Source organism: Plantactinospora sp. B5E13 (genome assembly GCF_039871775.1).
Classification (GTDB): domain Bacteria; phylum Actinomycetota; class Actinomycetes; order Mycobacteriales; family Micromonosporaceae; genus Plantactinospora.
In genome coordinates this window covers 1-54,036 of the sequence record NZ_JBDPLT010000057.1, presented here as the reverse complement: position 1 = coordinate 54,036, position 54,036 = coordinate 1, and the positions used below count along the sequence as shown (strand labels likewise).

Here is a 54,036-nt window from a genome sequence, read left to right as displayed (position 1 = left end):
GACCGGTTCCGGTCGCCCGCCGCGCGGTTGTCGTGCCGGGCGGACTCAGCCCTTCACTGCTCCGGTCAGCCCGCCGACGATCCGACGCTGGAACAGGCTGAAGAACAGCAGTGCCGGAAGCATCGACAGGGAGGTGAACGCCAGCACCTTGGCCGTGTCGACCGAGTACTGCGACGCGAAGGCCTGCACGCCGAGGGGCAGCGTGAAGGTCTCCTCCCGGTTGAGGATGAACAGCGGCAACAGGTAGCTGTTCCAACTGTTGATGAAGGTCAGGATGGCCACGGTGACCACCCCCGGCAGGGACAGCGGCAGCACCATCCGCCAGAAGAAGCCGAGCCGGCCGCAGCCGTCGATCGACGCCGCCTCCTGGATCTCGTCCGGGATGGCCCGGACGAACGGCACCAGGATGATGATCGTCATCGGGATGGCGAACCCGATCTGCGGCAGGATCACCCCGGGCAGCGTGTTCATCAGCCCGAGCGTCCTGACCAGGATGTAGAGCGGGGTGATCGCCACGGTGAGCGGGAACATCAGGCCGGCGGCGAAGAGCGAGTACATCGCTCCCCGGCCCCGGAACCGGTAGCGGGCGAGGATGTAACTCGTCATGAGGCCGAGCGTGATCACACCCGCGGTGGTGACCACGGCGACGATGGTGGAGTTGAGCACCTGACGCCAGAACACCTCACCGGTCAGCACGTCGAGGTAGTTGCCGGTCTGCCACGGACTCGGCCAGCCCGCCGGGTCGTTGGTGATCTGCGAGTTCGTCCGGAAGCCGCCGAGGATGATGTAGACGACCGGGGCCAGCATCGCCCCGATCAGCAGCACCGCGACCAGATACACGGCCGGGTCGCCCCGGCCCGTCTTCCGGCGCGCCCGGATCGGCCCGCGCGCGGCTACGGCGGTCGCGGCCATCAGTTCCTCCCTCCGGTGATCGCGCCCTCGGTGTCACGGCGCAGGACGAACCGCTGGTAGACCAGCGCCACGACGAGCGAGACGGCGAACAGCACCACGGCCACCGCGTTGCCGTACCCGTACTCGCCGGCCATCCGGCCGTTGGCCACCATGTACGTGGCCATCGTCGACGTGCCCGCCGTCGAGGCGATGTACTGGCCCCAGATGATGTAGACGAGGTCGAACAGTTGCAGGGCGCCGATCATCGACAGGAAGGCCCAGATCCGGATCGTCGGCCCGAGCAGGGGCAGGGTGATCCGGCGCTGGATCTGCCAGTAGGACGCCCCGTCGATCGCCGCCGCCTCGGTCAGCTCCTCCGGGATGCCCTGCAGGCCGGCGAGGAAGAGGATCACGGCGAAGCCGATGTACTTCCAGGTGAGGATGCCCATCAGCGTCCAGATGGCCTTGTCCGGGTCGGAGAGCCAGTCGCTGCTCAGCCAACCCATCCCCAGATCCTCGAGCAGCGCGTTGACGGCGCCGTTGCCCTGGAGCAGCAGGCTCCAGCCGGTACCGACGACCACCTCGGAGATCACGTACGGGACGAAGACGAGGACCCGGATGAGGGTCTGGCCCCGCATCTTCCGGTTCAGCAGCAGGGCGAGCAGGAGCGCGGCCGGCCCCTGCAGTACCAGCGACAGCACGACGATCGCCGCGTTGTGCTGCAGGGCGTCGACGAACGTGCCGTCCTGGAAGATCAGCACGTAGTTGCGCAGGCCGACGAACTCGGTGGGTGGGCCGTACCCCTGCCAGCTGAAGAAGCCGTAGTAGGCGGCCATGGCGACGGGAAGGATGACGAAGGACAGGAAGACGAGCAGTGTCGGCCCCGTCATCAGCGCGATTTCCAGCCGGGCGGGCCAGCCGATGCCCTTGCGGCGACGGCGCCGGGTCGGGGGCGGCACGACAGGCGTGCCACCCCCGACCGTCGTCATCTCCGCCGACCGGTCCTGCGCGAGCTGCACGCTCTCGCGGTCTGTGTCGAACATGAGGTGGTTATCTCACCGACCGCTGGGCGGCGGTCTTGACCGCGCTGACGATGTCCTCGGGGGTGCCCTTACCGGCCAGCAGGTTCACCACGGCGGTGTTGAGGGCGTTGCCGACGTTCTGCCCGTAGACCGTGTCGAGCCACTGCGAGACGTACGGGGCCTTGCTGTAGGCCGCGAGTACGGACTTCAGGTGCGGCTCGGTCACCGCGGCCTGCGCCTCGCTGTTCACCGGCGGCGCCTGGAACGCCGTGTAGTACGCCTGCTGCACGGGCGTCTGCACCATGAAGTTGAGGAAGGCGGTGCACTCCGCCTTCGGGGCCTTCGCGGAGCAGGAGTACCCGTCGACGCCGCCGAGGATCGCCCCGGGCTCACCCGCGCCGCCCTCGATGCTGGGGAACGGGAACCAGTCCAGGTCAGGCAGCGGCTTCTGGTCCGGCGTCAACGAGCCGATGACGCCCGGGTTCCAGGCGCCCATGAGCTCCATCGCCGCCTTGTGGTTGGCGAGCAGACCGGCCGAACTGTTCGCGCCCTGCTGGGCCGAGGTCGTCAGGAAGCCGTTGTTGAACGGCTGCGTCGCGGCGAACTGCTGGACGTCCTGCCCGGCCTTCAACCAGCAGGGGTCGTCGAAGTTCATGGTCTTGGCCGTCTCGGTGAGCGTGGCCGTGCTGCACTCGCGCAGCGCGAAGAAGTAGTAGTAGAAGGCGGCCGGCCAGGCGTCCTTGGCGCCGATGGCGATCGGCTGGGTGCCCGAGGCCTTCAGCTTGTCGACGGCGGTCTGGAGCTCGGCGAGCGTGGTCGGCGTCTGGGTGATGCCGGCCTTGGCGAACAGGTCCTTGCTGTAGAAGAAGCCGCCGGGCAGGACCGCCACCGGCATCGCGTAGACCTTGTCGTCGATCGTCTGCGCCTTGAACGACCCCTCCGAGACCACCTTCTTGGTCGCGTCGGTGATCCCGCCGGTGATGTCCATCAACTGGCCGGCCTTGACCATCGCGGCCATCTTGCCGCCGCCGCGCTGCAGGAACACGTCCGGGGCGTCCCCGGAGTTCAGCGCGGTCTGCAGCTTGCCGTCCAGGTCCTCGTTCTGGATCGACTGGATCTCGATCGTCACGTTCGGGTTGGCAGCCTGGAAGTCGGCGACGGTCTTCTCCCAGAACGCCTTGCCCGGACCCGTCGAGGCGTTGTGCCAGAAGCTCATCGTGACCTTGCCGCCACTACCGCCGTCACCCTCCGAATCCCCGGAACCACAGGCGGCCGTTCCCAGGACGCCCGTCGCCAGGACTACCGACAGAGTCAGTAGCTTTCCTGCCCTCATCAACCTGTCCTCTCTGCCGAATGTGCCCAGCTGAGCCTTCTGGGCGAACGGAGACGTCGGTCCCGGCTGTCCAGGGTGGACGCGAGGGCCGCCGTCCCCCCGTCGACAGGCGCCGTCCGGCGGAGGGGCTCGCAGCCACTCGCAGTCGCCTTCGTGCCCGCCGGACGTCACATCATCTGTCTATCGACGGGCAAAGACTCGCAGAGGGAACCGAAAAACTCAAGACACGTTTCGGAAACTTCCAGGGCCGGTACCAGCGAGGTGGGGGTGGCCCGAGCAGCACGGTTTGCCGGTGCGAGCCGGCGGCACCGTGGTGTCTTGTACCGGAGGAGTTCCGGAAGGTCCGCCGCTGGTGCCCGGAGTGCCGAGCCGGCTGCCGCCGTCGGCTTTCGGGGTGACGACCGCTCCCGTACGGCCCCGGGGGCCACGACCAGGGGCCGGCCGCCACCGGTAGGGTGCGGTCCGTGGAGGTCGGGCGGTCCGGGGACGCGGTGGCTCCCGGGAGCCGGGACGCCGGAGGTTCACCGTACGGAAAGCCGCCGCCCGACTGCCGGTCGTCTGCGCCGGGTTGGATTCCAGGTCGATCAGAGACCTGCTCCACCCCCACGTCAGGAGGCGATCGTGCCCCGTATCCTGCCCACACTCGGACTGGCCGGTGTGCTGCTGGCCGCGGCCGTGGCCGTACCGGTCAGTCAGGCCGAGGCCCGGGACGACGACGAGCGGACCCGTCCGGTGGCCGGTGACCGGCCGCTGGTGATCGCGCACCGCGGCGCCAGCGGCTACCGGCCGGAGCACACCCTGGAGGCCTACCGGCTGGCGATCCGGATGGGGGCCGACTTCATCGAGCCGGACCTGGTCCCCACCCGGGACGGAGTGCTGGTGGCCCGGCACGAGAACGAGATCTCCGGTACGACGGACGTCGCCGACCACCCGGAGTTCGCCGCCCGGCGCACCACGAAGAGCATCGACGGGACGGCGGTGACCGGCTGGTTCACCGAGGACTTCACCCTGGCGGAGCTGCGGACCCTGCGGGCGAAGGAACGGCTACCCGAGGTCCGGGTGACCAACACCGCGTTCGACGGCACGCTGCCGGTGCCGACCCTTCAGGAGGTCATCGACCTGGCCCGGAGCGAGAGCCGGCGGTTGGGCCGGACCATCGGGATCTACCCGGAGACCAAGCACCCGAGCTACTTCCGGTCGATCGGCCTGCCACTGGAGGAACCACTGGTCCGGGTGCTCGAGCAGAACAGGCTGACCGGCAAGAAGGACGGGGTGGTCATCCAGTCCTTCGAGACGGCGAACCTGCGTCGGCTGGCCCGGATGACCGACGTCCGGTTGGTCCAGTTGCTGGACGCCACCGGCCGGCCGTACGACTTCACCGTCGCCGGCGACCCGCGCAGTTACGTCGACCTGGTCAGGCCGGAGAATTTGCGGTGGATCGCCGGCTACGCCGACGGCATCGGTACGAACAAGAATCTGCTCGTGCCCCGGGACGCGGCCGGCCGGCTGCTCACGCCGACCACCGTGGTCCGGGACGCCCACCGAGCGGGCCTGGTCGTGCACGCCTGGACCTTCCGGGCGGAGAACCAGTTCCTGCCGGTGGACTTCCGGACCGGTGCCGACCCGAACGCCCGGGGCGACATCATCGCCGAGTACGAACTCTTCTACGGGCTCGGTCTGGACGGGGTGTTCAGCGACCACCCGGACACCGCGGTGGCGGCCCGGGCCGGGCTGCGTTGAGCACGGCGCGGGCCGGTTTGGGCTGACGCCGTTTTCGTGGGGACGGCGGGTGCTGCCGGCCGGGTATCGGAACGGATGCCCGGCCGGCGGCACCCGGTTCGTGATATGAACGCTGGGTGACGGTGCATATCAGGATAAGACGGACCGTCTGTGGTGGCGGCTGAGCAGCGGGGCCACCTCGGTGACTCCCGCAGCGTTGGCCGGGCGACCTTCCTGGAGCTCTTCCTCGACCTGGTGTACGTCTTCGCGCTCACCCGGCTCTCCCAGCGCCTGACCGACGACTTCACCGTCAGCCGTCGGACCATGCTCTCCGAACTGGGTCAGACCAGTCTGGTCCTGCTCGCCCTCTGGCAGGTGTGGCTGTTCCACGCCTGGGCCACCAGCCGGTTCGACCCCCGACGGATCGAGATCCAACTGCTCACCGTGGCCACCATGTTCGGCGCCATGATCATGGCGGTGTCGCTGCCGCAGGCCTTCGGGGACCGTGGCGAGATCTTCGCGGTCACCTTCGTCGCGCTCCAGTTCGGCCGGTCGGCGTTCCTGGCGCTGGCGCTGCGCGGACACCACCGGCAGCCGTCGACCGTCCGGATCCTGTTCTGGGTGGCGCTCTCCTCGGCGTTCTGGATCGCCGGGGCGCTGACCGGCGGACTGGGCCGGGGCCTGTGCTGGACCGCCGGAGTCGTCCTGGACTTCGTCGGCGCCGCGCTGCGCTGGCCGACCCCCGGACTCGGCCGCTCCGACGCCCGCAGCTGGGGCGTCGGCAGCACCCACCTGGCCGAGCGGTACCAGCAGATCCTGCTGATCGCGGTCGGCGAGGCGATCCTGCTGATCGGGTTCGTGCTCAGCAACGTCGGCTTCGCCATCGAACGGACCACCACGTTCGTGGCGGCCTTCGTGGTCACCGTGCTCTTCTGGCGGATCTACTTCTACCAGGCGGGACGGCCGTTGGCCGACGCGCTGGCCCAGGCCACCGACCCGCTGCGGTTCAGCCGGGCCGCCGGCTACACACACCTGATGATGTTGTGCGGGATCCTCACCACCGTGGTCGGATACGCGCTGGTCATCGCCGACCCGTTCCAGCCCCGGGACTTCAGCTGGCTCGGGCTCATCCTCGGCGGTCCGGTCCTCTTCCTGCTCGGCCGGATCTGGTACGAACGTGAGGTGTTCGGCCGGGTCGCCCGCAGCCGCTGGTTCGGTCTGCTCGGCTACGCGCTGCTCACCCCGGTCGCGGTGGTCGTACCGCTGCTGGCGGTGCCGCTGCTCGCCACCGCCGTACTGGCCGGGGTGGTGGTCGCCGACGCGGTACGGGACCGGGGTCATCTGCTGATCGAGCCGAACCCGCCGCTGTGACACCGGTCGGCGTCCTCCGCACCCGGACGTTTAGCCCCCGACAGGTGGGTATCCGGCGGGCCGGGCACGAAGGGAGCGGAGCATGGCCGACGGCACGCCGGACTACTTCCGGCCCGAGGGCGGCTTCGTACTCACCACCCTGCTGATCGTCCGGGACGTCGACCGGTCCCGCGAGTACTACGAACGGGTGCTCGGTGCCGAATGTGTCCGCCTCCGCGACCCCTGTGTGCTGCGCTTCCACAACAGCTACCTGGTGCTCAACACCGAGGGCGGACCGACCGACGACAAACCGACCGTCCGGGCCCAGGCCCCGACCAGCTCCGACGTACTGAGCTGCGCGATGAACATCCGGGTCACCGACGTCCGGGCGGTGTACGAACAGTGGCGGGCCAGCGGCGGCGAGTTCCTCACCGAACCGAAGGACCACGGGCTGGAGATCCGCTGCTACCTGCGCGACCCGGACGGCTACCTGATCGAACTCGGCCAGGGCACCGGAATCCTGGCCGAGCAGGGCGAAGCCTGACCCCGACCGGTGCGCCGGGCCGGGACCGGGAACTCGAGCACCGTCCGAGATCATCGCAACCAGTCGCAGAAGAGGTGCTCCACCAACGCCCCGGCGACCGCGAACGCGTCGCGGCGACTCGCCCGGTAGACCTGGCGGCGGTTCAGCTCCCGGATGTCCGACCGGGTCCGGTGCTTGCGGGACCGGTCCAGCCAGCGGCTGAGCAGCGCCTCCACCGCCGCCGCCCGGCCCACCGTGGCAGCCACGGCCACCCCCAGCACACCCAGCGCCACCTGTGCCAACGTTGAGCCCGGAAACACCAGCAGCAGCGGCACGGCGACGATCAGCAGCGTCCAGCCCAGCCAGCTGGCGAGCACCAACCACACCGCCCACCAGTACGGGCGGCGTTCCCGCAGCCGGTCGAGTTCCCGGTGGTTCAGTTCGCCGACCACCATCGGACACCTCCTCGGGACGAGGCGTCGTCGATCGGGGCACCGTCGATCAGGACTGCCGGCCGCCGACACGTCGTGGAAGGGCGTCCATCACCGTACGATCGGCGGTCAAGCCCCGCCGGTCCCGGCGGGATCGGACCGGCCCGGCGCCGGAAGACCCGGACGCCCGACACTGCGCTGGAGGCGCGATGCTGCTGCCGGCACTCGACGGGAGACATCCGGACCGGGCCGACGCGGTCCGGATCGGGGACGAGACCGCCTCCTGGGCGCGGCTGCGGGACGCCGCCGAAGCGGTCGCGACCCGGATCACCGGCGCGCCGGCGGTCGCCGTGCACGCCACCCCCACCCTGGCGACCGTGGCCGGGGTGGTCGGCGGGCTGCTCGCCGGGGTGCCGGTGGTGCCGGTACCGGCCGACGCCGGTCCGGTCGAACTGCACCACATCCTGACCGACTCCCGCGCGGCGCTGCTGCTCGCCGACGACCCGCCGACGGTTCCGCTCCCGGTACCGGTCGAGCCGGTCGGCCGGGGGCGGCCACCGTCGGCCGGCCGGTTCACCGAACCTCCCGGTACGGCACCCGCGCTGCTGCTCTACACCAGCGGCACCACCGGGGCGCCCAAGGGCGTGCTGCTCAGCCGGGACGCGATCGGACACGACCTGGACGCGCTCGCCGAGGCGTGGGCCTGGTCCCCGGACGACGTACTGGTGCACGGACTGCCCCTCTACCACGTGCACGGGCTGGTGCTCGGGGTCCTCGGGGCGCTGCGGGTCGGCTGCCGGCTGGTGCACACCGTACGGCCGCAGCCGGACCGGTACGCCGCGGCCGGCGGGACGCTGCTGTTCGGCGTACCGACGGTCTGGTCGCGGATCGCGGCCGACCCGGCGTCCGCGCGGGCACTGAGCCCGGCGCGCCTGCTGGTCTCCGGTAGCGCGCCGCTGCCGGTCCCGGTCTTCGACCGGCTGCGTGAGCTGACCGGGCAGCGGCCGGTCGAGCGGTACGGCATGACCGAGACCCTGATCACGGTCAGCACCCGGGTCGACGGTGAGCGTCGGCCTGGACACGTCGGACTCCCGCTACGCGGGATCGCCACCCGGCTGGTAGACGACACCGGGGCCCCGCTGCCCGCCGACGGGGAGAGCGTCGGTGAGCTGCAGGTGACCGGCCCGACCCTGTTCAGCGGCTATCTGGGCCGGCCGGAGGCGACCGCCGCCTCGCACACCCCGGACGGCTGGTTCCGCACCGGCGACGTGGCGACCATCGGACCGGACGGGCAGCACCGGATCGTCGGCCGGGCCAGCACCGACCTGATCAAGAGCGGCGGCTACCGGATCGGCGCCGGCGAGGTGGAGAACATGCTGCTGAGCCACCCGGGGGTCCGGGAGGCGGCGGTGGTCGGCGCCCCGCACCCCGACCTCGGCCAGGAGATCGTCGCGTACGTCGTCGCCGACGGCGTCACCCCGCAGGCACTGATCGACTTCGTCGCCACCGGACTCTCCCGGCACAAGCGGCCCCGGCGGGTGCACCTGGTCGACGCGCTGCCCCGCAACCCGATGGGCAAGGTGCAGAAGCACACCCTGTTGTCCTGAGCGGTCGGCCGCCGACCGCCGGGTCGGCGACCGGGCCGTCCGTGAGGCCGCCGGCCGGTGACCGGGCCGGCCGACACCCGGCCCGGCGGGGTGATCCACTCGACGGGTCGGTCGGCTGCCCGGGTAGCGTGGTCGGCGGCACACCGGTGACCGGTGCCCGCCGGCCCACCGCACGGTGGTGCCATGGTGGCGGCGGAACCGTCGGAGCCAGACAGCGTCATAGCGGACCGGAGGAAGCGCGTGCAGACCCGCACTGATCTCGTCGAGGACCTCATGGGGCGCTTCCCGCACATTCCCCGTGAAGCGGTCATCAAGGAGGACCTGCTCCGGGGCGGGGTGGCGTTCGACGACTCGGCACTCACCGACAACGAGGGCGGCGAGGTCAAGCCGAAGTCGTACTTCATCTTCTCGTTCGACCACCGGACCCTGCCCGAGCTGGGTACGGCGGCGCTGCGGCGGCCCCCAGAGGAGATCGTCCTCACCGGCGGCCCGTACGAGCTGCGACGCACCGTCGTCTCGGTCCGGGTCAACCCGGACTCGCCGTACCGGGTCGCCGACACCGGCGACGGGGTGCTCCGGCTGCACCTGGACGGCCGGCCGATCGCCGACGTCGGGCTGCCGCCGATGCCGGAGTACTACCGGCACACCCTGACCAACGGCAAGTCGGTGATGGAGGTCGCCCCGACCATCCAGTGGGGCTACCTGATCTACCTGACCGTTTTCCGGGTCTGCCAGTACTTCGGCGCCAAGGAGGAGTGCCAGTACTGCGACATCAACCACAACTGGCGCCAGCACAAGGCGGCCGGCCGGCCGTACACCGGGGTGAAGCCGGTGGACGAGGTGCTCGAGGCGATGGAGATCATCGACCGGTACGACACCACCGGCGCGTCGAAGGCGTACACCCTCACCGGCGGCAGTGTCACCTCCAAGGTCGACGGGCTCGGCGAGGCCGACTTCTACGGCCGGTACGCCAAGGCGATCGAGGAGCGGTTCCCGGGCCGGTGGATCGGCAAGGTCGTCGCCCAGGCCCTGCCCCGGGAGGACGTGCAGCGGTTCCACGACTACGGCATCCGGATCTACCACCCGAACTACGAGGTGTGGGACAAGCGCCTCTTCGAGCTCTACTGCCCCGGCAAGGAGCGGTACGTCGGCCGCGAGGAGTGGCACCGCCGGATCCTCGACTCCGCCGAGATCTTCGGGCCCCGCAACGTGATCCCGAACTTCGTCGCCGGGGTCGAGATGGCCGAGCCGTTCGGGTTCCGGACGGTGGACGAGGCGATCGAGTCGACCACCGAGGGACTGCAGTTCTTCATGTCCCGGGGGATCACGCCCCGGTTCACCACCTGGTGCCCGGAGCCGACCACGCCGCTCGGCCGGACCAACCCGCAGGGCGCCCCGCTGGAGTACCACATCCGGCTGCTGGAGGCGTACCGGGCGACGATGGAGGCGAACGGGCTGAGCAGCCCGCCCGGCTACGGGCCGCCCGGAGCCGGCAACGCGGTCTTCTCGGTCAGCTCCTTCATGGACACCCTGCCGGCCGCCGAGACCGTCGCGGCGGAGTGAGCATCCGGCCGCGGAGACCGTCGCGGCGGAGTGAGCATCCGGCCGCGGAGACCGTCGCGGCGGAGTGAGCATCCGGCCGCGCTGAGTCGACAGTGCGGCCGGCTTGTCCGACGGCGTTAGGATCTTGCGCGTGGCTGATGAGGTGCGTGCGGAACCGTCCGAATTGGTGAAACTCGCCGGCACCACCCTCGACGCGTCGATCGCGCTCGGCGACGGGTGGCGGGCGGCGCAACCGGCACTCTCGGTGCCGGAGGCGGCGTTCGGCGTCCTGTCCGCCGGGCAGGGCGTGCACCGGTCGCACGTCGCCGCCGCCGAGGACGGTGACACCGCGGTCAACCGCCTGGTCGCGGTCTACGAGGGGGACGTCGACCGGCTCTACCGGGTCGCCTTCGCGTACCAGCAGGCGGACCAGGCGGCCGCGGCGCGGGCCCGGCGCGCCGGCGGTCGGCCCGGCCAGGCGGTGATCTGAGATGGCCCTACCACCGGAACCGGGCGGCGCGGCACCCCGCCCCGCGATCAGCGTCGGCAACCTCTGGGACCTGCGCGCCGACCCCGGCGCGGTCACCGCGGCGGCGAACGCCTGGCGGGGATACGCCGGCAAGGCGCTGGCCGCCCGGGAGAGCGTCGACGACCAGGCCGCCAAGCTGCGCGGCGACGCCTGGAAGGGCGACACCTCCGACACCTACCACGCGCACCGGGTCAAGCTCGGCGACGACGTGGAGGAGACCGCCGACGCGGCCAAGGCCGTCGCCGGGGTGCTGGACGACGTGGCCGGGTGGCTCACCCGGGGCCAGTCGATGCTCAGCCAGCTGTTGACGGAGATCAGCGGCAAGGTCCCGACCACGGTCGGCGGTGACACCGTCACCTTCCAGCCGCGCGACGCCGACGACGAGAAGGCCGTACGGGCGGCGATCGGTGAGGCCCAGGAGGCCCACCGGCACTACAACGGCGAACTGTCCCGTTGCATCGGCGCACTGGAGAAGGCCCGGGCCGGGCTCACCTCGGTCAGTCGGTCCTGGACCACGGTGGTCGAGGGCTACAGCGACGGCTGGACGCTGCCGCCGGAGGCGAGCGCCGGCACCACGGTCATCCGGGTCGGCGACGACGTGGTGATCAACACCGGTACCGGGGACGACAAGGTCAGCATCACCGTCGACCCGAAGACCGGTGAACAGATCGTCACCATCAACGGCACCACCATGCGCTACCCGGCCGACGCGCACATCGTGATGCGGACCGGTGAGGGCAACGACGAGATCACCGTACCCAGCGGCACCCGGGTCGACCTCACCCTGATCGGCGGCGAGGGCAACGACCGGATCCACGCCGGCGACGGCCGGGACGTCATCCTCGGCAACGACGGGCAGGACCGCATCGAGTCCGGGGCCGGCGACGACCGGGTCAGCGGCGGCGCCGACCGGGACTACCTCGACGGCTACCGGGGCGACGACGTCCTCTCCGGCGGGCACGGCGACGACACCGTCTACGGGCTCTCCGGCACCGACCGGATCTCCGGCGGCGAGGGACGTGACTACCTGGAGGGTGGCACCGGGAACGACAACATCGACGGCGGCGCCGGCGACGACATGATCTCCGGCGGTCGGGACGCCGACGTGATCCGGGGAGGCGGCGGCGCCGACCGGGTCTACACCGGCCACGGCACCGACCGGGTCGACGGCGGCTCCGCCGGCGACACCGTCTACGGCCAGCGCGACGACCGCACCGAGGGCACCGAGAAGGTGGTCACCGTCGAGCTGAAGGACATCGGCAAGCACATCACCATCGAGGGCTCCGACGAGTTCAAGGAACGGGTCCAGGCCGACCTGGACATGCTCCGCGCCTCGCCCCGGGGACAGATGATGCTGGAGGCCCTCGACCAGGCGCACGAGAACACCAAGGCGCCGGCCGCCGACTGGCCGCTGCTCGGCGGCATCGCCTACCAGGGCGACACCTTCACCATCCGGGAGACCACCGACGAGAACGGGTACGCCAACCGCAACGACACCACGTTCGGCAAGACCTGGTCGCAGCACCCGACGATCGACTACAACCCCCGGTTCGACACGCTCTACGACGGACCGCCGGTGGTGGTGCTCTACCACGAGATGTCGCACGTCTACGACTACGAGTACAGCGGGCTCGACCGTACCGAGTACCAGGGGCCGGACAACCCCGGCGTACCGAACGGTGAGCGGGCCGCGGCCGGGTTGCCGATCGACCACGACAACAACCCGAACACGCCGAACATCATCGACCCGAACCAGCCGTTCGAATACACCGAGAACGGGCTCCGGGACGAGATGGGCGCGCCGGCCCGACCGAGGTACTGAGGTGAACCTTCCCGTACCACGGCGGCGGCTCGCCGCCGCGCTCGGCGCCGTCGCGGCCCTGCTGGGCGCCGCCGGCTGCGACCGGGGCACCGAACCGACCGCCCCGACGCTCGACGTCGGCCTGACCGTCACCACTGCGCGCGAGCCCGACCTGCTCCGGATCGACTACACGCTGGTCAACCGGAGCGGCGGCGAGCTTGTCGTCTTCTCCGGCGTCCCGGCCGAGGAGACCCACGACAGTCCGGTCGTCGACCCGAACGCCGTCTACGCGACCGCCCAGGACGACACCACCGTCGAGCTGGCCAAACGGGTCTTCGCCCCGCCGGAGGGGGGCGGGATGGCCGTCGACTTCGTCGTCCGGGGCGCGGTCCTGGCGCCCGGGGCGAGCCTCGGCGAGGCGCTCCGGATCCCGCTGCCGCTGACCGCGCGACAGCCGTACGACAGCGCGGCCCGGCTGCCGGAGCGGGCCGACCGGGCCGTCTTCTGCGTCGGGGTCGCCCGCCGGGACGCGGTGCCGCCGATCCCGGCGGCCAGCGGCGACACCGACGAGCGAGCGAGTTATCCGCACCGGGCCAGCGTCGCCCGGGCACAGCAGCTCGTCTGCGCCGAACCGTTCCCACTGTGAATGTCGGTTCACCACGAATTCAGTGAACGAGTGCCGCGACCAGGCCAGTGGAGTGTCCCCTCACCCTTGCGGACGCTATGACGCAGTGCGTCCTTGGTTGTACTGACCGGGGACGTTGATTGAGTCTGGGGCGTCGCGAGTCCACGATCACAGGCGGTGGTCGGATCGGGGCTGGTGGCTTTTCGCCTTCTGTCGGGCGTAGTAGGCGCGGGCGCGGTTGCGGTCTCCGCAGTCCTTCGTGTTGCACCAGCGGCGGTTCCGCCGCGGTGATGTGTCGAGATAAACCCAGCCGCACTTGACGTCTTCGCACTGGTGGAGGCGGTCGAGGTCGTCGCGCTGGGTGAGGGCCACGAGCCCGCGGACGATGCGATTGCGGGGCAGGCGGAGGTCGGTTTCCCGGTCCCGCCATTGCCAGCGGTCGCCCGCACGGACCAGGTCGGCTGCGGCGATCGCCGCCCGGTACATGTCCGCGAGGTCTGCGGCGGCCTCGCGGTCGTCCTCGAAGAGAGCTGCGTAGACCCTTTCGCGCGCCTTGATGACTTGTTGCCGTTCCCGTTCGGCCCGGGCGTCGTCCCCGCCAGCGAGATCGCGCAGAGCCACGGCCTCGTCTCCGGTGATCAGATCGGACTCGATGCACCAGTCGACGACATCGGAGAAGGTCCTCAGCCGCTCAATGCGTTCGTACCCGCCGAGGCGCCAGTCAACAGTGTTCACCAGGTCGAGCATGCGGTCGCCCGCGACGTGGCCGAACCTCACCATCATCTCCTCTCATGGTCAAAAGCATTATTGCATGTGAGGCACCACTCCTGGCATGCTCATGCCCAATCGTTCAATCACTCATGAGAACACCGCCAGGAGACTGATCGTGCCTCCCGCCGCCCCACGCAGATCGTTCACTGCCCTGTGGGCGTCCCAAGCGTCCTCAAACCTCGCCGACGGGCTGCTGCAGGCCGCGGCGCCGCTGCTCGTCGCCACGCTGACCCGTGATCCGCTCGTGGTGGCGGGCATGACGGTGGTGCAGTTCCTGCCCTGGCTGGTCGCCACCCTCCCGGCCGGCGCGATAGCCGACCGGACGGACAGACGTCGGATACTCACCGCTGGCAACTGGCTGCGCGCGGCCGGGTTCGCACTGCTCGCCGTGACCCTGACAAACGAATGGCGCCACGTCGCACTGCTCTACGCCGCAGTGTTCCTGGCCGGTTGCGCCGAGACGCTGGTCGACAACGCGGCCCTGACCATCCCGCCCCGTCTCCTACCCCGTAAGCAACTCGAGCGCGCCAACGGCCGGTTGTTCGCGACCCAGTCCGTCATCAACACTTTCATCGGTCCGCCTGCCGGCGCGGCGTTGTTCGCGCTGGCAGCATCAGCGGCCTTCTACACCGGCGCGGCCGCGTTCGCCCTCGCCGGCCTTGCAGCTCTGCTGCTGCCCGCGCTGCGCCCGACCAGCGAGGAACAGGAGCGCCGCCGCTCGACCCCGACCACCATCACTCAGGACATCCGCTCCGGATGGGCGCACTTCTGGCGCCACGATCTGCTGCGCCGAGTCGCGTTCATCTCGGCGGCAATCAACTTTTTCGGCGCGGCCACCGGCGGTTTGCTCGTCCTGCTGATCACCGGCCCATACCAAATGCCCGTGGCGCATTACGGCCTGTTCATCGCCGTTCCCGCCGCCGGCGCGATCGCCGGCTCCCTGCTCGCCGAACACGCCGTGCCCCGCATCGGCGGCGGCCCCATCACCTGGCTCGCCGCCCTCGCCCCCGCCGCCAGCTACGCCATCCTCGGCCTGGGGCACAACACACCCCTCGCCCTTGCCGGCATGTTCTGCGCTGCCATCGCCACCTCGCTGAACCAGATCGTCGTCAGCACCCTGCGCCAAGCAGCAGTACCCGACGAACTCCTCGGCCGCGTCACCGCCGCCTACCGCCTGGTCGTCCTGGGTGTCGTCCCCCTCGGCGCCCTCGCCGGCGGCCTGCTCGGACGCAGCCTCGGGATCCGCGCCCCCTTCATCGCCGCAGCCCTCGGACTCGTGCTCGCCGCGTTCCTGCTCGCCTCCCGGGTCACCACCCAGGCCCTCCGTGACGCCGAAACCCATCACCACCGTGCTGTTCCTCAAGCGCCGGGCGCCCGATGATCAGTGGTGGCGGGCGGCGATACCCTGGTCCCCGTGACCACCGGTGGGGGGTGGACACCGGATGTCGGGGCGGGACCCGGCCCGGTCGTCTCCGGCAGGCCGAGACTGCTCCGGCGGCTCGACCAACTCGCCCGTCGCCGGCTGGTGACCGTCATCGCCCCCGCCGGCGCGGGCAAGACCACGCTGCTGCGGGAGTGGGCGACCCGGGGCCGGGCCGGTTGGCACACCCTCGTCCCGGCCGACCGCGACCCGCAGGTGCTGCTCACCGCGCTGGTCGCGGCGCTGCGACCGGTGGCCGTGACCGCCGGGGGAGCGGCACCCTCGGTGCCCAGCGGCCCGACCGGGCCGGCCACCCCGGCCGAACTCGCCGACCGGCTGCTCGACGCGCTGCCGGCGCCCGCCGCCACCGGTCCGGTCCGGCTGGTCCTGGACGACCTGCAGGTGCTGGGCGCCGGACCGGCCGCAGAACTGCTCGGGGTGCTCACGACCTGGCTGCCGGAAGGATTCGTGCTGGTCCTCGCCGGCCGGGAACCGGCCCCGTTTCCGGTCGGGCCGCTACGGTCCGCCGGCCGACTAGGCGAAATAGGCGCCGCCGACCTCGCGCTGACCCCGGCCGAGGTCCGTCGGACGCTGGCCGCCATGCGGGCCGGCACCGACCCGGTCGTCGAACGGATCGCCATCGAGTCCGGCGGGTGGCCGGCGGTCGTCACGTCCGCCGCCCGGCTGGTGACCGCCGCCCGGCCCGGGGCGCCGGCCCCGATGCTGGATCGGCACCAGCTCGGCGGGTCGCTACCCGGGCTGGATCCCGCCGACCTCGCCGCGCTGACCGAGCGTGACCTGCTGGCGCTCTGGACACTGGCGGCGGTACGCGCCGGCGGTCCCGATCCGGACGGGCGGCTCGGCCCGGTCCGAGAATGGGCGCTGCGGAGCCTCGCCGACCCGGCCCCGTCCGCTGCCGCCGACCGGTCCACCGATCCGGTCCGGCCCGAGGACGGCCGGTCCGCGCTCCGGGCGACCCGGATCCTGTCCGCGGGACCGAGTGGAATCCCGGAGGTCGACGTGACCCTGGCCGACTCGGCGATCCGGGACGACAGACCCGACGAGGCGTTGCGCTACCTGGCGGCGGTACCGGACGGGACCCGGCTGCCGGCCGCCCTGACCTGGCGACTCGGCGGGGTACTACACCGCCGGGGCGACTTCGACGCCGCCGAGGCGCTGTTCGAACGGACCGTGCTGGAATCCGATCCGACCGACGGCACCCCGCCGCCCGCCCGGTCCGACCGGGCCCAGGTCCTCGCCGGCTGGGCAGCCGCCCGGTGGGCCCGGGGCGACCGGGAGCGGACCCGGCAACTCGCCGACGAGGCCGTCCGGGTCGCCGAGCAGAGCCGGGACGACGCCGCGCTCGCCGCGGCGTACGTGGCCCGGGCGCTGGTCGCGTTCAGCGAGGGGGACCGGGCCGGCAACGAACACGCGTACGCCCGGGCGCTGGCCGCGGCGGAACGGGCCGGCGACGTCGTCCAGCAGCTGCGGATCAGGGCCAACATCGGGTCCCGACTCGTCGAGGAGGGACGGTACCGCGCAGCGACCGAGGAACTCGGCTCCGCGATTATGCTCGCCGAGCGAACCGGGGAACGCCTGCTGCTCGCCCTGGCCCTGCACAACCGGGCCGAGGCGTGGCTGGGTCTGGGCGAACTCGGCCCGGCCCGGGCCGACTCCGACCGGGCACTCAGCCTGTGGCAGCGGGACGGCTCACCGCTGGCGGCCTTCGGGCTGCTGCTGACCGCGCGGGTGCACCTGGTCTGCGGCTCGACCAGCCGGGCGGTGGCCGCCTACCAGGCGGCATGGTCGATGGCCGAACCGGACGGCAACGCCCAGGCACTGGTGGAGGCGTGCGCGGGACTGGCCCGGAGCCGGTACGCCGACGATCCGGCTGTCGCGGCCGACTACGCCCGGCAGGCGTTGACCCTGCCCAGCGCCGGTGGACCGACCGCCGCCGAACTCGCCGCCGGCTGGGTCGCGCTCTGCTCCGGCGATCCGACGACCGCGCTGGCGCACGGCGAACGGGCCCGCGCCGAGGCGGGACGACGCCGGGACTCCGCCGGGCTGGCCGAGGCGATCGAGCTGGTGGCGCTCGCGGCGGGCCGGTCCGGGGTGGACGGCAACGCCGGACCCGGGTCGGGTCGGGGTCGTACCCCGGCCGGGCTCGTCGAGGCGGCGGCGATCTGGGCGGACGTCGGCAACGAGGTCGGACTCGCCACGAACGCACTGCTGCGGGCCCGGCTGACCGGCGACCGGCTGGCCGAGGACGTCGCCGCGGACCGGTTGCACCGGCTCGGTGTACGGGAGGGGGCCTGGCATGTCGCCGGGCCGCTCGCGGCGATCGGGCCGGCGCCCGTCCCCGAGGTCGCGGTGCAGACCCTGGGACACTTCGCGGTCCGGCTGGCCGGCGTGCCGGTGCCGACCACGGCGTGGCAGTCCCGGAAGGCCCGCGAACTGGTCAAGGTGCTGGCCGGCCAGCTCGGCCGGCCGCTGGCCCGGGACGCGCTCGCCGGGGTGCTCTGGCCGGAGGTGCCGACGGAGGTGGCGCTGCGCCGACTGTCGGTGCTGGTCTCGACGGTACGCGGGGTACTCGACCCGGACCGTCGACATCCGGCCGACCGTTACCTGGGCACCGATCCGGCGACGGTAAGGATCAATTCCCAACACGTGGCCCTGGACACCGTCCGGTTCCACGACGCCGCCCGGGCCGTCATCGCGGCGGACAGCACCACCCTGCCGGGGGCCCGGACGGCGGTCGGTGGCGCCGACCGGTCGGGCGACCGGGAACCGCCGGGCGGGGTCGAGATCCTGGCCCGGCTGGAGGCGGTGGTCGCGCTCTACACCGGGGACTTCTGCGACGACGGTGAGGTGACCGGAGACTGGGTCGAGCGGCCCCGCGCCGCGCTCGCCGAACTGCACCGCGAGGCGATCCGCCGACTCGCCCGGCGCTGCCTGCGGGTGGGGCGGCCGGAGTCCGCCGTCGGCTGGTACCTGCGGCTGACCACCGAGGACGGCTACGACGAGTCGGCCCACCTCGGGCTGGTCAGCGCCCTGTCCGCGGCCGGCCGACACGGCGAGGCGGCCCGCCGGTACCGCGAGTACCTCGGGCGGATGCGGGAGATCGAGGTCGAGCCGGCGGCGTTCCCGGACGGACTGTCCACGCTGATCGGCGACCTGAACGATTCCTGAAACACCCCCGAACATCACCGACGATGATGGCGCGACGGCAGGCCGCGCGCCGGGACGGTAGCCCTGCCCGACGGTGAGTACGGAGGGAAGGTTCATGTCCGGTTGGCGACGGTCCGCGGCGCTCCTCGCGGTGGCGCTGGTGACGGTCGGCGTCGGATCGTGCGGGATCCGGTCCGACCGCGGTACCGGGGTCACCGGGGGCGCGTCCGCCCGCACCTACGGGTACGGACCGGTACGCGACGGTTCGGTGACGTACCAGCCGGACGTGGTCCTCGTCGAAGGCGGACCGGACGCGATCCGGGCCGCCAGCGCCGATGGACTGACCTGGACCATCGACCGGAACGCCCCGGGCGCCGACGATCTCGGACCGGGCCGGATCATGTACGCCACCAGCCGCGCGATCGGCCGGGTGGTGCAGGTCCGCCCGGCCGGCGACGACCTGGCGGTGACGCTCGCCCCGGTGACCCTCACCGAGGTCTTCCGGGACGCGGACTTCCGGTCCGACCGGGTACTCGACGACGCGGCCCTGGTCTACCAGGAGGTCCCGGAGCTGCCGGGTGCGGTGAGCACGCCGACGGGGGAGCGGCCGCCGGCCGACGCCACCACTCCGGTTGGCCTCTCCAGCGCCGACCGTGGCTCGAGGGTCGCAGCGGTGGCGCCGACGGTCGCGGGTATGTCGCCGGCGGTCGGGGGCTTCGCCGACGGGCGGCAGCGTGGGCAGGCCGGACCGGCCCGTGCGTTGTCCGGCGGCAACGAGGCGGAGACCGTGCTCGCCCTGGATCCGGTCCGGCTCGCCCCGGCGGCCGGCGGGCGGTTGCCGCCGGCCCGGGAGCGGAACTTCACGGTCAGCGTCGGCGAGTGGGAGGCACAGCCGTACCGGGTTCCGGGCAAGCTCGGCCTCAAGATCGGGTACGCCGCCAACGAGAACCTCAAGGTCTACATCGACTTCGCGATGAACGTCGACCAGCTCCGGATCCGCAGCGCCATGTCGATCGTGAACGGGGCGCTGGGCAGCTCGACGTTCGCGGTCGACGGGGTGAGGAGCATCTCGGTCGACATCTCCGCCGGTGCCGCGAACGGCGCCGACGACAACCGGAAGGTCCGGATCGAGGTGCCGGTCGAGATGAACTTCCAGATCCCCGGCGAGCCGCTGGTCTACAGCAACACCTGGAAGTTCATCGTCGCCACCGGCCTCAGCGGCAAGAACACCACGGTGCAGGCGGCCGGCGAGTGGGCCGTCAACGGCACCCTCGGCGTGGTCGACGGCACGCCGCGGAAACCGACGCTCTCGGTGGTGAAGAGCATCATGGACTCGGTCACCGGGATCTCGATCGGGCCCAGCGGCCTCGCCTTCGCGGTCGAGGTGAAGATGGGGCTCGGGCTGGGCATCCCGGCCGCCTTCGCCGGCCTGTACGCCAAGCTCGTGGTCGACATCGGCGTCACCAACGGGTCGGCGCTCGGCGCCCCGTTGACCCGGTGTGTCCAGGCGAGCCTGAACGCCAAGGTGGGCGGCGGTGCCGGCGTGAACCTCTCCTCCACGGCCTCGGCGGCGCTGCGGAAGTTGCTGCCCAAGACGGTCAAGTTCGAGCTGGAGAGCGAACGACTCTGGCCCATCCACCGGGCCGCCCAGACGTTGCCGGCCGTGCCGCTCTGCGTCGGCTTCGGATGAGCCGTGCGGCTCAGCGTGAGCCGTGTCGCGTCGCATCGGCTCAGGGTGAAAGGAAGGTTGATGGTCATTCGAACCGGGGTCCGTGGTCGCCTGGCGCTGGCGGCGGTGGCCGTACTCGTGGTTGTCGGGCCGCTCGGCTGTGGCCGGCTGACCGGCGACGACCCACCGGCGGTCGCCGACGACAGCCCGCCCGCGACCGCCGCCGCCGAGCCGGCGGGGGAGCCGACCCCGGCGCAGCCGCCCGCGGCCGAGGTGGATCCCTGCGCACTCGTCACCGACGAGGAGGCGGAGAAGCTCGCCGGCACCCCGCTGGACGACCCGGTGCCGGTCCGGGAGACCTGCACCTGGACCGGCCCGGTGACCGGGCCGACCGCCCAGGTCGAGGTCTTCGTCGGAGACGGGGCGAAGAAGTTCCTCGACATCGAACGGGAACTCGACCACGAGATCTGGCCGCTCACCGGCATCGGTGACGAGGCCTGGGCCGAGGACGGGGCGGTCTTCCTCAACAAGGGCGGCGTCTGGGTGGCGCTCCGGTTGACCCTGCTCAACGACCCGAAGGAGAACCGCGAACCGCTCGAGGAACTCGCCCGGACGGTCGCCGGCCGGCTCTGACGGAGGTGCCGGCTCCGTACCCGGGGTCGGCGCACCGGTCAGTCCGACGCGCTGGACACCGCCGCCGTCGGCACCCCGTCGCGGCAGGTGACGGTCATCCGGACGGTCCGGTTGCCGTGCCGGAACGTGACCGTCGTCGACCGGGCCGGTCCTGGCTCGACCTGCTCCACCCGGTACGGCGACGTCGCTGTCCAGGACAGCAGCCGGGCCTCGCCGTCGGCGGTGCAGGACGCCCGGACCGAACCACCGGCGGAGTCCAACGTCCGTTCCACCGTCGGTGACGGTTCTGGCGACGACGGTTCCGCCGGAGTCGCCGGAATCCCGGTCTCCGGCGCGGTGGTGGCCAGGTCGATCGGACTGGCCGGGGGTTGCCCCATCGCACCCGACGACGGCAGTGGCGGGCCGGACCGGGCCTCGGACCCGCCGGCGATCATCGGTCCGCTGCCCGGCGGCGGGGTCAGGGACGTACCGACCCGGGGTGTCGTCTCCGGCAGTCTGGGGTTGGTCGACTGGCCGGGCGGCGCCGGCGGGACCGGACCACCCCGGGGCCCCTGGTGGAAACCGAGGGGTTCGGCGAGCCAGAGCAGCAGACCGGCGACGAGCACCCCGGCCATCCCGGCCGCCGTACCGGCCAGGGCGATCGGGCGTGGGCGCCGGGGCTGACCGGCCCCGGCGGAGCCGCCCCCCGCGCGGGGCACCAGCACGGTGGACGCTTCGCCCTCGGCGGTCGTCGACGCGGCCGCGTACGCCGGTTCGTCCTGGACGACCCGGACCCCGGCCGCCCGGGCGAGGACGGCGGCGACCTCACGTGCCGTCGGCCGCTGCGCCGGCTCCTTCGCCAGGCAGCGGTGGCACAGCTCGACCACCCGGGCCGGCACCCCGGGCAGCCCGGGCAGCGGTGGTGGGGCGACGTACACGTGGGCCCGGAGCATCTCGGTCGCGGTCTCGGTGCTCCACGGCAGCTTTCCGGTCAGCAGCCGGTAGAGCAGCAGGCCGACGCCGTAGACGTCCGACGCCGGCTCGACCGCGTCGCCGGTGATCCGCTCCGGGGCCAGGTAGCCCGGGGTGCCGAGCAGTTCGTCACCCCACTCGGCCGCCTCGCTGTCCGGGCTCACCGCGGCGGCGATGCCGAAGTCGACGACCTTGGCGCCGGATGGCGGCAGCAGGACGTTGCCGGGTTTGATGTCGCGGTGCACCAGGCCCTGGGTGTGCGCCGCGGTCAGCGCCGCCGCCACCTCGGCACAGATCCGGAAGGCGAGCTTCGGTGGCACCGGCTCGGCGGCGATCCTCTGCTCGAGGGTCGGGCCCGGCACCAGTTCCATCACCACGTACGGCAGGCAGGTCAGACCGGTGACCGACTCGCCGTAGTCGTACACCTGGGCGATGTTCGGGTGGGAGAGCGCGGCGGCGGCCCGCGCCTCGTGCCGGATCCGCCGCCGGGACACCGGGTCACGGGCGTGCGGGCCGGCGAGCAGTTTCACCGCCACCGACCGCCCCAGCACCTCGTCCCGGGCCCGCCACACCACCGCCATGCCACCCTGGCCGAGCTGCTCCTCCAGCCGGTAACGGCCGCCGAGCACCTGCTGCGCTTCCACCCCGACAGTCTGGCGAATCGGCATCGGCCCAGCCGGCCCACACGCCGGGGGTGTGACCGGCTTGTTGCCCCCCGTACACAGGTCCGACGAGGTGGGACGGCTATTCCGGCACGTGGACCGGAACACTGGTGATCACGACCCCGGGCAGGTCCCGCAGGGCGCGGCGCAGCCGCAGTTCGGTACGGGTGTGCAGCAGTTGGTGCCACAGGTGTCGGACCACCAGCTCCGGCACCACCACGGTGAGGGTCACCTCCGGACGGGCCGCGTGCAGCGCGCCGACGTACTGGGCCAGCGGGCCGATCACCGCCCGGTACGGCGAGATGATCGTCTCCAGCCGCAGGTGGTTGCCCCAGACCTCCCACTGCCGGCGGAACCGGTCCGCCTCCTCCCGTTCGGGGCTCAGGTGGACGGCGAAGACCGGTTGCCCGAGCGAGGTCGCGTACGCCAGCGCGCGCAGCGCGGCCAGGTTCATCCGGGCCACCGGCACCACCACCAGGTGACGTACCTCGGCCGGGGTGAGGTCGACCCCGAGGTCACCGCCGCCGGGGGACTCGCCGGCCTGTTCCGGCAGCCCGGCCGGGCCGGTGTGCCGGTCCGGCCGGGCCGACAACGTGGCGTCCGGCGTGGTGGAGACGGTCAGCGCCTGGCGCATCGCGTCGTAGTGCGACCGGATGTGCAGGCTGAGCAGGACCAGCAGCGGCACCGCGACCACCACCACCCAGGCACCGTCGGCGAACTTGGTGATCGCCGCGGTGACCAGGACGATCGCGCAGAGCGCCGCACCGACCGCGTTCACCGTCGCCCGGCGCCGCCAGTGGCGGGCCCGGCCTCTGCGCCAGTGCATCACCATGCCGCTCTGCGAGAGGGTGAAGGCGAGGAAGACCCCGACCGCGTAGAGCGGGATCAGCGACTGGGTGTAGCCACCGAAGGCGACGAAGATCAACGCTGCCGCGACCGCCAGCGCGACGATGCCGTTGCTGAACGCCAGCCGGTCGCCCATGTGCAGGAAGCGGCGGGGCGCGTAGCCGTCCCGGGCCATGAAGAACAGCAGCCGGGGAAAGTCGTTGAAGGCGGTGTTCGCGGCGAGCAGCAGGACCAGCGTGGTGGCCGCCTGGATGACCGCGTACCACGGACCGCTGGGAAAGGTGTGCCGGGCGAGCTGGGACAACAGCGTCTCGTCGTCCCGGGGCACCAGGCCGTTGACGTCGATCAACAGGGTGAGTCCGGCGAAGAGCACCACCAGGATGCCGACCATCCAGGTCAGCGTCGTCCGGGCCTGTCGCCACTCGACCGGTCGGAAGGCCGGCACCGCGTCCGCGACCGCCTCGATGCCGGTCATCGACGCCGCGCCGGAGGCGAAGGCCCGAAGCACGACGAGCAGCCCGAGGCCCTCCACCGCGCCCACCGGTGGCGGCGGGACGGCCTCGAAGCCCCGGCCGGCCGCCCGGGCCAGCCCGACCGCGAAGAGCAGCCCGATGGCGGCGATGAAGAGGTACGTCGGCGCGGCGAAGAGCTTGCCGGCGGCCCGCACCCCGCGCAGGTTGCCGGCGAGCAGCGCGGCGATCACCAGCAGCCCGATCGGCACGGTGTACGGGGTCAGCCCGGGCAGCGCCGAGGTGATCGCGCCGACCCCGGCCGCGACCGAGACCGAGACGGTCAGCACGTAGTCGAGGATCAGGCCGGCGGCCGCGGTGAGGCCGAGCCGGGGTCCGAGACTGTCGCTGGCCACCAGGTAGGAGCCGGCGCCGTGCGGGTAGGCGTAGACGGTCTGCCGGTACGACGTACCGACCGCGATCATCAACACGACGAGGGCGGCGGCGATCGGCAGCGAGAGCCGGAGCGCGTCGCTGCCGGCCAGCACCAGCACCGCGAGCATCGCCTCCGGCCCGTACGCGACCGAGGAGAGCAGGTCGGAGGAGAGCACCGGCAGGGCGACCAGTTTCCGCATGCGTTCCTGCAGCACGGCGGCGCTGGCCAGCGGTGGGCCCAACAGCCGGCGACGGACCCGGCCGGCGACCCGGCCGAGACGGCTGCGGGAGACGTTCTCCGTGCCGGTCGCGGTCAACTCCCCCTGACGCCCGGTCCGGAACATCTCGACCCGGGCGAACCGGCCGAACCGGCTGGGCGTGGGCTGGTGGTCGTGCTGCTCGAGATTCGGATCCAGCGGCAGTTCGGTGTCACCCTTCGGGCGACCCCGCAGCGCGGCCCCCCACGCCCGGCCGACCTCCCGCAGCGCCGTCAGCTCGGCCTCGTTCAGCGGCGGGAACTCGGCGGACGGGCTGAAGACGTTGCTCGGGCCCTCCGGCGGCGGCGTACCGTCCCGGTCCCGCCCCGCCCGCTGCCGGCCCGCCATGCCCCGCTCCTCCTCCCGTCCCGTCTCGCACTGTCACCGATCCGGCCCGTCCGTGCCGGGGGAATGGCGATTCCCGGGCCGGAAAGTATGGACCGGGTGCGGGCGGCGGACCCGGACGTGGCCCGACCAGGGGTCGGGACCACGTCCGGCCGGCGGGGGATCGGGCTTCGGCGCAACGGGCAGTCGGTGGGGGCGGCCGACCCACCCCGAGGCGGCCGACCCGCCGGAGCCGGGCGCGTCCGACGACAGGTGCTTGCGAATGCGATCACGGGCCGGGTACGGGGCAGTGGAGGATTTGCCGTCCTCAGTAGCATCGAGCCATGCCTGGCCACACACACGTCGAGAAGTCCGGTTCCCCGGAAGAAACCGAGCTCGACACCGCGGCGGACCCCACCGCCGAACCGACCCCCGAGCCGAAGCCACGGCGTCGACGGGCCCGTCGGATCGTCCTCATCACACTCCTGGTGCTGGCCCTGCTCGGCGGTGGCGGCGCGGTCGCGGCGGGACTCTACGTCCGCTCGGTGGAGTCGGGCATCGAACGCGTCGAGGCGTTCGACCAGGTGCCCGAGGAGTCACGGCCGGTCAAGGTGGCGCAGGACGCCAAGAACATCCTGATCCTGGGCAGTGACACCCGGGATCCGGAGAACACCGGCGGCTCCCGCAGCGACACCATCATCCTCGCCCACCTGCCCAAGGACCGGTCCAGCGCGCAGCTCATCTCGATCCCCCGGGACACCTGGGTCAACGTGCCGAAGAGCAAGGACGGGCAACGGGGTGGCCGGGACGCCAAAATCAACGCGGCGTACGCCTGGGGCGGCATCCCGATGATGGTGCAGACGGTGGAGAAGTTCACCAAGGTCCGCATCGACCACGTGGCGCTCGTCGACTTCGCCGGCTTCAAGGAGATCGTCGACGCGCTGGGCGGCGTGGAGATCAACGTGGAGAAGGGGTTCACCTCCACCCACTCCCTGCTGCCCGGCGGCCGTCGCGAGTTCCCACAGGGCAAGCAGGTGATGGACGGTGCCGAAGCGCTCGACTACGCGCGGGAGAGGTACGCCTTCGCGGACGGCGACTTCGCCCGGATCCGTCACCAGCAGCAGGTGATCCGGGCCATCCTGGACAAGGCCGTCTCCGGCGGCACCCTGGCCAACCCCGCCAAACTCAACGCCTTTGTCAAGGCGTCCGCGGACTCGGTCTCGGTCGACAAGACCCTCTCCCTGCTCGACCTGGGCATGGAGCTGCGCCACCTGCGCAGCGGCAACCTCACCTTCGTCACCAGCCCGTCCCGGGGCACCGGTCGGGTCGGCACCGAGAGTGTGGTGTTCGCGGACGACAACAAGGCCGAGAAGTTCTACGACGCGGTCCGTCGCGACGCGGTGCCGGAGATCCTCGGCGCCGCCAAGTAGCCGTCGGGCCGTCCGGCCAGCCACCGGTCGAAGGTCGTCACCCGGCGTGGTGGCGGGCGGTGGTTAGCCTCGACCCGTACATCCATCGACGTATGGACATTCGGCGCGATGGCGGAAAACGTCGGTCCCGCCATCGCGCCGAGTGGTAGAGGACCGTGGGATACGACTCTGACAGCGCGGCGCGCGTGGTCGTATCCTGCTGACGGTCACCCGCCGCGCCACGGGTCGTGCCGATGCCATGGGGGAGGTCCTTGCAATGGTGAGCAGGGCGACGACGCAGCAGGGCGCGCCAGGGGAGTGGCCCGTCGCCGACCCTGGCGTCCCGACCGGCGCGGACGGCCCGCCGGAGACGAGGACACCGCCCGGCCCCACGCCGGAGATCCCACGCCCCCGCCAGGACGGCGACGGTCGAGTCCCGGATCCCCCACCCCGTCCGGGCCTCGACACCACGGCGGTGCTGCCGTACGCCGGTTCCGTCGCCTCCACCCGGACCCGCCGGCTGCGTGCCTGGATGCTGACCGCACCGGTGGATTTCGCCGCCCTGCTGGCACCGCTCGTACTCTCCGACCGCTACTGGCGGGGGACCCTGTTCACCGCGGTGTTCACCGTCACCATCTTCGCCACCGGCGGGCTCTATCGCGGCCGCCGGCACATGAGCATCCTCGACGAACTGCCGAACCTCTGTGGACGGCTGCTCGCGTCGGCCGCCATCGTGGCGATCATCGCCGCGCTGCGGCACAACTCGGTGGAGTACATGGCCGGTTTCATGCGCGGGGTCGCGCTCTCCGCCGGCCTGGTGATCGTCGGCCGTGCGGTCACCCGCACCCTGGTCGTCACGGCCCGCCGACGCCGCTGGGTGGAACACAACGCCATCATCATCGGCGGTGGTCCGGTCGCCGCCGAACTGGCCCGGCTGCTGCGCCGTAACCCCCGCTACGGGCTGCGGTTCGTCGGCTGTGTCGACGCCACCCCCCGATCGGGGCCCGGCGCCATCCCACTCATCGGCACCCTCGACGACCTCGAGGAACGGATCCTGACCACCGAGTCGGACGTGCTGATCATCGCCGAGCCCGACTGCGCCGAGTCCGCGCTGATGGAGCTGCTGCGACGTCCGGCCAGCGCGCGGTGTGACCTCTGGGCCGTCCAGCGGCTGTGGGGCTCCCACTCCCCGGGCGGGCTGCCCGACCACATCGGGGCGATTCCGGTGGTCCGGGTCCGGCACACCACCCTGTCCGGTCCGCGTTGGCTGCTCAAGCGGGCGTTCGACATCGTCCTCGCCGCGGTCGCGCTGATCGTGCTCAGCCCGGTCGTGCTGCTCTGCGCCCTGCTGACCCTCCTGGAGGGTGGACGCGGCATCCTGTTCCGGCAGGTACGGATCGGCCAGTACGGCCGCCCCTTCCACGTCATCAAGTTCCGGACCATGCGCCCCCGGGACGACGAGGAGGCGGCGACGACCTGGTCCATCGCTGAGGACCACCGGGTCGGCCCGATCGGCCGTTTCATGCGCCGTACCTCGCTGGACGAGTTGCCACAGCTCTGGAACATCCTGCGAGGTGACATGACGGTGGTCGGCCCCCGCCCCGAACGTCCGTACTTCGTGGCGAAGTTCAGCGCCGAGCACCCCGACTACGCGATGCGACACCGGGTGCCGGTCGGGCTGACCGGGCTGGCCCAGGTGAGCGGCCTGCGGGGCGACACCCCGATCTCCGACCGGGCCCGGTTCGACAACTACTACATCGAGAACTGGTCGCTCTGGCTGGACGTCAAGGTGCTGCTGCGGACCGTCGGGGAGGTGCTCGGCGGCCGGGGGCGTTGACCGTTCCCGGCGTCGGGTGCCGCGGCCGGGGCCGGCCGGTGTCCCGCCCGCGCACACGGCGCGCCGCCGTCAACCCGCCGGTAGGAAGAGCGGAAGCGGCGTGACCTGGAAGTCGGGCAGGTAGCGTCCCGGGTCGGCCCGCAGCACCGAGCCGATGACCGTGCCGAACACCTGCCGGAAGTCGACGTTGGCCTTCAGGTCACCGTCGTCCAGATCGGCCAGGCTCGGCTGCTCGCCGTAGAGCCCGGCGGCGACCTGGGCGCCCAGCACCAGGACCGGTCCGGCGGTGCCGTGGTCGGTGCCGTCCGAGGCGTTGGCGCGTACCCGTCGGCCGAACTCGCTGTAGACCAGCACGGTCACCTGGCGGCCCGCCCCGGTCCGGGCCATCCGGTCGACGAACCCGGTCAGCGCCTGGTCCAGTTGGCCGAGCAGCATCTCGTGACCGGCCCGCTCCTCGGCGTGGGTGTCGAAGCCACCGAGGCTCACCGAGTAGACGCGGGTCGGTACGCCGGCCTCGACGCACCGGGCGACCGCGGTGAGCTGGGCGGCGAGCGCGCTGGAGCCGCCGGTGCCGGTGGCCGGCATCGGCGGGATGTCGCCTGGTCCGGTCGGATCGCCCGCCGGGGACGGCTCGCGCATCAGCTGGTCGATCCGGAGCAGATCGGTGTACGCGGCGGCGGCCCGCGCCTGCATCGCCGGCTCGCCCGGCTCCGCCCGGCCGAGTGCGGCCAGCCGCTCCGGGGCCAGTCCGGACGGCAGTTTGAGCCCGTTGAGGCTGACGCACGCGCCGGCCCGGGTCTCGCCGGCGAGCAGCGGCGGCAACGCCGGCTCGAAACTGACCGCCGCCTCCGGGCTCGCCTTCGTCCCGTCCAGCCATCGTCCGACCCAGCCGCTGTAGATGGGTTCCGCTGGTGAGGCGGTCTGCCAGATGTCCATCGACCGGAAATGGCTGCGGTCCGGTCGGGGGTAGCCGACGCCGAGGACGACCGCGAGGCGCTTGTCGTCCCACAGCCGCTTGAGACCGGTGAGCTTCGGATTGAGTCCGAGCCGGTCGTCGAGCGGCAGCACCTGCTCGGGGTCGTACGCCAGCTCGGGGCGGGCCGAGTGGTACCGGCTGTCGGCGTACGGGATCACGGTGTTCAACCCGTCGTTGCCGCCGTACAGGGTGACCAGCACGAGTTTCTGGTCGGGCCCGGTCGCGGTGGGGTCGGGGCCTTTGCGGAGCAGTTCGGCGAGACCGAGGGTGGCGCCGCCGGCGGCCAGGGCCGCGGCCCCGGTCACCCCGGAGGCCAGGAGGAACCGTCGTCGGGTCAACGCGTCCATCAGGTCACCAGGTATTCCGGGCTGTTCAGGCCGAGGACCAGCAGTTGGCGTGGGTCCTGCACGGTCCGGAGCACCTCGTAGGTCCGGTTCGTCCAGCCGGGCAGGCAGAGCAGTTGGGCCAGTCCCTCCGGGGTCAGCCGGGTGGGCCGGACGAGGTCGGCGAGCCTGCCGGCGAGGGTGATCCGGGACTGCGCGGCGGCCGAGGTCAGCCAGGCGGTGCCGGCCGGCCAGCCCCCGACACTGGGCGGTGCGAACGGGAGCTGGCCGAGCACCCGCATCTTCCACAGCAGGTCCGTGGCCACCTCCACCGACAGACCGCTCATCCGCAGTCCCAGCTGGCGCATGGCGCCGACCAGCCACTCCACCGGCTGCTTGACCAGGCCGTTCGCGGTGGCCGGAAAGGCTTCGTCGGTGAAGAGGGCGCGGAGCATCCGCATCGGATCGGGAAACGCCTCCACCATCCGGTCCCGGGTGCGCTCCGGGACCGGTTCGGTCGAGGAGGCGTAGCGGAACCAGAGCCGGGAGGCGACGAACCGGGGGCATTCCGGATGGTTCAGCAGCAGGTCGACCAGACTGTGCGCGGTGAACCGGGAGGTCACCCCGAGAATCGTCTTGGTGCCCGGGTCGTGGCGTTGCCGGTCGAAGACCGGGGTCTCCTGTTCCAGGATCACCCGCCAGCCGGTGAGCGCCCGGCCCGCCTCCTTCACGTCGCGCTCGGTGTACCTGCCGATACCGAGCAGGAACAACTCGAACAGCTCCCGGGCGAGGTTCTCGTTGGGCGCGTCCTTCTTGTTGTGCTGTCCGTCCAACCAGTAGATGAGCGCCTGGTCCTCGACCATCCGGTGGGCCAGGTCGACGACGTCGCGGGCGGTCCGGAAGGTGCGGTGCTGGGTGAGCATGAACTGCGCGCTGCACACCTTGTCCACCGACGTGGCCCAGTGGCCGTGCCAGAAGAAGACGAGCTTCTCCCGTGCCTGGTGGTCCGCGACCGCCATCCGGTCCAGCCACCACCGCTCGATCCGTTCCGCCTGTGCCTTGCGCATCCGGTCTGCCCGCTCGTGCTGGGCGCGGGTCGGATTCGGCAGGTTGGCGTGCGGATCCGGGCCGATGTCCGGGAGCGGGGCGCTGCTCGCCCCGACGTCCGGGCCCGGTGGCGTGACCAACCGCTCGAGGGTGGCGGCGTATCCCGACTGTCGCGCCGCGCTCAGTTCGGCGGCGGTGGGTCCAAAACCGGCGCGACGCAGCAGCAGCGCGACGTCGTCCGTCATGACAGAAAACATAGGCGACGTCCAGGCCGAGCGGCAAACATCCGCCCGTCCGCCGATGGTCGGGACCGCGGAAAGGGGAGGGCGGACCTGACCCGGCGGGTGGGGGCCGACGGGGGCTGCGACGACTTTGACACCTGCCCTAAGGTGCCTCAGTGGAACCTCTCGTCACCCTGACAGGATTACCCACGTCGCAGCCACCGGCATCGCCGGCGGTCCGCGTCGCCATGGTCCCCGCCCGCGCCGCGGTCGACCTGGTCCTCCTCGACGGGCGCGGTGACGCCGCTTGACAAGGCCGGAAGAGACAGGGTGACGACAACACGAGCGCCGGGCGACCCCACCGGGTCCGCCGATCCGACCATCCTGGTGCTGGGCACCGCCGAGTGGAACGCGCACATCGCCACCAACCAGCACTACGTGGTGCGGGAGTTCGCCCGCGCCTTCCAGACCCACTTCGTCGAGTCGCTCGGCCTACGTCGGATCAGACTCGACCGTCGGGACGTGACCAGGATGGCCCACCGGTTGCGCAACTCGGTACACCGACCGGTCGCCAGCGACCAGCGACCCGTACCGGAGCGGGCCACCGTCATCTCACCCCTGGTCGTACCGGTGCACCGCCGCCCGACCCGACTGGTCAACCGGGTGCTGCTGGAACGGGCGGTGGCGCGCTGGCGGGACAGCCCTCGCCCCCGGGTGCTCTGGACGTTCACCCCGGTCACCTACGGGCTGGAGCGGTACGCCGACCGGACCGTCTACCACTGCGTCGACCTGTTGGCGGCCTTCCCCGGGATCGACGGGGCCGCGGTGGCAGCCGGCGAACGGCACCTCACCGGTACCGCCCGTCCGGCGATCGGGACCAGTCAGGCGGTGGTCGACCACCTGACCACGGTCGGGTTCCCCGAGGTACGTCTGCTGCCGAACGTCGCCGACGTGGACGTCTTCGCCGCGGCCAGCCAGCCGACCGGGGCCCGCCGGCCCGCGGCGCTGTTCGCCGGCAACCTGTCACCCCACAAGCTGGACTTCGCACTGCTGCGCGCCCTGGCGGTCGCCCTGCGCGGCGAGGGTGAACTGCTGTTGGCCGGCCCGGTCGCCGCCGGTGGCGGAGGCTTCGACCGGGAGCTGGCGGAACTGCGCCGACTCGGGGCGACGTACCTGGGCGTGCTCCGGGTCGACGAACTCGCCGAGGTGGCCGGCCGGTGCACGGTGGGGCTGGTGCCGTACGCGCTCAACCCCTACACGACCGGGGTCAGCCCGTTGAAGTGCTACGAGTACCTCGCCGCCGGCCTGGACGTGGTCAGCACCCCGGTGCCGGACGTCCGCCGGGCGGCGGGGGCGACGGACTTCATCGAGGTGGCCGACTCGATCGACGACTTCGTCGACCGGGTACGCGGTGCCCTCACCCCGAAGTCCGATCCGGAGATCGCCGCCCGGGTCGGGTACGCCCGCGACTTCGGCTGGCGGTCCCGGGGCGCGGTGCTGCGGGACATCGTCACCGGCGGCGACGGCACGGTCCCGCCGGCACACCGGGAGGGTCACCGTGGCTGACCGCGCACTGTCGGCACGTCTCGCCCCGCTCCTGGCCCGGCTGACCCCCGCCCCCGACCGCTATCCGCTGCTCGCCGTGGTGACGGTGGCCCTCGCCGTACCCCAGTTCTACCTGTTGCCGCGGGGCAGCGTGGACATCTCGCTCGCCACCCTGACGACCGTTGCGCTGGCCCCGGTGGTGTTGCTCGGCGTCCGGGGCGGCACGGTCCGCGACCTGCTCCGGACCGGTGTGTTCCGGCTCGTCCTGGCGCTGCTGGTGGTCCGGGTCGTCGCTCTCGCCTGGTCGCCCGACCCGCGCGCCGGCCTGCAGTACATCACCCTGTTGGGCCAGTTCGCCGGCATGCTGCTGTTGATGGGGCTGGTCTCCGGTCAGGGCTGTACGGCACTGCGCCGACTCGAACGGTGGTACTGGCCGCTGGTGCTCACCGAGGCCGCCCTGGTGCTGCTCTTCCGGCTGGCACCCGGGCTGGAGGACGCCTATCTGCGGTCTGTCGGCGGATTCTTCGCCGGACAGAACACCGTTGCCGCGCTCTTCGGTGACCACCCGAACAACGTGCTGGACCCGGCCAAGGCGGGCGGCTTTTTCATCAACGCGAACGTGGCGGCGATGTTCCTCGGGATCAACGGTCTCGCCGCCCTCGCCCTGTCCCGGCTCACCGGCACGCGCTGGGTACGCCTGGCCGGCCTGGCCGCCCTGGCCACGGTGCCGTTCACCGGGTCGAAGTCCGCCATCGTGCTGGTCCTGCTGCTGCCGGCGGCCGCCTACGGTCTGCACCACCTGCGCCGTTCGACCCCGGTGGTACGCCGGTACCTGCTGGTCGGTGCCGCCGTGGCCGGCGTTGCCCTGGTGCTGCTGCTGGTGCTGAACCGCGCCTTCCTCGGTGCTCTCGCCGAGGCGTTCGTGGGACGGGCGGAGATCTGGCGGTTCGGCGGCGAGGCGATGCGGGAGCATCCGATCCTCGGGCTCGGGTACGGCGGCTGGGACGCCGGGTTCGCCGGCTACGCCGACCGGCACGACATGTGGCGGATCCTGCCCCCGCACAACATCCTGCTCGGTGCCTGGGCGGTGACCGGGCTCGTCGGGCTCGGGCTGACCGTCGCGTACTTCGTGGCCGTCGGTCGGCTCGTCCTGCGACGGCGGCACACGACCGACGAGCGGTTCCTCGGTTACGCCGGCGCCGCGCTCGGCTGGATCCTGCTGCAGGGTCTGGGCGAGAACACCGACATCTTCGGTGACATCCACCTGATCCCGGTCGTCGCACTGCTGCTCGTGTGTCTCGTCCGGCCCGTCGCGGAGGAATCGAAGGACCGTGCCCACCACCCCGACCGTCGGGATCCTGCGTCACCAGCAGTTCCGTCCCTCGGAGACGTTCATCGTGAACCAGGCGCTGGCGATGCGGACCTTCCGTCCGCTGTTCGTGGGCCGGGACGAGGTGCCGAGCCGGCCGGGCACGGACTCGGTTAGCGTGTCGGGGTTCGGCCGGGCGGCGCTGTTGTCGTACACGTTGACCCGCCGTCCCGGGCCGCTGGCCGGGGTGCTGCGGGAGCGGGGTACCAGGCTGCTGCACGCCCACTTCGGGGTCGAGGGTGTCTACGCCGTACCGCTGGCCCGGGCCCTGGGAGTGCCGTTGGTCACCACGCTGCACGGTTTCGACGTGACGGTCACCAAGCCCCGGCTGCTCGCCTCCGGCAAACCGTCGTGGGTGAACTACGTCACCTGGCGCGCGGAGCTGTTCGACGCCGGGGCGACGTTCGTCTGCGTCTCCGAGCACATCCGGGCCCGGGCCGTGGAGTGGGGCTATCCGGCGGACCGGCTGGTGGTGCTGCCCACCGGGGTCGATGTCGAGCTGATCCAGCCGGCCGGGACGGTCGCGGCACCCCGGATCCTGCACGTGGCCCGGCTGGTGGAGAAGAAGGGGACCGCCGACCTGCTCCGGGCCCTCGCGGTGGTGCGACGGGCGGTGCCCGACGCGCATCTGGTGATCGTCGGGGACGGCCCACTGCGGGAACCGTTGGAGGAACTCGTCCGCGAGTTGGGCCTGGGGGCGGCGGTGGAGTTCCTCGGCGCCCAACCGCACGCCGAGACGCTCCGTCAGCTGGGCGAGTCCCGGCTGGTCTGCGTACCCAGTCTGACCGCGACCACCGGCGACCAGGAGGGGCTGCCGACGGTGGTGCTGGAGGCGGCCGCCGCGGCCCGCCCGGTGGTCGGCACCGACCACGGCGGCATCGGTGAGGCGGTGACCGACGGGACGACCGGATACCTGGTCGGCGAGCGGGACGTCGCCGGGCTCGCGGAGCGGCTGACCGCGCTGCTCCGTGACCCGGATCTCGCCGGGCGACTCGGCCGGGCCGGGCGGGCGACCGTCGTCGAGCGGTTCAACCTGCGACGGCAGACCGACAAGCTGGAACTGTTGTACGGGACGTTGACATGATCGAGTCGATACTGATCTTCTCCCGCGCCACCCCGTTCCACCACACCGGCGGGATGGAGACCCTCGCCTGGAGCCTCGCCACCGAACTGGCCCGGACCGTGCCGGTGGTCCGGGTCGTCACCACACACATCCCGAACCGGTCGGGTAGCTTCTCCGCCGACGGGGTGGAGGTCGTGCCGTTGCCGGCGACCCGGCCCGGCCGGTACTCGCCGGCCTGGTGGCGCCGCTCCCGCGACTACTGGACCTCGCTGCCGGCGCCGCCGTCCGCGGTGCTGTCGGTGAGCGCCGGCGGCTACGCCGTGATCCGGGCCAGGGCCCGGCAGCCGTGGACGCCGTTCGTCCTGCAGGCACACGGAACGTCCATGATGGAGATCGGGTCGAAACTGCGGGCCCGGGACCTCCGTTCGCTGGCGACCGCGCCCAAGAACGCCGCCTGGCTGGTCCGGGACCTGGTCCGGTACCGGGACTTCGACCGGATCGTCGCGGTCGGCGCCCGGGTCGCGGAGTCGCTTGTCGCGTCCCCACAGCGCTGGTCGGTTCCGCCGGGCCGGGTCGCGCTGATCCCGAACGGGGTACGTCCGGCCGATCACGGATTCGACCTGCCGGCGCGGCGGGCGGTACGGGCCGAGCTCGGCATCGCTGACGGGGTGACCGTGGTCGGCTGTGTCGGCCGGCTGCACGTGCAGAAACGGCTGGACCGGGCGTTGCGTGCGGCGGCGGTGCTCCGCGACCAGGGTGCGGGTCAGCGGTTCCGGTTCCTGCTCGTCGGTGACGGGCCGGACGAGTCGCGGCTGCGTGGCCTGGTCCGCGACCTGCGGCTGGCGGAACTGGTGACGTTTGTCGGGCGGGTGCCGCCGGACGGGGTGCACCGCTACTACGCGGCGGCCGACCTCGCCCTGCTGACGACGGCGCGCCTCGAGGTCGGGCTGCCGATGGCGATCCTGGAGGCGCTGGCCAGCGGGCTGCCCTGTGTGGTGCCGACCGGGGCGGCCGGGCCGGGTACGGCCGGGCAGACCGCGCTCGGCCCGGTGCTGCACGAGGTCGACCCCGGCGACGCCGGTCGGCTCGCCGAGGTGCTGGCCGCCGTGCCCCGCCCGGACGGTGGCCGACCCAGTCTGCTGCCCGGGGAGTTGACCCTCGACCACTGCGCCCGCAGCTACCTGTCCCTGCTCGCGGAGCTCCGGGGCGGGTCCGGGACACCGTGACCAGGATCTTCCTCCGGCTGGTGCTCGGCGGCCTGACCGGCAAGGCGCTCGGCCTGGTCCGTGAGGTCCTGCTCGCGGCGCTCTTCGGTGCGGGTCGGGTGGTGGCGGCGAACCGGGTGTCGCTGACCGCCACCCTGGTCCCGATCAACTTCTTCACCGCCGACGCGCTCTCGGCCGGGTTCCTGCCGCAGTACGTCCGGTACCGGCAGGAGCGGCCGGCGATGGCCCTGGTGCTCTACCGGGCCGTACGGACCCTGCTCACCGGGTTCTCACTGCTGCTGGTGGCCGGACTCCTGTTCGGTCGGCAGCACTGGGTGGCGCTGCTGGCGCCCGGCCTGGATCCGGGGACCGCACGCCTCGCCGCCACGATGCTCGGCATCGCCGCGCTCTCGGTACCGGCCTACGTGCAGTACAACCTCTACACCCTGGTGGGGCTGGCGCACGACGACGTACGACTGATCAACCTCCGCCCGTCGGTGCAGAGTCTCGGTCTGATCGGGGCCACGGTGGCGGCGTACCTGACCGGGCACGTGTCGCTGCTCGCCTGGGGTTTCACCGTCCCGTACCTGCTGCTCCTCGCCTGGGGCGCGTACTGGATCCGGCGCCGGGGCTATCTGCGGCCCCCTGGTCCCGGGGAACCGACGGAGGCGGCGGCCGAGCCGGCGGTGCCCCGCGACGCCTACCGGATCGCGCTCGGCGAGTTCTGGCGACGCCTGCGACCGCTGCTGCTGGTGCCGGTGATCCTGCAGGGGGCGATCGCGGTCGAACGGGCCGTCGGTTCGCTGCTCGGCGTCGAGGTGGTGGCGGCCACCGAGTACGCCCGGTTTGTCGTTGACTCCTGCATGGCCCTGCTCGCCGCACCGCTGGGCCTGGCCGGGCTGGCCTCGTTCGCCCGGATGGCCCCGGAGGACGTGGCCGGCGGGTTGCGCCGCCTGCTGCCGCCGGTGCTCTTCGTGACCGTGCCGCTGTCACTGGTCCTCAGCCTGAACAGCACCGGCATCGTCACCGTGCTGTACGCGCGGGGCGTGTTCGACCAGCGGGCGGTGGAGGTCTCCGCCACGCTGCTGCTCGGCTTCGCCCTCGGCATCTGGGCCCAGGTGATCGGATACACGCTGGTCAAGGTGCTCAACGCCCGGGGCGCGAACGTCCGGGTGGCGTGGGTGAACGCGGTCTCGTTCGCCGCCGCCGCCGGGGTCAACCTGCTGCTGTTCCGGCACTGGGGGCCGTTCACCCTGGGGGCGGCGGCCTCGGTCGGCGGGCTGCTGATGTTCCTGCTCTCGGCCAGGCTGCTCGGGGTGCTCGGGTACAGCGCGCGGCTGATCGCCGTGCTGCTGCCCGGTGCGGTTCTCGCCGGGCTGACGGGATACCTGCTGGCCGGGCCCGGGATCCTCCGGCTGCTCGCCTCCGGTCTCGGGATCCTGCTGGTCTGGGTCGGCTACGCGGCGGTGGTGCCGGGGGTGCGTCGTACCTTCCTGGTCGGCATCTGGGCCCGGGCGCGACAGCTCACCGGGGCCGGGCGGACCCCCTGACGAGAGGAGGACCGAGGATGGAGTCGCACGTGGACGGTCCCGAGATCCGGAACACGCCGGCCGGTTGCCTCGCCGGGCGTTCCGTCGCCGTGGTGCACGAGTGGTTCGGCGCCACCGGCGGTTCGGAGAACGTCTTCCGGCAGATCGCGGCACAGGTACCGCACGCCGAACGGTTCGTGCTCTGGAAGGACCGTGACGCCGACGAGCCGGGGCTGCGTGAGTCGTGGCTGGCGAAGACCCCGTTGCGGCGGACGAAGGCGGCGGCGCTGCCCCTGATGCCCCTGGTCTGGCGGACGCTCAGTCGGGAGCGCTTCGACGTGGTGGTCTCCTCCAGCCATGCCTTCGCGCACACCGTCCGGCTCGGTCCACCCGGGCCGACCCGCTACCTGAGCTACGTCCACTCGCCGGCGCGGTACGTCTGGAGTCCGTCCTTCGACGGGCGGGGTGCGCATCCCCTGCTGGTCCCGCCCCGCCGGGCCCTGCAGGCCCTCGACGTACGGCTCAGCCGGCACGTGCACGGTTACGCGGCGAACTCGCGGGAGGTCCAGGCCCGGATCCGCCGGTACTGGCGGCGCGACGCGGAGGTGATCAACCCGCCGGTGGACGTGGACTTCTTCGCCGCCGCTCCCGAGGCGGACCGGCACCAGTCCCGGGACTACCTGCTCGGGGTGGGACGCTGGATCCCGTACAAGAACTTCGAGGTGATCATCGCGATCGCGGACGCCGCCGGACTGCCGTTGGTCATCGCGGGTTCCGGGCCACAGGAGCGTCAGCTGCGTCGGGCCGCGGCGCGGGCCTCGGTGCCGGTCACGTTCGAGGTCCGGCCGGACCGGGCCCGGCTGCGCCGGCTCTACTGGGGTGCCCGGGCGCTGCTCTTCCCGGTCCACGAGGACTTCGGCATCATCCCGGTGGAGGCGCAGGCCTCCGGTACTCCGGTACTGGGTCTGCGGCGGGGCGGCCTGCTGGAAACGGTGGTGGACGGGGAGACCGGCTTCCTCGTCGACTCCCTGGACCCGCGCGACTACGGGCCGCTCGTCCGGCGGCTGCCGGAGCTGACGGCGGAGCGGACGAGGACGTCGGCCGAGCGGTTCTCGACCCGGGAGTTCGCGGCCCGGATCACCGCCTGGCTGGAGGCGGGCGCCCGGGGGTGACCGGCACCCCCGGGCGGTGGCCTCAGAAGATCAGGGTGTTCCGCAGGTAGGTCGCCACCCGGCGCAGCTCCAACGCGCCGTCCCGCGGCGCGGTCAGGCGCAGCACCAGTTGCCGGTTGACCACCCCGTCGTCACCGCCCCGGAAGAAGGCGACCACCACGAGACCGTGCCGCGGCTCACCGTTCTCCTCCAGCGAGCTCGTCTCGACGTACGTCGAGTGCTGGCCGCTGCGGATCCACCGTTGCCCCCAGGCCTCCTCGGCCTGCCGCATGGCGACCTGCTGTGCCTCGTCACACGGTTGCGGGCAGTCCCGGACAACCAGCTCACCGCCGTACTTCGGCCCCGCGCCGTCGGGTACGCCGCAGTTGTACCTGACGAATCCCTGAGCCCGTCCGGCGAGGCTGCACTCCCAGCCGGCCGGCACCTTGAGCTGGAAGCCCAGCCCTTCCAGGTCGGACAGGGTTCGGACGTTGTCCCGCTCGGTGAAGCTCGGCCACTTGGTCGGCCACGCCCCGGCGGTCGGCGGCTCGAGCCCGGGTTGCAGCGGCGGGTTGGTCGGCGACGGCATCGGCGGCAGCGCCTCGGCCGTCGGGCTGGTGGTCGGGGTGACCGGGTCGTCGCCGCCCTGACTGAGCGCGAACACCGTTGCGCTGATGGCCAGCACGACGACGACCGCGGCGGCGCCGACCAGGATCCAGAGCCGGCGACGGCTCGGCGCGGGCTCCGAGGGCACGATGTGCCGCACCGGCGAGTAGAGCGGGTCGTACCCGGAGGGGTCCGGCGACGGGGGCCCGCTGGTGGGATAGGTCCCCGGCATCTCCGGCAGCGGCATCGGCGGACCGGAGGTCTGCTCGGGCGGCACCGAGATCTGGTGCGGCGGGCCCGAGGTCTGGTGTGGGGGTACGGAGATCTGGTGTGGGGGTACGGAGATCTGGTGCGGCGGGCCCGAGGTCTGGTGTGGGGGTACGGAGACCGGGTGCGGCGGGGCGGAGACCGGGTCCGGGGCCACGCCGGGCTGCGGCGGACCGGCCTGCCAGGGGCCGTTCGGTGGACTCGCGGTCGGCGCCAACTTGGTCGTCGGGCTGGCCAGTTCCTCGTCGGATCCGGTCGGGTCGGATCCGGCCGCCAGCCCGTTGGACCCGTCCGACGGGGACGACGGCACCGGTCCGGCCGCCACGACCGGGTTTTTCATGGTGGCCGCCTCGTCGTCGGCCGTGACCGACCCCAGCGGTCGGCACTCCATACCGAGGGCCAGGAAGAGTTGTTCCGCGCCGGCGCTGTCGGCGGCGGAGTACGCGACCCAGGGCGCCGGCGCGGTGAGGTCGGCGTGCGCGAAGCGTGATCCGCCGCCGCCCGGCTGTGCCAGCGCGTGTGCCGTCCCGGCGAACGCGTCCCGCCAGCGTTGATCGGTCGCCACCGCGGCGTCGAGGACGGCGGCGGTGAAAGAATTGCCCTGCCCGTCGATGGCGGACCAGACACTGCCGACCTGACAGACACTGATCGCTTCGATGAACCGGTACGGACCCACTGGCTGCATCCCCACCCACTTCCGCCGTTCCCGTCTGCGGATCCTAGTGCGCCGGGGCCACCCTGCCCTCCGCGGCACTGCCGGTCGCGTGCTGACCCGCCCGGTCGCCCGGCGATAGTACCCGCCCGTTGACGCAGAGTGTCCCGCCGTCCGGTTTACTCCGTGGCGACCACCGGTGCATGCACCGATCCGGACGGACACCTACGCCGTCCTGGTGGCGCTACCCGGGATCCGTCTGATGTGGACGGCCGGCGACCGGGTCGTCCGCGGACCGCCTGGTCCCGTCGGCCAGGGTCAGGATGGCGGTGGCGGGGAACAGGCCGACGATCTCGACCTCGTCGTACCGGTCGGTCCAGCGGGGGAGCCACCCGTCCGGACCGGCCGGCTCCCGTATTGCCGCCAACCGTGTCTCGGGTGCCACCGGGGTGGGGCCGGGAGGGGCCGGTAGCGCCGCGTCGACAAAGCCGCGGCGGTGACCGGGCGGCCGAGCGAGGCGCGGACCGTGGGGAGCCGGACGCCGGCGTCGCTGTGGCCGACCAGCACCACCAGGCGCCGGGGCGGGGCGTCGGTCAGCGCCGCGCGCACCGCTGCCACCACCCGGGGCTGGTACGGCGGGCCGTCGGTCGCCTTGTGGGGTAATAGCGCTGTTCCGCCGCTGCGGTCGGCTGCGGCTCGGTACGCTGACCGCGCGGCAAGTCCGGCAATCCACGCAATTGCTACCCAACTGGCTGGTGCCGGTCGTCAGCGCGCGGACTGCCGCCCACCACGACCTCTGGGCAACGGGTGGCCGGGCCAGCGAGGCGAGTACGCGAGAGGAAAGAGTCGGGTGCCCTATCTGACCGTCGGCGTGGAGAACTCCGCGCCCATCGACCTGTACTACGAGGATCATGGTGCCGGGCAACCGGTGGTGCTGATCCACGGTTTCCCGCTCAGCAGCGCAGCCTGGGAGAAGCAGATCGGGCCGCTGCTCGGCGCCGGCTACCGGACCATCGCCTACGACCGCCGGGGTTTCGGTGCCTCCGGTCAGCCGACGATCGGCTACGACTACGACACCTTCGCCGCCGACCTGAACATCGTGATGAACGAGCTGGACCTGACCGACGTCGTCCTGGTCGGCCACTCGATGGGGACCGGCGAGGTGACCCGGTACCTCGCCAACTACGGCTCGGTCCGGGTCAGCCGCGCGATCTTCATCTCCCCGATCCCGCCGTACCTGCTGAAGACCGACGACAACCCGGAGGGCGTGGACCAGAGCGTCTTCGAGGGCTTCATGCAGTCGGTCATCGCCGACCGACCGGCCTACCAGACCAGTTTCATGCACGACTTCTACAACCTCGACGAGAACCTCGGCCAGCGGGTCAGCGAGGAGGTGGTCCGGGCCAACTGGCACACCGCGGTCGGCGCCTCGCCGATCGGGACGCTCGCCTCCATCACCACCTGGCTGACCGACTTCCGGCAGGACCTGGCCCGGCTCGACGTACCGTCCCTGATCATCCAGGGGGACGCGGACCGGGTGCTGCCGTACCCGGTCACCGGGCAGCGGATGCACGCCGCGGTGCCGGGCAGCCGGCTGCTCACCCTGCCGGGCGCGCCGCACGGCATCCCGTGGACCCACGCCGACGAGGTCAACCAGGCGCTGCTCGACTTCATCCGGACCCCGGCCGAGGCGCTGGCCTGAGCACTGGTTCCCGGCCCCGGGTCAGGGCTCCGGCGCGATCAGCCGGTCGTCGGCCGCGTCCCGGACCGTGATCGCCTCGACCGGGCAGGACTCCGCCGCGTCGCGTACCGGTTCGGCCGGCGGTGTGGTCGGGGAGACCGGGGTGGCGAAACCGTCGACCAGCCGGAAATGGTCGGCGGCGGTGCCGGCGCAGATGCCCGAGCCGATGCAGCGTGCCGGGTCGACGCTGACCCGCCAGGCGCCGGTCACCAGGTCACCGGCAGGGAGATCAGGCCGCGCACGATCAGCCCGCTCTTCCAGACCAGTTCCGGCTCCGGCACCGCGAGCCGCAACCCGGGCAGTCGGCTGACCAGCGTACGGAGCGCCACCTGGAGTTCCATCCGGGCGAGTTGCGCGCCGACGCAGTGGTGCACGCCGTGGCTGAAGCCGACGTGCGGGTTCGGATCCCGGCCCAGGTCGAGCCGGTCCGGATCGGCGAAGACCTCGCCGTCGCGGTTGGCCGAGGTGAGCGACGCGAGCACCGGCTCCCCGGCCCGGACCAGCACCCCGCCGAGCTCGACATCCTCGAGCGCGTACCGGGGGAAGGCCGAGGCGACCCCGAGCGGTACGTAGCGCAGCAGCTCCTCCACCGCGGACGGCATCAGCGCGGGGTCGGCGCGCAGCCGGTCCAGTTCCGCCGGGTTCTCCAGCAGCACGTAGACGAAGTTCGGGATCTGGGTCACCGTCGTCTCGTGTCCGGCCGCGAGCAGGCCGGCGGCGAACTGCACCACCTCGAACTCGGTGAGCCGGTCCTGGTTCTCGTCGCGGGCCTGCACCATGGCACTGAGCAGGTCGTCGGTCGGTGCGTCCCGGCGCTTCGCGAGCAGCCCGCCGATGTAGCCGTACAGGTTCTGCAGGTACTCCTCGATCTTCTCCGGGCTCATCGAGGTGGTCGAGACGATTGCCCCCGACCAGACGTGGAAGAGGTGCCGGTCGTCGAACGGCACCCCGAGCAGTTCGCAGATGACCTGGATCGGCAGTGGGGTGGCGAACCGTTCCACCAGGTCGACCGGAGGGCCGGCCTTGACCATGTCGTCGACCAGTTCGTCGGCGATCTGCTGGGCACGGGCCCGCAGCAGCTCCACCCGGCGGGCGGTGAACGCCTTCGCGGCGAGCCGCCGCAGTCGGGTGTGCTCCGGTGGATCCATCGAGAGCAGGCCGCTGCCCAGCGGTCGTGGGCTGATCCGCGGCTCGTCGTGGTCCAGCGAGGCGGCCCGGCTGAACCGGGCGTCACCCAGCACGGTTCGTACGTCGTGGTAGCGGGTGGCGAGCCAGCCCTCCTCGCCGTACGGGAGCCGGACCCGGATCACCGGCTCGGTCCGCCGCAACTCGGCGTACCGGGGATCGACGGTGAGCCGGTCGGGGGCGGAGAACGGGTACGGTCGGGCGGTCACCTGCCGGCTGTCCGTCATCGCGGTCCTCCTGTCAGCGGTCGGCGGTCGGCATGCCGGGCGGGCGCGGCTGTCCGGAGGCCCGTCAGCGCCGGGTGAATCACTGATCGCGGATCGTATCGAATTATGATGATCGATACCATTGGTGCCGGCGCCCGGCCGGGGCGCGCGCGATGTGCCGGATTCTCCGGCGGCCGGGATCCGGGTGGGCGTCAATGAGTATCCCGGGTTACCCTTGCCGCTGGATGCCGTGCGGTGACCCCTGTCGATGCCTGGGTCGACCGGCCATCCCACGATCGGCCGATCGGTCAGGCCGCCTCGGCCGACCGTCCACCGGCTACCGGCCATTTCGGACGGTGCCGCGCCGCTCGCGATCAGCGGTGTTTCGTCCCGTGCACATCCGCGAGCAGGGCATTGAAGACTTTCGTTAATCGAGTCTTTCGCGCTCCTGGCGAATCCGTGTAACCGCTGACTGGCCTGCTGTCGGGTGTGGCTGGGCCGAACGGACGACCCGGCCACCGCCGGTTCGACCGGCGCCCGCGGTGGCGGCCCGCGCATCCGCGCCGGACGCCCCCGTCCCCCCATCCCGTCCAGGAGGAGCAGATATGCACCCCCCACCCGATGGTGTGCGTGCCGCACGCCGCAGAGCCACCCGGCGACGGTGGGCCCGGCTGATGGTGCCGGTCCTGATCGTCGCCGGGCTCGGTGTGCCGGTGTCGGCCCGCGCCAACCCGGTCGGTGTCGGCGTACCCGTCATGTTCGACCTCACCGACAACCAGGGCGCCTGGTTCGACACCGGCGCGACCCTGTTCGGCACCAACTCGCTCGGCGTCGCGGTGACGCCCCGGACCCGGCTGCTCGACCTGCCGCTGGACAGCATTCCGCTGCTCAACGGCAACCTCGGCGAGCTGCTCAACCTGCCGATCATCGACGGTGACGCACCGCTGCTCGGCCAGCTCGGGGTCGACCTCACCACGTTGCTCAACCTCGACGAGCTCAACGACGCGATCGACGACGCCGGTGGGGTGCTGGGCTTCCTGAACCCCACCGTGCAGCGGGCCAAGACCCAGGTCAACCAGCTGCGGCAGCAATTGACCGGCAGCAGCGCCAGCGACGCGGTGCCGCTGTCCAGCCTGCCGGTCGGGCTCAGCCTGATGGACACCCTGGCGGACCTGCAGGAGATCGCCCCCCGGGACCTGAGCCTGGTCCCGAAGGCGAAGTTCAAGGTGGCGGCCCCGGACGCCGCTTCGGCGCACTCGGTCACCAGCCTCATCTGGCCGGTCGGGGCACCGGAGTTCGACCAGGGCAGTGCGTTCATCGGCGACGTCGAGACGTCGCTGGCCGAACCGGGGCTGTACGCCTGGGCCTGCAAGATCCATCCGTACATGCTCGGCGCGGTGGTGGTCGACGACCCGCTGACCCCGGGTCTCGACTTCGGCCGCCAGCTCAACGTCGCGGTCAAGGGCGGCATGGTGGTGCCCAGCTCGTCCGACGTGGTGCAGCAGCTGGTGCAGAAGTTCTTCCGGATCACCTCGCCGACCAACTGGCAGACGTACAGCAACACCGAGGAGCGGGCGTGGAACCCGTCGTACCCGCCGGCCCCGATCCTGATGTACGACGCCGCCGGCCAGCCGGTGCTGGTGCCGCTCCTGGACGCCTTCTACGAGAGCAAGTTCAACGAGGGGGTCACCCTGCCGGCGCTGACCCAGCGACCGGCGGTCCCCGGCGTCGGCGAGGTCTGGGTCGACACCCAGATGGAACAGTTCGCCGGCAAGTCCAAGTCCGGGGCGGCGACCAAGGTCGACGTGGTCAACTGGACAGTGGCTCGGAAGGTCGCGCTGCCGCAGATCAACATGAACAACCCGCACAACATGTGGAGCGACCGGGACGGGCGGTACATCTACCAGACCGAGTGGTTCTCCGACCGGCTCACCGTCTTCGACCGCACCACCGGGCAACTCGTCCGGACCATCCAGGTCGGCCCGGATCCGTCACACGTGATGACCCGGGCCGACACCGACCAGCTGCACGTCGCCATCAACGGCGGTAACGCGGTGGTCGAACTGAGTCCCGGGGCGACCGCGGTCGACCGGCGGATCCTGGTGCAGGGACCGGGCGAGACCCCGGCCCACCCACACGCACACTGGATGAGCGCGGACGGCCAGACGATGGTCACCCCGAACGTCAACCACCACGACTCCACCGTGGTCGACGTACCGACCGGGGCCATCACCAAGATGCAGACCGAGGAACTGCCGATCGCCACCGGCATGATGCCGGACAGCTCCAAGTACTACGTGGCGAACTTCCTCGGCCAGAGCGTCTCCTGCATATCGCTGGCCGGGCCGGCCTGCCGCGCCGACAGCGGCGGCACCGTCGGCTACAAGGCGATCGACCTGTGGGACACCTACGACCCGGTCAGCGGCGCCACCACTGGACCCTTCGGTGGCCTGCCGATCCAGATCCCGGTCAGTCCCGACGGCCAGTACGTCCTGGTCGCCAACACGCTGACCAGCAACGTCATGGTGATCGACACCGAGACCGACAAGGTGGTGAAAACCCTGCCCTGTGACTCCGGCTGCCACGGCATCAACTTCGGAGCCAAGCGGGGCGGCGGTTACTACGCCTACGTGTCGAGCAAGTTCTCCAACGCGATGGCCGTGGTGGACGGCGATCCCAACGGCGACGGCAACCCCGCCGACGCGGCCGTGGTCGGCCGGATGGTGCTCGACGCGGCGGCCGGCACGGCCACCGACGACACCGTCACCGGCTACAACGGCATGGGCGGTCAGGGCGTCTTCGCGTTCCCGATCGTCTACAACGGCTGGGTCCAGAACACCCCGGCCGCCATGGCCGACCAGCTCACCTGTGCCCAGCTGAACCCGATCAACACCGGCATCTGCTCCTGACACTCCCGACCCCGACGAGTGAACCTTCCTCAGAAGGTTCAGTGGGAGGGAGGGACCGTGAAGCGGACGGTCCCTCCCTCGCTCAGGGGCGGCTCACATCGTGTGGCGCCGGGCAGCCGACCCGCCTTCGACGGGTGCCGGCCGGCCCGCGATGCCGCGCGCTCCCAGGAAGCGTAGACGAGGAGAGACCCCATGTCCGACCTGAGCTTGCCGGGACGGCGGTTCGCCGTCCTCCGGCAGGTGCTGAGAACCACCTCGCCGCCGGTCCGGCGGCTCGTCGTATCCGCCCTGCTCGCCCTCGCGGTGATCGCGGCGGGCGCGGCCATCTTCGCCCCACAGGCCGCGATGGCCGCCAACCACACGGTCACGATCCGGAACTTCACCTTCTCCCCGGAGGTGCTCAACGTCGCCCCTGGGGACACCGTGACCTTCGTCAACCAGGAGACCGACGGCACCCTGCACATGATCCGGGGTGACTTCACCTCGCCCGACCTGCCGCCGGGCGCCAGCTTCACGGTGACCATCACCGCGGCCCGCTCGTACTCCTACTTCTGCGGCAACCACCCGTACATGCTCGGCACCATCAACGCCGGGTCGACGCCGCCGACCACCGCCGGGCCCACCCCGACCACACCCCGGCCCACCACCGCCGGTCCGACGCCGACCCCGACCGCCACGCCGACGCCCACCCCCACCGGAGGGCCGACCCCGACCCCGACCCCGACCGGGCCGCCGCCGGGAGCACCGCCCTGCCAGAGCCCGACCGTCGGCGCCGAGCAGGGCGACGGCACCCGGCTGGCGACGTACGAGACGGTCGGCGGGGTCAAGGTGTTCAAACTCTGCATGGCCCCGTTGAACCTGGAGGTGTCGGCCGGGGTGGTCAGACCGGCGTACGCCTTCAACGGCATCGTCCCCGGACCGACCCTGAAGGTGAACGAGGGCGACAAGCTGCGGTTCATCGTGCAGAACAACCTGCCGGAGCACACCGCGGTGCACTGGCACGGGATGGAGTTGCCGAACGCTCAGGACGGCGTACCCGATCTCACCCAGCCGCACATCATGCCGGGGGAGACCTACGTCTACGAGTGGACCGCCAAGACCACCGGCACCCACTGGTACCACTCACACATGGGCGGCGGCCAGGTCGGCAAGGGTCTGTACGGCGCCCTGGTGGTCACCCCGACCCTGGGCGACATCGCCGCCGACAAGCACTACACCCTCGCCATCGGGGACGGATCCAACGGCTTCACGATCAACGGCAGGTCGTACCCCTCGACCACGCCGCTGGCCGCGAAGCTGGGGCAGCGGGTGCACATCCGGCTGATCGGCACCGGGCCGGAGATGGTCCACCCGATGCACCTGCACGGGATGTCGTTCCAGGTGGTCGCCCAGGACGGGATCAAACTCGCCTCGCCCTACACGGTGGACACGCTGACCGTGGCACCGGGACAGACCTTCGACATCATCTTCCAGCCCAGAGAGGTGGGGAAGTGGCTGTTCCACTGCCACATCTTCTCCCACTCGGAAGGACCGGACGGGATGATCGGGCTGGTCACGGTCCTCGACGTGACGGCGTAGCCGGCTGAACCGTCACACTCCCTTCCCGCGTACCGGCCCGGCCCCGCGACGCCGGGCCGGTACGCGCCGCCCGCCCCGAGAGGACCCGCACGATGCCCCGTCACCCGAGCCGGCCGCCCGCCCTTCCCACCGGCCCACCCGTCACGCCGAGGACATTCCAGGTCGCCACCCGCCGGCTCCACCGAGGCGTGGCCGCCCTCCGGCTCCACCGTGTCGCGGCCGTCGCCGTGCTGCTCGCCGTGCTCGCCGGTACGGCCCTGGGCGCGCTGGCCGGACCGGCCCCCGCCCGGGCACACGCCGACCTGGTCCGGTCCGTCCCCGCCCAGGGACAGGTGTACCAGCGCCCACCCGAGCGCCTGCGACTGCAGTTCACCGAGCCGGTGACGATCCCGGTCGAGGGCGTACGACTCTTCGACAGCCGTGGTGAACCGGTGTCGGTGGGCGTACCGGGCCATCCGCCCGGTGACGCCACCACCGTGGACGTGCCGCTTCCGGCCGCCCTGCCCGACGGCGGCTACACGGTGGCCTGGCGGGTCACCTCCGCGGACAGTCACCCGGTCGGCGGCGCCTTCACGTTCAGTGTCGGGGCCGCCGGCAGCCCGGTCGCCGCGACGGATCGGGCCCCGGGCGCCGGATCCTCCGGGTCCCGTGCCGGGCCGGCGTACGGCGTCCTCCGGTGGACCGGTTTCGCCGCCCTGGCACTGCTGGTCGGCGTCGCCTTCTTCGTGACGTACGCCTGGCCGGCCGGTGCCGTGCGACGCGGCGTGCGACGGCTGCTCTGGCTGGGGTGGGCGGCGTCGCTGGTCAGCGGGCTGGCCGCGTTTCTCGCGTACGGCCCGTACGTCGCCGACCTGCCGCTTCGCCGCGCGTTCGACGGCGCGCTCCTGGCCACCACCCTCGAGACCCGGCTCGGCGTGGCGCTGATCGTCCGGACCGGGCTGCTGATCCTGCTGATCCCGGCCCTGCTGGTGCTGACCCGCCGGCCCAGCACCGGCACCGGGGCGGGGAGCGGCCCGCGTCGGCCGGCGGCCCGGGTGCTGCCTCCGGTTGCCGTCCTGCTCGTCGGCGCCGGACTCGCGGTCACCTGGGGAGTCGCCAACCACAGCGCGGCGGGGGAGTACCGGGTGCCCGCGCTGGTCTCCGACGTGGTCCACCTGGTCGCGATGGCCGTCTGGCTCGGCGGCCTGGTCGTGCTGGCCGGGGTGCTGCTGCCGGCCAGGGACGTCTCGGCGATGCGTACCGCCGTACCGGCCTTCTCCCGCAGCGCCCAGGTCAGCGTCGGACTGCTGGTCGTCACCGGGATGTTCCAGCTCTGGCGACAGGTGGGCAGCCTGCCCGCGCTGCTGGAGACGCCCTACGGACGGCTGCTGCTGGCAAAACTGAGCCTCGTCCTGGTGCTGCTCGCACTGGGCACGCTGGCCCGGTCCTGGGTGCGGCGGCACTATCCGGGCCGCCCGTCCGTCGCCGTTCCGGTCGTTCGCCGCACCGCCCGGCCGCCGGGGGCGGCCCCGACCAGGCCGGACCACACCCCCGCGGTACGGGTCGGTCCCCGGGCGGTGAAGGTCGGCGCGTCGGCAGGCGCTCCGGTGCTGAAGGCCGGCGCTCCGGTGGTGACGGCCGGCGCTGCGGTGTTGAAGGCCGGCACTGCGGCGGACGGGGCGGCGGGCGGCCCGGCGGGGCGGGCCGGCGCGTCGACGGGTGGTCGGACCGGTTCGGGAGGCGGGCTGGCGACCGCTCCGGCCCGCCGGGTCGGGCCGTCCGATCCGGATCCGCACCAGCTCTACCACTTCGGACGCCGGATCTCGTTCGAGATCGTGCTGGGGCTGGCCGTCCTGGGCGTGACCGCGGCGCTGGTCGCGACCCCGCCCGCCCGGGGCGCGTACGCGGACCGGCTGGCCGGCCCACCGGTCGGCGCCGCCGGACCGGCCGCCGATCCGACGGCGCCGGCGGGCACCGCGGCTACGGCCGAGGCCAACCGGGGGCCGGTCCGGTTCGACGCCGGCTCCGGCCCCGCCGCCGAGGGACTGCTCCTCTTCGACCTGCTGCCGCGCCGGGTCGGCGACGTCACCGCACACGTGTCGATCCTGGATCCGACCGGCCGGCCGAAGGAGGTGCCGGAGATCCGGGTCGCGCTCCGGTTGGCAGAGCGCGACCTGGGTCCGCTCGACGTGTCACTGCGGGCCGCCGGGCCCGGTCATCACCTCGGCACGGTCACGGTGCCGTTGCCCGGTGCGTGGGAGGCGGCGGTGACGATCCGGACGTCCGACGTCGACCAGACGACGGTACGGATCCCGGTCACGATCTCGCCGTGACCGGGCCGGCCGTCGGATTATCCGCCAGTTGCCGGCGGCCGGAGTACCGCGACCAGGGTGCCATCCACCATCGTGATGTCGAACTGTTCCGGCTGCACCAGGTTCCTCGGAAGGCTGATCTCCTGCGGGTTGGTGCCGAACGGGAACTCGTCGGCGCGGTACCTGAAGAGCAGCTTGTCGTCCTTGACCGGCAGCACGATGACGTCGACCCGGTCGTACGGGTTGTCCCGCAGGCGCGCGGCGAACTCGGCGGGGCTTGCGGACCGGCCCAGCTCGGTGAGGAAGGCCAGGCGTTGCTTGAACCGGCCGGTGGGATGGCTGTAGTTGGCGTTGAACTGCACAAAGCCGTAGTAGGGGTAGAGGGCCATCAGGTCCGAGTTGGCGGTGAGCACCACCGGCCGGCCCGGCCCCTGGTAGCGGGCGTCGATGATCTCGCTCAACCGGGCCGGCGCGGGTTTCCAGGCCACCGCCTCGGGCCGGTGGAATCCCGGCAGCTGCCCGTTCGGCAGGGTCCGGTTGTGCGCGTGGTGGATGTCCGCCAGGACGACGTCGACGAACCGGTCGCCGGCGAAGACCGCGAGCAGCACCCCGCCGGTGGCCGCGAGCCGCCCGACCACGGCGGCGGTCAGGTGGCGGTGGGCGTAGCCGGCCACGCGCACCAGGGCCATCGCCGCCGCCGCGAGCAGGATCACCGGCACCAGTTCACGCATCCGGAACGACATCAATGGCTTCGACACGACCAGGAAGAGGAAACCGACCGCGTGCCAGACGTACGTCGACACCAGGAGGACCAGCAGCGCCCGGGACAGTGCCTCGCGGGCCGTCACCACCAGGAAGACCAGACCGATTAGACAGAGCACCCCGATTACCGAGGGCTCCAGCATCGGTAGGGCGAGCCGCCCCGACTGCAGGGTTATCCACCGGTTGTTCAACGACTCGAAGTGTGCCGAGGTCAGGAAGTTCCAGGCGAGCGGTGCCCAGTAGGGACTCGAGCCGAGGGCCGAGACGCCGAGCACGGCCAGCGGCCGGGTCAGGTCGCCCCAGGCGATCCGGCCCTGCCGGCGGTTCCACAGCAGGTGCAGGACGAGCGCGACCGGAATGATGAAAAAGAAGTAGTAGTAGACCGTGAACAGGACCGCGCCGATGGCGCCGAGCACCAGCGGGTGCCAACGCCGTAGCCCGGACCGGGTCAACCCGTGCCCCACCTGCAGCCACCAGGGCACGAACGCCACGAGGACGATCCAGGCGTAGGTCTCGCCGAGACCGGGGACGAGGAAGGGCACCACGGAGATGAGCGCGGCGACCCGGGCGGTGACGATTCGCCGCCACAGCAGGTAGGACACGATCGGGGCGAGGAACGTGACCGCGATGGTGCCGTACTTGAGCATGTGCCACGGCACGACGCCGGCCAGGTCCCCGGCCCGGCCCAGCACCCAGAAGTACGTCGGCGCGTAGTACGCCGGCAGACCACGGTAGGTGTAGTCACCGCCCCACCAGGAGTCTCCGAACCGGGTGACCACCGCGGTCCGGAACAACTGGTCGCCGTCGAGGGCGTACAGGTCGTACGGGGTGCCGTGCAGTCCGACCAGCAGCGTCAGCGCGCCGAGACCGCCGAACAGGGCCGGGATCAGGTCGGCGTCCCAGGACTGTCCACGACGCCGGGCCCACCAGACCGCGGTGACCGCCACGGCCCCGACCACGAGCGAGCCGGCCCGCAACCCGTACTGGACCCGCCCGGAGAACGGGTGGTAGTCCCCGGCGAGGATGGCGAGCAGTTGGATGCCGAGCACCACGAGTCCGACGGCGGCGGCGATGAGCAGCGGACGTACCGCGACCAGGCCCCGACGCAGCCGGTCGGCGCGTACCCCGGGGTCGTACGCGTCGGAGACGGGTGCCACGGCGGCCGGGACCTGCGCCGGTCCGGCCGGGCCGCCCGTACCCGCCGTGGTTCCCGCGCCGGCGTCGGGGCTGTCGTCGTCGTGCCGGCCGGAGGCGCTGTCCTCGGTGGCGTCCGCGCCATCCTCCTCGGGCGCGGCGGAGCCGGCGGGGGAGGACGCCGGGTCGGGGTGTCCGTCCGTCGCATCAAGAACGCGTGCCACGGCTGCTCCAGAGATCAGTGAACGGAAGCGGGCCGTCGTAGGGTAGCGGAGGTCGCCCGGTTTCCGGGGCCGGTGCCCGGTCGCCGCCGATCGGCCGGCCCGGCCGTCACGGCGGATGCCGTCACTTGGTCGCTCCGCTGGTGAACCCGTTGTAGATGAAGCGTTGCAGCAGCAGGAAGACGATCAGGGTGGGGACGATGACCAGGATCACCCCGGCGGAGATCACCTCCCACTGCGCGCCGAACGGTCCCTTGAACCGGAACAGCGAGGTCGAGATCACCCCGAGTTCGCTGTCCGGCATGTAGAGGAACGGGATGTAGAACTCGTTGTAGATGGCGATGCCCTTGACGATGACCACGGTGGCGATCGCGGGTTTCAGCAGCGGCAGGATGATCCTGAAGTAGATGGTCAGGTGGCCCGCGCCCTCGATGGCGGCGGATTCGTCGAGTTCCCGGGGGATGCTGCGGAGGAACTGTTGGAAGATGTAGATCGAGATGATGTCGGTGCCCAGGAACAGGGCGATCGCCGACCAGCGGGTGTTGAACAGGCCGAGCTGGTTGACCACCTGGAAGGTCGCCACCTGGGTGGTCACTCCGGGCACCAGGGTGGCGAGCAGGAACAACCCGATGACCGTACGACGCAGCCGGAACTCGAATCGGTCGAGCGCGTACGCCGCCATCGAGCCGATCAGGACCGTGCCGGCGAGTGAGACGAGCAGGATCAGGCTGGTGTTGGCGAAGGCGCGCAGCATGCCGCCCTGGGTGAACGCCGTGACGTAGTTGTCGAGGTTGAACCAGTTGCCGGGGGCGTCGAACGGGGCGCCGTTGACGAACTCGTCGTTCGTCTTCAGCGAGGCCATGAAGAGCACCAGCAGTGGCAGCAGGACGAGCAGCGCGGCCCCGAGCAGGGAGAGGTACTTCAGGACGACGGCCAGCCGGGCTGCGATCCCCTCGGGCCGGTGCCGTCGGCCGGGCGTCGGTCGCCGCGCCGGCCGATCTCGACGGCCGACCCGGGCCAGCCGTCGGCCAGCACGGCCGATCCGGTCCACCGCGCGATCGTCGGTCAGGCTCACGACAGGTTCACCCTCTCGTCGGGAACGACCCGGCGTTGCACCCAGGTGACCAGCAGGACGATCAGGAGCAGGATCACGGCCATCGCCGAGGCCAGCCCCACCTTGTGGTAACGGAACGCCATGTTGACGGTCTGGATCACGAAGGTCTCGCTGCCGTTGGCCCCGCCGGTCATGATCCACGGAATCTCGAAGACGGCGAGCGAGCCGGAGATGGCCAGGATGAACGAGAGTCCGATGATCGGCCGGATGCCGGGCAGGATCAGGTAGCGGAACTGGTGCCAGCGGTTCGCGCCGTCGATTTCGGCCGCCTCGTGGAGCTGGGCGGGTATCGACTGGATGGCGCCGAGGAAGAGCACGAAGTTCAGCCCCAGGTAACGCCAGACCGACGTCCCGGCCAGCGAATAGTTGATCACCTCTGGGTCGCCGAGCCACTGCTGGGACAGTCCACCGAGTCCGAGGAGCCGGAGCGCCGAGTCCAGGGTCCCGCCGGGCTGGAAGAAGTACAGGAAGACCATCGCGATCGCGACCCCGTTGATCAGGTACGGAAAGAAGATGATCCCCTTGAAGAGGTTCCGGAACCTGACGTTGAAGCTGAGGACGGTCGCGAAGTAGAGCGCCAGGGCGATCTGCAGTACGGACGCGCCGATGTAGTGACGTGATCTCAGCATGGATTCGGTAGGTATCGGTATTCGAAGTGGGTGAGGTGGAGAGCGGCGCGGACGATGTCGCCGATCTGCCGTGGGCTGGCGGTGGTGTGACGAAGGGTCCGCCAGCGG

The 54,036-nt window shown here is 71.8% G+C and carries 40 protein-coding genes; 24 read left to right on the top strand and 16 right to left on the bottom strand.

Annotated features, from left to right (window positions below):
* Positions 1–45: 45 nt before the first annotated feature.
* Genes ABGB05_RS32440 through ABGB05_RS32430 form a run of 3 tightly spaced genes read right to left on the bottom strand, consistent with a single transcriptional unit; the run spans position 46 to position 3,129 of the window.
* Positions 46–912: a carbohydrate ABC transporter permease gene (locus ABGB05_RS32440; protein ID WP_347657769.1), complete on the bottom strand. Its 867-nt coding sequence runs from the start codon at positions 910–912 to the stop codon at positions 46–48.
* Positions 912–1,934, bottom strand: coding sequence for a sugar ABC transporter permease (locus tag ABGB05_RS32435; RefSeq protein ID WP_347657768.1), 1,023 nt, complete (start codon positions 1,932–1,934; stop codon positions 912–914). Before ABGB05_RS32435 ends, ABGB05_RS32440 begins: the two co-directional genes overlap by 1 nt.
* A gap of 7 nt (positions 1,935–1,941) precedes the next feature.
* Positions 1,942–3,129 (bottom strand): extracellular solute-binding protein, encoded by a 1,188-nt coding sequence (locus ABGB05_RS32430; RefSeq protein ID WP_347657767.1) that lies wholly within the window; start codon positions 3,127–3,129, stop codon positions 1,942–1,944.
* A 738-nt stretch (positions 3,130–3,867) separates the two neighbouring features.
* Here ABGB05_RS32430 and ABGB05_RS32425 point away from each other — a divergent pair.
* The 3 genes from ABGB05_RS32425 (at position 3,868) to ABGB05_RS32415 (ending at position 6,859) form a co-directional block, all read left to right on the top strand.
* Positions 3,868–4,986 (top strand): glycerophosphodiester phosphodiesterase, encoded by a 1,119-nt coding sequence (locus ABGB05_RS32425; protein ID WP_347657766.1) that lies wholly within the window; start codon positions 3,868–3,870, stop codon positions 4,984–4,986.
* A gap of 153 nt (positions 4,987–5,139) precedes the next feature.
* Complete coding sequence (locus ABGB05_RS32420) at positions 5,140–6,336, top strand: low temperature requirement protein A (RefSeq protein ID WP_347657765.1); 1,197 nt, start codon at positions 5,140–5,142, stop codon at positions 6,334–6,336.
* An 82-nt stretch (positions 6,337–6,418) separates the two neighbouring features.
* Positions 6,419–6,859: a VOC family protein gene (locus tag ABGB05_RS32415; RefSeq protein ID WP_347657764.1), complete on the top strand. Its 441-nt coding sequence runs from the start codon at positions 6,419–6,421 to the stop codon at positions 6,857–6,859.
* Between the two features lie 50 nt (positions 6,860–6,909).
* On the opposite strand, the gene ABGB05_RS32410 is transcribed toward ABGB05_RS32415, so the two are convergent.
* Positions 6,910–7,293, bottom strand: coding sequence for a hypothetical protein (locus tag ABGB05_RS32410; protein ID WP_347657763.1), 384 nt, complete (start codon positions 7,291–7,293; stop codon positions 6,910–6,912).
* Between the two features lie 185 nt (positions 7,294–7,478).
* On the opposite strand from ABGB05_RS32410, the gene ABGB05_RS32405 reads away from it, so the two are divergent.
* The 5 genes from ABGB05_RS32405 (at position 7,479) to ABGB05_RS32385 (ending at position 13,394) form a co-directional block, all read left to right on the top strand.
* Entirely contained in the window at positions 7,479–8,876 is a 1,398-nt protein-coding gene (locus ABGB05_RS32405) for an acyl-CoA synthetase (protein ID WP_347657762.1), read from the top strand.
* 240 nt (positions 8,877–9,116) lie between these two features.
* Complete coding sequence (locus ABGB05_RS32400; RefSeq protein WP_347657761.1) at positions 9,117–10,439, top strand: radical SAM protein; 1,323 nt, start codon at positions 9,117–9,119, stop codon at positions 10,437–10,439.
* Positions 10,440–10,569: 130 nt separating this feature from the next.
* On the top strand, positions 10,570–10,908 hold the full coding sequence (locus ABGB05_RS32395; protein WP_347657760.1) for a hypothetical protein: 339 nt from the start codon (positions 10,570–10,572) through the stop codon (positions 10,906–10,908).
* Between the two features lies 1 nt (position 10,909).
* Positions 10,910–12,769, top strand: coding sequence for a M91 family zinc metallopeptidase (locus ABGB05_RS32390; protein WP_347657759.1), 1,860 nt, complete (start codon positions 10,910–10,912; stop codon positions 12,767–12,769).
* 1 nt (position 12,770) lies between these two features.
* The gene (locus ABGB05_RS32385) at positions 12,771–13,394 is read left to right on the top strand and encodes a hypothetical protein (RefSeq protein ID WP_347657758.1); all 624 of its coding nucleotides are present in this window, start codon (positions 12,771–12,773) and stop codon (positions 13,392–13,394) included.
* Positions 13,395–13,541: 147 nt separating this feature from the next.
* Here ABGB05_RS32385 and ABGB05_RS32380 read toward each other — a convergent pair whose 3' ends face one another.
* Positions 13,542–14,156: a CGNR zinc finger domain-containing protein gene (locus tag ABGB05_RS32380; RefSeq protein ID WP_347657757.1), complete on the bottom strand. Its 615-nt coding sequence runs from the start codon at positions 14,154–14,156 to the stop codon at positions 13,542–13,544.
* A gap of 49 nt (positions 14,157–14,205) precedes the next feature.
* On the opposite strand from ABGB05_RS32380, the gene ABGB05_RS32375 reads away from it, so the two are divergent.
* The 4 genes from ABGB05_RS32375 (at position 14,206) to ABGB05_RS32360 (ending at position 21,034) form a co-directional block, all read left to right on the top strand.
* On the top strand, positions 14,206–15,525 hold the full coding sequence (locus tag ABGB05_RS32375) for an MFS transporter (protein ID WP_347657756.1): 1,320 nt from the start codon (positions 14,206–14,208) through the stop codon (positions 15,523–15,525).
* 33 nt (positions 15,526–15,558) lie between these two features.
* Positions 15,559–18,753 (top strand): BTAD domain-containing putative transcriptional regulator, encoded by a 3,195-nt coding sequence (locus tag ABGB05_RS32370; protein WP_347657755.1) that lies wholly within the window; start codon positions 15,559–15,561, stop codon positions 18,751–18,753.
* A 94-nt stretch (positions 18,754–18,847) separates the two neighbouring features.
* Entirely contained in the window at positions 18,848–20,422 is a 1,575-nt protein-coding gene (locus tag ABGB05_RS32365; protein ID WP_347657754.1) for a hypothetical protein, read from the top strand.
* A 60-nt stretch (positions 20,423–20,482) separates the two neighbouring features.
* Entirely contained in the window at positions 20,483–21,034 is a 552-nt protein-coding gene (locus ABGB05_RS32360; RefSeq protein WP_347657753.1) for a DUF3558 family protein, read from the top strand.
* A gap of 38 nt (positions 21,035–21,072) precedes the next feature.
* On the opposite strand, the gene ABGB05_RS32355 is transcribed toward ABGB05_RS32360, so the two are convergent.
* Both ABGB05_RS32355 and ABGB05_RS32350 read right to left on the bottom strand, forming a co-directional pair.
* The gene (locus ABGB05_RS32355) at positions 21,073–22,629 is read right to left on the bottom strand and encodes a protein kinase (RefSeq protein ID WP_347657752.1); all 1,557 of its coding nucleotides are present in this window, start codon (positions 22,627–22,629) and stop codon (positions 21,073–21,075) included.
* Between the two features lie 100 nt (positions 22,630–22,729).
* Positions 22,730–24,982 carry an APC family permease gene (locus tag ABGB05_RS32350; RefSeq protein WP_347657751.1) on the bottom strand — a complete coding sequence of 751 codons (2,253 nt, stop codon included), beginning with the start codon at positions 24,980–24,982 and terminating at the stop codon, positions 22,730–22,732.
* Positions 24,983–25,302: 320 nt separating this feature from the next.
* Here ABGB05_RS32350 and ABGB05_RS32345 point away from each other — a divergent pair, with 320 nt between their 5' ends.
* A complete protein-coding gene (locus ABGB05_RS32345; protein WP_347657750.1) occupies positions 25,303–26,388 on the top strand; it encodes an LCP family protein in 1,086 nt (361 codons plus the stop codon).
* 256 nt (positions 26,389–26,644) lie between these two features.
* Positions 26,645–28,204, top strand: coding sequence for an exopolysaccharide biosynthesis polyprenyl glycosylphosphotransferase (locus ABGB05_RS32340; RefSeq protein ID WP_347657749.1), 1,560 nt, complete (start codon positions 26,645–26,647; stop codon positions 28,202–28,204).
* 69 nt (positions 28,205–28,273) lie between these two features.
* Here ABGB05_RS32340 and ABGB05_RS32335 read toward each other — a convergent pair whose 3' ends face one another.
* Together ABGB05_RS32335 and ABGB05_RS32330 are read right to left on the bottom strand one after the other, a co-directional pair.
* Complete coding sequence (locus ABGB05_RS32335; protein ID WP_347657748.1) at positions 28,274–29,527, bottom strand: DUF1501 domain-containing protein; 1,254 nt, start codon at positions 29,525–29,527, stop codon at positions 28,274–28,276.
* Complete coding sequence (locus ABGB05_RS32330) at positions 29,527–30,795, bottom strand: DUF1800 domain-containing protein (protein ID WP_347657747.1); 1,269 nt, start codon at positions 30,793–30,795, stop codon at positions 29,527–29,529. Before ABGB05_RS32330 ends, ABGB05_RS32335 begins: the two co-directional genes overlap by 1 nt.
* 306 nt (positions 30,796–31,101) lie before the next feature.
* On the opposite strand from ABGB05_RS32330, the gene ABGB05_RS32325 reads away from it, so the two are divergent.
* From ABGB05_RS32325 to ABGB05_RS32300, 6 genes are read left to right on the top strand one after another with little or no spacing between them, the layout of a single operon-like run.
* Positions 31,102–32,337, top strand: coding sequence for a glycosyltransferase (locus ABGB05_RS32325; protein WP_347657746.1), 1,236 nt, complete (start codon positions 31,102–31,104; stop codon positions 32,335–32,337).
* Positions 32,330–33,802, top strand: a complete 1,473-nt coding sequence (locus ABGB05_RS32320; RefSeq protein ID WP_347657745.1) for an O-antigen ligase family protein — start codon at positions 32,330–32,332, stop codon at positions 33,800–33,802. Before ABGB05_RS32325 ends, ABGB05_RS32320 begins: the two co-directional genes overlap by 8 nt.
* Positions 33,732–34,769, top strand: coding sequence for a glycosyltransferase (locus ABGB05_RS32315; protein WP_347657770.1), 1,038 nt, complete (start codon positions 33,732–33,734; stop codon positions 34,767–34,769). Before ABGB05_RS32320 ends, ABGB05_RS32315 begins: the two co-directional genes overlap by 71 nt.
* Positions 34,766–35,974, top strand: coding sequence for a glycosyltransferase family 4 protein (locus tag ABGB05_RS32310; protein ID WP_347657744.1), 1,209 nt, complete (start codon positions 34,766–34,768; stop codon positions 35,972–35,974). The genes ABGB05_RS32315 and ABGB05_RS32310 overlap by 4 nt, the downstream gene beginning before the upstream one ends.
* Positions 35,971–37,503, top strand: a complete 1,533-nt coding sequence (locus tag ABGB05_RS32305) for a lipid II flippase MurJ (RefSeq protein ID WP_347657743.1) — start codon at positions 35,971–35,973, stop codon at positions 37,501–37,503. The genes ABGB05_RS32310 and ABGB05_RS32305 overlap by 4 nt, the downstream gene beginning before the upstream one ends.
* 17 nt (positions 37,504–37,520) lie before the next feature.
* Positions 37,521–38,654, top strand: coding sequence for a glycosyltransferase (locus tag ABGB05_RS32300; protein WP_347657742.1), 1,134 nt, complete (start codon positions 37,521–37,523; stop codon positions 38,652–38,654).
* Positions 38,655–38,676: 22 nt separating this feature from the next.
* Here the strand turns inward: ABGB05_RS32300 and ABGB05_RS32295 are convergent, their stop codons facing one another.
* Positions 38,677–40,191 carry a hypothetical protein gene (locus ABGB05_RS32295; protein ID WP_347657741.1) on the bottom strand — a complete coding sequence of 505 codons (1,515 nt, stop codon included), beginning with the start codon at positions 40,189–40,191 and terminating at the stop codon, positions 38,677–38,679.
* A 211-nt stretch (positions 40,192–40,402) separates the two neighbouring features.
* Positions 40,403–40,585 (bottom strand): hypothetical protein, encoded by a 183-nt coding sequence (locus ABGB05_RS32290; RefSeq protein WP_347657740.1) that lies wholly within the window; start codon positions 40,583–40,585, stop codon positions 40,403–40,405.
* A 423-nt stretch (positions 40,586–41,008) separates the two neighbouring features.
* Here ABGB05_RS32290 and ABGB05_RS32285 point away from each other — a divergent pair, with 423 nt between their 5' ends.
* The gene (locus tag ABGB05_RS32285; protein ID WP_347657739.1) at positions 41,009–41,860 is read left to right on the top strand and encodes an alpha/beta hydrolase; all 852 of its coding nucleotides are present in this window, start codon (positions 41,009–41,011) and stop codon (positions 41,858–41,860) included.
* 21 nt (positions 41,861–41,881) lie between these two features.
* On the opposite strand, the gene ABGB05_RS32280 is transcribed toward ABGB05_RS32285, so the two are convergent.
* Both ABGB05_RS32280 and ABGB05_RS32275 read right to left on the bottom strand, forming a co-directional pair.
* Positions 41,882–42,109 (bottom strand): ferredoxin, encoded by a 228-nt coding sequence (locus ABGB05_RS32280; protein ID WP_347657738.1) that lies wholly within the window; start codon positions 42,107–42,109, stop codon positions 41,882–41,884.
* A complete protein-coding gene (locus tag ABGB05_RS32275) occupies positions 42,106–43,311 on the bottom strand; it encodes a cytochrome P450 (protein WP_347657737.1) in 1,206 nt (401 codons plus the stop codon). The genes ABGB05_RS32280 and ABGB05_RS32275 overlap by 4 nt, the downstream gene beginning before the upstream one ends.
* 653 nt (positions 43,312–43,964) lie before the next feature.
* On the opposite strand from ABGB05_RS32275, the gene ABGB05_RS32270 reads away from it, so the two are divergent.
* The 3 genes from ABGB05_RS32270 to ABGB05_RS32260 all read left to right on the top strand — a co-directional run bounded on the left by ABGB05_RS32270 (position 43,965) and on the right by ABGB05_RS32260 (position 50,089).
* A complete protein-coding gene (locus ABGB05_RS32270) occupies positions 43,965–46,199 on the top strand; it encodes a copper oxidase (protein WP_347657736.1) in 2,235 nt (744 codons plus the stop codon).
* Between the two features lie 192 nt (positions 46,200–46,391).
* On the top strand, positions 46,392–47,777 hold the full coding sequence (locus ABGB05_RS32265) for a multicopper oxidase domain-containing protein (protein WP_347657735.1): 1,386 nt from the start codon (positions 46,392–46,394) through the stop codon (positions 47,775–47,777).
* Between the two features lie 92 nt (positions 47,778–47,869).
* Positions 47,870–50,089: a copper resistance protein CopC gene (locus ABGB05_RS32260; protein ID WP_347657734.1), complete on the top strand. Its 2,220-nt coding sequence runs from the start codon at positions 47,870–47,872 to the stop codon at positions 50,087–50,089.
* A gap of 17 nt (positions 50,090–50,106) precedes the next feature.
* On the opposite strand, the gene ABGB05_RS32255 is transcribed toward ABGB05_RS32260, so the two are convergent.
* From ABGB05_RS32255 to ABGB05_RS32245, 3 genes are all read right to left on the bottom strand, one after another.
* Positions 50,107–52,188: an arabinofuranosyltransferase gene (locus ABGB05_RS32255; RefSeq protein ID WP_347657733.1), complete on the bottom strand. Its 2,082-nt coding sequence runs from the start codon at positions 52,186–52,188 to the stop codon at positions 50,107–50,109.
* Positions 52,189–52,309: 121 nt separating this feature from the next.
* Positions 52,310–53,260: a carbohydrate ABC transporter permease gene (locus ABGB05_RS32250; RefSeq protein WP_347657732.1), complete on the bottom strand. Its 951-nt coding sequence runs from the start codon at positions 53,258–53,260 to the stop codon at positions 52,310–52,312.
* A complete protein-coding gene (locus ABGB05_RS32245) occupies positions 53,257–53,928 on the bottom strand; it encodes a sugar ABC transporter permease (protein ID WP_347657731.1) in 672 nt (223 codons plus the stop codon). The genes ABGB05_RS32250 and ABGB05_RS32245 overlap by 4 nt, the downstream gene beginning before the upstream one ends.
* Between the last annotated feature and the right edge of the window lie 108 nt (positions 53,929–54,036).

Excerpts from the sequence above, each read along its gene's own strand:
- ABGB05_RS32440 (WP_347657769.1), bottom strand. The coding sequence starts at position 912 with ATGGCCGCGACCGCCGTAGCCGCGCGCGGGCCGATCCGGGCGCGCCGG.
- ABGB05_RS32435 (WP_347657768.1), bottom strand. The coding sequence starts at position 1,934 with ATGTTCGACACAGACCGCGAGAGCGTGCAGCTCGCGCAGGACCGGTCG.
- ABGB05_RS32430 (WP_347657767.1), bottom strand. The coding sequence starts at position 3,129 with ATGAGCTTCTGGCACAACGCCTCGACGGGTCCGGGCAAGGCGTTCTGG.
- ABGB05_RS32415 (WP_347657764.1), top strand. The coding sequence starts at position 6,419 with ATGGCCGACGGCACGCCGGACTACTTCCGGCCCGAGGGCGGCTTCGTA.
- ABGB05_RS32410 (WP_347657763.1), bottom strand. The coding sequence starts at position 7,293 with ATGGTGGTCGGCGAACTGAACCACCGGGAACTCGACCGGCTGCGGGAA.
- ABGB05_RS32405 (WP_347657762.1), top strand. The coding sequence starts at position 7,479 with ATGCTGCTGCCGGCACTCGACGGGAGACATCCGGACCGGGCCGACGCG.
- ABGB05_RS32390 (WP_347657759.1), top strand. The coding sequence starts at position 10,910 with ATGGCCCTACCACCGGAACCGGGCGGCGCGGCACCCCGCCCCGCGATC.
- ABGB05_RS32380 (WP_347657757.1), bottom strand. The coding sequence starts at position 14,156 with ATGATGGTGAGGTTCGGCCACGTCGCGGGCGACCGCATGCTCGACCTG.
- ABGB05_RS32375 (WP_347657756.1), top strand. The coding sequence starts at position 14,206 with ATGCTCATGCCCAATCGTTCAATCACTCATGAGAACACCGCCAGGAGA.
- ABGB05_RS32365 (WP_347657754.1), top strand. The coding sequence starts at position 18,848 with ATGTCCGGTTGGCGACGGTCCGCGGCGCTCCTCGCGGTGGCGCTGGTG.
- ABGB05_RS32360 (WP_347657753.1), top strand. The coding sequence starts at position 20,483 with ATGGTCATTCGAACCGGGGTCCGTGGTCGCCTGGCGCTGGCGGCGGTG.
- ABGB05_RS32350 (WP_347657751.1), bottom strand. The coding sequence starts at position 24,982 with ATGGCGGGCCGGCAGCGGGCGGGGCGGGACCGGGACGGTACGCCGCCG.
- ABGB05_RS32345 (WP_347657750.1), top strand. The coding sequence starts at position 25,303 with ATGCCTGGCCACACACACGTCGAGAAGTCCGGTTCCCCGGAAGAAACC.
- ABGB05_RS32340 (WP_347657749.1), top strand. The coding sequence starts at position 26,645 with ATGGTGAGCAGGGCGACGACGCAGCAGGGCGCGCCAGGGGAGTGGCCC.
- ABGB05_RS32335 (WP_347657748.1), bottom strand. The coding sequence starts at position 29,527 with ATGGACGCGTTGACCCGACGACGGTTCCTCCTGGCCTCCGGGGTGACC.
- ABGB05_RS32330 (WP_347657747.1), bottom strand. The coding sequence starts at position 30,795 with ATGACGGACGACGTCGCGCTGCTGCTGCGTCGCGCCGGTTTTGGACCC.
- ABGB05_RS32315 (WP_347657770.1), top strand. The coding sequence starts at position 33,732 with ATGCGGACCTTCCGTCCGCTGTTCGTGGGCCGGGACGAGGTGCCGAGC.
- ABGB05_RS32310 (WP_347657744.1), top strand. The coding sequence starts at position 34,766 with ATGATCGAGTCGATACTGATCTTCTCCCGCGCCACCCCGTTCCACCAC.
- ABGB05_RS32300 (WP_347657742.1), top strand. The coding sequence starts at position 37,521 with ATGGAGTCGCACGTGGACGGTCCCGAGATCCGGAACACGCCGGCCGGT.
- ABGB05_RS32295 (WP_347657741.1), bottom strand. The coding sequence starts at position 40,191 with ATGCAGCCAGTGGGTCCGTACCGGTTCATCGAAGCGATCAGTGTCTGT.
- ABGB05_RS32275 (WP_347657737.1), bottom strand. The coding sequence starts at position 43,311 with ATGACGGACAGCCGGCAGGTGACCGCCCGACCGTACCCGTTCTCCGCC.
- ABGB05_RS32270 (WP_347657736.1), top strand. The coding sequence starts at position 43,965 with ATGGTGCCGGTCCTGATCGTCGCCGGGCTCGGTGTGCCGGTGTCGGCC.
- ABGB05_RS32265 (WP_347657735.1), top strand. The coding sequence starts at position 46,392 with ATGTCCGACCTGAGCTTGCCGGGACGGCGGTTCGCCGTCCTCCGGCAG.
- ABGB05_RS32260 (WP_347657734.1), top strand. The coding sequence starts at position 47,870 with ATGCCCCGTCACCCGAGCCGGCCGCCCGCCCTTCCCACCGGCCCACCC.
- ABGB05_RS32245 (WP_347657731.1), bottom strand. The coding sequence starts at position 53,928 with ATGCTGAGATCACGTCACTACATCGGCGCGTCCGTACTGCAGATCGCC.